The 56126-nt window shown below is 68.4% G+C and carries 51 protein-coding genes and 1 pseudogene (2 of these 52 cut by a window edge); 32 read left to right on the top strand and 20 right to left on the bottom strand.

What is annotated here, in order from left to right; all coding sequences use genetic code 11:
* The 10 genes and pseudogenes from ilvC to MNR01_RS08315 form a co-directional block, all read left to right on the top strand.
* Nucleotides 1-39 (top strand): annotated as a pseudogene (gene ilvC, locus MNR01_RS08270) (ketol-acid reductoisomerase); its annotated part reaches 981 nt to the left of the window's first position; the annotation flags it as partial.
* Nucleotides 39-1790 (top strand): acetolactate synthase 2 catalytic subunit, encoded by a 1752-nt coding sequence (gene ilvG / locus MNR01_RS08275; protein WP_241920427.1) that lies wholly within the window; start codon nt 39-41, stop codon nt 1788-1790. The pseudogene ilvC and the gene ilvG, both read left to right, overlap by 1 nt.
* A complete protein-coding gene (locus MNR01_RS08280) occupies nt 1774-2010 on the top strand; it encodes an ACT domain-containing protein (RefSeq protein ID WP_200608666.1) in 237 nt (78 codons plus the stop codon). Before ilvG ends, MNR01_RS08280 begins: the two co-directional genes overlap by 17 nt.
* Nucleotides 2001-2966, top strand: coding sequence for an aminotransferase class IV (locus MNR01_RS08285; RefSeq protein WP_241920428.1), 966 nt, complete (start codon nt 2001-2003; stop codon nt 2964-2966). The genes MNR01_RS08280 and MNR01_RS08285 overlap by 10 nt, the downstream gene beginning before the upstream one ends.
* Before the next feature lie 4 nt (nt 2967-2970).
* Nucleotides 2971-4071, top strand: a complete 1101-nt coding sequence (locus tag MNR01_RS08290) for a threonine dehydratase (protein ID WP_241920429.1) — start codon at nt 2971-2973, stop codon at nt 4069-4071.
* Nucleotides 4068-5684, top strand: a complete 1617-nt coding sequence (locus tag MNR01_RS08295) for a 2-isopropylmalate synthase (protein WP_241920430.1) — start codon at nt 4068-4070, stop codon at nt 5682-5684. Before MNR01_RS08290 ends, MNR01_RS08295 begins: the two co-directional genes overlap by 4 nt.
* A gap of 74 nt (nt 5685-5758) precedes the next feature.
* Nucleotides 5759-7207 carry a 3-isopropylmalate dehydratase large subunit gene (gene leuC / locus MNR01_RS08300; protein WP_241920431.1) on the top strand — a complete coding sequence of 483 codons (1449 nt, stop codon included), beginning with the start codon at nt 5759-5761 and terminating at the stop codon, nt 7205-7207.
* Nucleotides 7207-7818, top strand: coding sequence for a 3-isopropylmalate dehydratase small subunit (gene leuD, locus MNR01_RS08305; protein WP_241920432.1), 612 nt, complete (start codon nt 7207-7209; stop codon nt 7816-7818). Before leuC ends, leuD begins: the two co-directional genes overlap by 1 nt.
* Nucleotides 7808-8896, top strand: a complete 1089-nt coding sequence (gene leuB, locus MNR01_RS08310) for a 3-isopropylmalate dehydrogenase (RefSeq protein ID WP_241920433.1) — start codon at nt 7808-7810, stop codon at nt 8894-8896. Before leuD ends, leuB begins: the two co-directional genes overlap by 11 nt.
* Nucleotides 8897-8969: 73 nt before the next feature.
* Nucleotides 8970-9602, top strand: a complete 633-nt coding sequence (locus MNR01_RS08315) for a hypothetical protein (RefSeq protein WP_241920434.1) — start codon at nt 8970-8972, stop codon at nt 9600-9602.
* Nucleotides 9603-9609: 7 nt separating this feature from the next.
* Here the strand turns inward: MNR01_RS08315 and MNR01_RS08320 are convergent, their stop codons facing one another.
* Nucleotides 9610-12765: an efflux RND transporter permease subunit gene (locus MNR01_RS08320; RefSeq protein WP_241920435.1), complete on the bottom strand. Its 3156-nt coding sequence runs from the start codon at nt 12763-12765 to the stop codon at nt 9610-9612.
* A gap of 3 nt (nt 12766-12768) precedes the next feature.
* Nucleotides 12769-13836, bottom strand: coding sequence for an efflux RND transporter periplasmic adaptor subunit (locus tag MNR01_RS08325; RefSeq protein ID WP_241920568.1), 1068 nt, complete (start codon nt 13834-13836; stop codon nt 12769-12771).
* A gap of 122 nt (nt 13837-13958) precedes the next feature.
* Between MNR01_RS08325 and MNR01_RS08330 the strand changes: the two genes are divergently transcribed.
* From MNR01_RS08330 to MNR01_RS08340, 3 genes are all read left to right on the top strand, one after another.
* The gene (locus MNR01_RS08330; RefSeq protein ID WP_241920436.1) at nt 13959-14642 is read left to right on the top strand and encodes a TetR/AcrR family transcriptional regulator; all 684 of its coding nucleotides are present in this window, start codon (nt 13959-13961) and stop codon (nt 14640-14642) included.
* Nucleotides 14643-14844: 202 nt separating this feature from the next.
* Nucleotides 14845-15492 (top strand): protein-L-isoaspartate O-methyltransferase, encoded by a 648-nt coding sequence (locus MNR01_RS08335; RefSeq protein ID WP_241920437.1) that lies wholly within the window; start codon nt 14845-14847, stop codon nt 15490-15492.
* Between the two features lie 65 nt (nt 15493-15557).
* Complete coding sequence (locus MNR01_RS08340) at nt 15558-16982, top strand: TolC family outer membrane protein (protein ID WP_241920438.1); 1425 nt, start codon at nt 15558-15560, stop codon at nt 16980-16982.
* A gap of 165 nt (nt 16983-17147) precedes the next feature.
* Here the strand turns inward: MNR01_RS08340 and waaA are convergent, their stop codons facing one another.
* Nucleotides 17148-18440: a lipid IV(A) 3-deoxy-D-manno-octulosonic acid transferase gene (waaA, locus tag MNR01_RS08345; RefSeq protein WP_241920439.1), complete on the bottom strand. Its 1293-nt coding sequence runs from the start codon at nt 18438-18440 to the stop codon at nt 17148-17150.
* Between the two features lie 79 nt (nt 18441-18519).
* Between waaA and lpxL the strand changes: the two genes are divergently transcribed.
* Nucleotides 18520-19455, top strand: coding sequence for an LpxL/LpxP family Kdo(2)-lipid IV(A) lauroyl/palmitoleoyl acyltransferase (gene lpxL, locus MNR01_RS08350; protein WP_241920440.1), 936 nt, complete (start codon nt 18520-18522; stop codon nt 19453-19455).
* Between the two features lie 41 nt (nt 19456-19496).
* On the opposite strand, the gene MNR01_RS08355 is transcribed toward lpxL, so the two are convergent.
* The 6 genes from MNR01_RS08355 to MNR01_RS08380 all read right to left on the bottom strand — a co-directional run bounded on the left by MNR01_RS08355 (nt 19497) and on the right by MNR01_RS08380 (nt 24351).
* Nucleotides 19497-20786: an O-antigen ligase gene (locus MNR01_RS08355; protein WP_241920569.1), complete on the bottom strand. Its 1290-nt coding sequence runs from the start codon at nt 20784-20786 to the stop codon at nt 19497-19499.
* Nucleotides 20787-20817: 31 nt separating this feature from the next.
* Nucleotides 20818-21945 (bottom strand): glycosyltransferase, encoded by a 1128-nt coding sequence (locus MNR01_RS08360; protein WP_241920441.1) that lies wholly within the window; start codon nt 21943-21945, stop codon nt 20818-20820.
* 120 nt (nt 21946-22065) lie between these two features.
* Nucleotides 22066-22263 (bottom strand): zinc-finger domain-containing protein, encoded by a 198-nt coding sequence (locus MNR01_RS08365; protein ID WP_241920442.1) that lies wholly within the window; start codon nt 22261-22263, stop codon nt 22066-22068.
* A gap of 93 nt (nt 22264-22356) precedes the next feature.
* Nucleotides 22357-23064: a pirin family protein gene (locus MNR01_RS08370; RefSeq protein ID WP_241920443.1), complete on the bottom strand. Its 708-nt coding sequence runs from the start codon at nt 23062-23064 to the stop codon at nt 22357-22359.
* A gap of 10 nt (nt 23065-23074) precedes the next feature.
* Complete coding sequence (locus tag MNR01_RS08375) at nt 23075-23665, bottom strand: YceI family protein (RefSeq protein ID WP_241920444.1); 591 nt, start codon at nt 23663-23665, stop codon at nt 23075-23077.
* An 83-nt stretch (nt 23666-23748) separates the two neighbouring features.
* Nucleotides 23749-24351, bottom strand: coding sequence for a malonic semialdehyde reductase (locus tag MNR01_RS08380; RefSeq protein ID WP_241920445.1), 603 nt, complete (start codon nt 24349-24351; stop codon nt 23749-23751).
* 132 nt (nt 24352-24483) lie between these two features.
* Between MNR01_RS08380 and MNR01_RS08385 the strand changes: the two genes are divergently transcribed.
* Entirely contained in the window at nt 24484-25449 is a 966-nt protein-coding gene (locus MNR01_RS08385; RefSeq protein WP_241920446.1) for a mitochondrial fission ELM1 family protein, read from the top strand.
* Nucleotides 25450-25464: 15 nt separating this feature from the next.
* On the opposite strand, the gene glnE is transcribed toward MNR01_RS08385, so the two are convergent.
* The 5 genes from glnE to groES all read right to left on the bottom strand — a co-directional run bounded on the left by glnE (nt 25465) and on the right by groES (nt 34397).
* Complete coding sequence (gene glnE, locus MNR01_RS08390) at nt 25465-28290, bottom strand: bifunctional [glutamate--ammonia ligase]-adenylyl-L-tyrosine phosphorylase/[glutamate--ammonia-ligase] adenylyltransferase (RefSeq protein WP_241920447.1); 2826 nt, start codon at nt 28288-28290, stop codon at nt 25465-25467.
* Between the two features lie 366 nt (nt 28291-28656).
* Nucleotides 28657-31185 carry a S8 family serine peptidase gene (locus MNR01_RS17500; RefSeq protein WP_305852248.1) on the bottom strand — a complete coding sequence of 843 codons (2529 nt, stop codon included), beginning with the start codon at nt 31183-31185 and terminating at the stop codon, nt 28657-28659.
* A gap of 410 nt (nt 31186-31595) precedes the next feature.
* Nucleotides 31596-32204: a DUF6445 family protein gene (locus MNR01_RS08405; RefSeq protein WP_241920448.1), complete on the bottom strand. Its 609-nt coding sequence runs from the start codon at nt 32202-32204 to the stop codon at nt 31596-31598.
* Nucleotides 32205-32367: 163 nt separating this feature from the next.
* Nucleotides 32368-34005: a chaperonin GroEL gene (gene groL / locus MNR01_RS08410; RefSeq protein ID WP_200608712.1), complete on the bottom strand. Its 1638-nt coding sequence runs from the start codon at nt 34003-34005 to the stop codon at nt 32368-32370.
* 104 nt (nt 34006-34109) lie between these two features.
* Nucleotides 34110-34397 (bottom strand): co-chaperone GroES, encoded by a 288-nt coding sequence (gene groES, locus MNR01_RS08415; protein ID WP_200608714.1) that lies wholly within the window; start codon nt 34395-34397, stop codon nt 34110-34112.
* A 524-nt stretch (nt 34398-34921) separates the two neighbouring features.
* Here groES and MNR01_RS08420 point away from each other — a divergent pair.
* Nucleotides 34922-35323 carry a helix-turn-helix transcriptional regulator gene (locus tag MNR01_RS08420; RefSeq protein ID WP_241920449.1) on the top strand — a complete coding sequence of 134 codons (402 nt, stop codon included), beginning with the start codon at nt 34922-34924 and terminating at the stop codon, nt 35321-35323.
* 4 nt (nt 35324-35327) lie between these two features.
* Here the strand turns inward: MNR01_RS08420 and MNR01_RS08425 are convergent, their stop codons facing one another.
* Nucleotides 35328-35813, bottom strand: a complete 486-nt coding sequence (locus MNR01_RS08425) for a hypothetical protein (protein WP_241920450.1) — start codon at nt 35811-35813, stop codon at nt 35328-35330.
* Between the two features lie 133 nt (nt 35814-35946).
* Between MNR01_RS08425 and cutA the strand changes: the two genes are divergently transcribed.
* From cutA to accC, 6 genes are all read left to right on the top strand, one after another.
* The gene (cutA, locus tag MNR01_RS08430; RefSeq protein WP_241920451.1) at nt 35947-36288 is read left to right on the top strand and encodes a divalent-cation tolerance protein CutA; all 342 of its coding nucleotides are present in this window, start codon (nt 35947-35949) and stop codon (nt 36286-36288) included.
* 13 nt (nt 36289-36301) lie between these two features.
* On the top strand, nt 36302-38566 hold the full coding sequence (dsbD, locus tag MNR01_RS08435) for a protein-disulfide reductase DsbD (RefSeq protein ID WP_241920452.1): 2265 nt from the start codon (nt 36302-36304) through the stop codon (nt 38564-38566).
* On the top strand, nt 38566-39168 hold the full coding sequence (locus MNR01_RS08440; protein WP_241920453.1) for a TlpA disulfide reductase family protein: 603 nt from the start codon (nt 38566-38568) through the stop codon (nt 39166-39168). The genes dsbD and MNR01_RS08440 overlap by 1 nt, the downstream gene beginning before the upstream one ends.
* 132 nt (nt 39169-39300) lie before the next feature.
* Nucleotides 39301-39738 (top strand): type II 3-dehydroquinate dehydratase, encoded by a 438-nt coding sequence (gene aroQ, locus MNR01_RS08445; protein ID WP_241920454.1) that lies wholly within the window; start codon nt 39301-39303, stop codon nt 39736-39738.
* Nucleotides 39739-39803: 65 nt separating this feature from the next.
* Entirely contained in the window at nt 39804-40274 is a 471-nt protein-coding gene (gene accB / locus MNR01_RS08450) for an acetyl-CoA carboxylase biotin carboxyl carrier protein (protein WP_241920455.1), read from the top strand.
* Nucleotides 40275-40283: 9 nt separating this feature from the next.
* Entirely contained in the window at nt 40284-41651 is a 1368-nt protein-coding gene (gene accC / locus MNR01_RS08455; RefSeq protein ID WP_241920456.1) for an acetyl-CoA carboxylase biotin carboxylase subunit, read from the top strand.
* A gap of 99 nt (nt 41652-41750) precedes the next feature.
* Here the strand turns inward: accC and MNR01_RS08460 are convergent, their stop codons facing one another.
* Both MNR01_RS08460 and MNR01_RS08465 read right to left on the bottom strand, forming a co-directional pair.
* Nucleotides 41751-42164, bottom strand: a complete 414-nt coding sequence (locus MNR01_RS08460) for a hypothetical protein (RefSeq protein WP_241920457.1) — start codon at nt 42162-42164, stop codon at nt 41751-41753.
* Nucleotides 42161-43159, bottom strand: coding sequence for a hypothetical protein (locus tag MNR01_RS08465; RefSeq protein ID WP_241920458.1), 999 nt, complete (start codon nt 43157-43159; stop codon nt 42161-42163). The genes MNR01_RS08460 and MNR01_RS08465 overlap by 4 nt, the downstream gene beginning before the upstream one ends.
* A gap of 197 nt (nt 43160-43356) precedes the next feature.
* On the opposite strand from MNR01_RS08465, the gene prmA reads away from it, so the two are divergent.
* The 7 genes from prmA (at nt 43357) to MNR01_RS08500 (ending at nt 50266) form a co-directional block, all read left to right on the top strand.
* A complete protein-coding gene (gene prmA / locus MNR01_RS08470) occupies nt 43357-44277 on the top strand; it encodes a 50S ribosomal protein L11 methyltransferase (RefSeq protein ID WP_241920459.1) in 921 nt (306 codons plus the stop codon).
* A 428-nt stretch (nt 44278-44705) separates the two neighbouring features.
* A complete protein-coding gene (locus MNR01_RS08475) occupies nt 44706-45365 on the top strand; it encodes a DUF3426 domain-containing protein (RefSeq protein WP_241920460.1) in 660 nt (219 codons plus the stop codon).
* A 184-nt stretch (nt 45366-45549) separates the two neighbouring features.
* Nucleotides 45550-45822, top strand: a complete 273-nt coding sequence (fis, locus tag MNR01_RS08480; RefSeq protein ID WP_158732267.1) for a DNA-binding transcriptional regulator Fis — start codon at nt 45550-45552, stop codon at nt 45820-45822.
* A gap of 189 nt (nt 45823-46011) precedes the next feature.
* Nucleotides 46012-47217 carry a serine protease gene (locus tag MNR01_RS08485; RefSeq protein ID WP_241920461.1) on the top strand — a complete coding sequence of 402 codons (1206 nt, stop codon included), beginning with the start codon at nt 46012-46014 and terminating at the stop codon, nt 47215-47217.
* 23 nt (nt 47218-47240) lie between these two features.
* Nucleotides 47241-47921: a hypothetical protein gene (locus tag MNR01_RS08490; protein WP_241920462.1), complete on the top strand. Its 681-nt coding sequence runs from the start codon at nt 47241-47243 to the stop codon at nt 47919-47921.
* A gap of 113 nt (nt 47922-48034) precedes the next feature.
* Nucleotides 48035-49618 carry a bifunctional phosphoribosylaminoimidazolecarboxamide formyltransferase/IMP cyclohydrolase gene (gene purH / locus MNR01_RS08495; protein WP_241920463.1) on the top strand — a complete coding sequence of 528 codons (1584 nt, stop codon included), beginning with the start codon at nt 48035-48037 and terminating at the stop codon, nt 49616-49618.
* 150 nt (nt 49619-49768) lie between these two features.
* Complete coding sequence (locus tag MNR01_RS08500; protein ID WP_241920464.1) at nt 49769-50266, top strand: N-acetyltransferase; 498 nt, start codon at nt 49769-49771, stop codon at nt 50264-50266.
* A gap of 21 nt (nt 50267-50287) precedes the next feature.
* Here the strand turns inward: MNR01_RS08500 and MNR01_RS08505 are convergent, their stop codons facing one another.
* Nucleotides 50288-51736, bottom strand: a complete 1449-nt coding sequence (locus MNR01_RS08505; protein WP_241920465.1) for a sodium:alanine symporter family protein — start codon at nt 51734-51736, stop codon at nt 50288-50290.
* A 137-nt stretch (nt 51737-51873) separates the two neighbouring features.
* Here MNR01_RS08505 and purD point away from each other — a divergent pair, with 137 nt between their 5' ends.
* Complete coding sequence (gene purD / locus MNR01_RS08510; RefSeq protein ID WP_241920466.1) at nt 51874-53175, top strand: phosphoribosylamine--glycine ligase; 1302 nt, start codon at nt 51874-51876, stop codon at nt 53173-53175.
* A 37-nt stretch (nt 53176-53212) separates the two neighbouring features.
* On the opposite strand, the gene MNR01_RS08515 is transcribed toward purD, so the two are convergent.
* The gene (locus MNR01_RS08515) at nt 53213-53485 is read right to left on the bottom strand and encodes a hypothetical protein (RefSeq protein ID WP_200608741.1); all 273 of its coding nucleotides are present in this window, start codon (nt 53483-53485) and stop codon (nt 53213-53215) included.
* Nucleotides 53486-53699: 214 nt separating this feature from the next.
* On the opposite strand from MNR01_RS08515, the gene MNR01_RS08520 reads away from it, so the two are divergent.
* Nucleotides 53700-55586 carry an MFS transporter gene (locus MNR01_RS08520; protein WP_241920467.1) on the top strand — a complete coding sequence of 629 codons (1887 nt, stop codon included), beginning with the start codon at nt 53700-53702 and terminating at the stop codon, nt 55584-55586.
* Between the two features lie 81 nt (nt 55587-55667).
* The gene (locus tag MNR01_RS08525; RefSeq protein WP_241920468.1) at nt 55668-56012 is read left to right on the top strand and encodes a CD225/dispanin family protein; all 345 of its coding nucleotides are present in this window, start codon (nt 55668-55670) and stop codon (nt 56010-56012) included.
* Between the two features lie 21 nt (nt 56013-56033).
* Here MNR01_RS08525 and MNR01_RS08530 read toward each other — a convergent pair whose 3' ends face one another.
* Nucleotides 56034-56126, bottom strand: the 3' portion of a protein-coding gene (locus tag MNR01_RS08530; RefSeq protein WP_241920469.1) for a cobalamin biosynthesis protein. The gene runs 855 nt beyond the window's last position; the window shows 93 of its 948 coding nt (coding positions 856-948); the start codon falls outside the window, past its right edge; it ends in the stop codon at nt 56034-56036.

Genomic DNA, 56126 nt, shown 5'->3' on the forward strand with positions numbered 1-56126 from the left:
GCCACCGCGGCGCGTCCGGCGCAGACCGAGGCCGCGTGATGAACGGTGCCCGCTGGCTGGTGCAGGCTCTGGTGGCCGAAGGCGTCGACACGCTCTTCGGCTATCCGGGCGGCGCGATCATGCCCTTCTACGATGCCCTGCACGGTTCGGACCTGCGCCATGTGCTGGTCCGCCACGAACAGGGCGCGGCATTCGCGGCCAATGGCTACGCACGAGCAAGCGGGCGCGTCGGCGTATGCGTCGCCACCTCCGGCCCGGGCGCCTCGAACCTGGTGACGGGCATCGCCGATGCGATGCTCGACTCGGTGCCGATGGTGGTCATCACCGGCCAGGTGCCGACGGCGCTGATGGGGACCGATGCCTTCCAGGAGCTGGACGTGTTCGGCATGACCATGCCGATCGTCAAGCACAGCTTCCTGCCGCGGCGGATCGAGGACCTGCCGCGCATGGTCGCCGAAGCCTTCCGCATCGCCCGCTCCGGCCGTCCCGGCCCGGTCCTGATCGACCTGCCCAAGGATGTGCAGTTCGGCGATGCCTCACAGTTGCCGGCGCATGTGCCGGCACAGATCGATGACGTGCCCGCCCCGATCGATGCCTCGCTGCATGCGGCGCTGGCATTGATCTCGCAGGCGCAGCGACCGCTGGTCTATGGCGGTGGCGGCATCGCGCTCGGCGATTGCGTGGCGGCGTTCCGCACCTTCGTCGATGCCACCCAGATCCCGACCGTGCTGACGCTGAAGGGCCTGGGTGCGCTGCCGTCGGCGCACGCCCTCAACCTGGGCATGCTCGGCATGCACGGCAGCCGCGCCGCCAACCTGGCCGTGCAGGAAGCCGACCTGCTGATCGTCGTCGGCGCGCGCTTCGACGACCGCGCCACCGGCAAGCTGGCCGAGTTCGCGCCGAACGCACGCGTCGTCCACATGGACCTGGACGCCTGCGAAATCGGCAAGCTGCGTCACGCCGATGTCGGCGTTCGCGGCGACATCCGCACCACCCTGACCGCATTGACGCTGCCGTGCGCGGCGCACCTGCACGGCCGCAACGGCATCGCCCGCCGTGCCTGGCGCGCGACCTGCCAGCAGCGCGCACGCGAATTCGCCGCGCGTTACGACGCCCCCGGCGAAACCGTGTACGCACCGTCGCTGCTCAAGCGCCTGTCTGAGCTGGCGCCCAATGCCGTCGTCGCCTGCGATGTCGGCCAGCACCAGATGTGGGTTGCCCAGCACTGGCGCATGAAGGACCCGCGCCAGCACCTGACCAGCGGTGCACTGGGCGCGATGGGCTTCGGCCTGCCGGCGGCGATCGGCGCGCAGATGCAGGATCCCTCGGTGCAGGTCGTGTGCGTGAGCGGCGACGGCTCGTTCCTGATGAACGTGCAGGAGCTGGCGACGCTGCGGCGCTACGGCCTGCCGGTGAAGATCGTGCTGCTCGACAACCAGGCCCTGGGCATGGTCCGGCAGTGGCAGGAACTGTTCTTCGAGCGCCGCTATTCCGAGATCGACCTGTCCGACAACCCCGACTTCGTCGCCGTTGCCGCCGCCTTCGGCGTGCAGGCGCTGCACGTCGATCGCGCCGACGGCGTCGAGGCCGCGCTGCAACAGCTACTGGCCGCTCCCGGCCCGGCGCTGCTCCACGTGGCCATCGACCAGGCCGCCAACGTGTGGCCGCTGGTCCCACCCAACCACAACAACGCGCAGATGCTCGACCCGGAACACGACCCGGACGCAGACGCGCGCGCCGCCATTGCCACCCCCACCGCCGAGGATCCCCGCCATGCGATACCAGCTTGATCTCACCCTGCGCCAGGCCGAAGGCGCGCTGGCGCGTGTACTGGGCGCCGCCGAACGCCGTGGCTTCCGCCCGCTCGCCGTCGACGGCGAAGCGCAGCCCGACGGCGACCGCTGGTACCTGCGCCTGACCGTCGAAGGCGACCGCGCCGACACCAGCCTGCAGACCCAGCTGGCCAAGCTTTACGACTGCCTCTCGGTGGAGGTGTCGCCATGTCAATGACCGCTACCGGAGCACAACCCACGGCGCGCCAGCGCGACACGGCGATGCCGCTGTCGATGCTCGACGATGCGCGCCGCCGCCAGACGCCGACTGATACGACGCCGATGCTCTGGTTCGACGGCGAGCTGGCCAGTGCCGACTCGCTGCAGGCACCGCTGACCACGCACGCGATGCACTACGGCACCGGCGTGTTCGAGGGCATCCGCAGCTACGCCACCCGCCATGGCGCCGCGGTGTTCCGCCTGCCCGAGCATCTGCAGCGCATGCGCAAGGGTGCCGAGATGATCGGACTGGACTTCGACGTCGAGCGCGCCTTCGAGGCGACGCTGGAGACGCTGCGCGCCAACGACCATCGCGATGCTTACATCCGCCCGCTGGCGTGGTTCGGCACCGGCACGATTGGATTGGACGTCTCGCAGCTGACGCAGCACTTCATGGTCGCGACGATGGCCCAGCGCGTGCACCTGGCCGGCGACCGCACCCGCCTGACCGTGTCGCCGTGGCGTCGCAATCCGGCCAGCGCGTTGCCGCCGCTGAAGCTGTGCGGCGGCTATGTCAACTCGATCCTGGCCAAGCGCGAGGCCAAGTCGCGTGGCTTCGACGAGGCGCTGTTCGTCGATGAGGACGGCAACGTCGTCGAATGCACCGGCGCCAATGTGTTCATGGTGCGCAACGGCCAGGTCACCGCGGTCGAGCACCGCGATGCGCTGCCCGGCATCACCCGCGACACGCTGATCAGGCTGAGCGGCGCGGAGTCGCGCATGGTCACCCATCACGAGCTGCTCGATGCCGACGAGGTCTTCGTCTGCGGCACGGCCGCCGAGACGGCCCCGATCAGCGTGCTCGACCGCCGCGAGTTCGGCGACAACCCGGTCACGCGCGAGCTGTCGGCGCTGTACGCGCGCGTCGTCCGCGGCGAAGAGCCGGCGCATGCCGGCTGGCTGACGACGGTCTGATGCCATGGATGGTGACGTAAGTTCCCACGTACAGCTCGTCGACGTCGGTGACGTACTGGCGGCGCAGGCTCGCCTGCGCCGCTACCTGCCGCCGACCCCGCTCCACTACGCCGAGCGCTTCGGCTGCTGGCTGAAGCTGGAAAACCTGCAGCGCACCGGTTCCTACAAGGTGCGCGGGGCCCTCAATGCGCTGCTGGCTGCGCGCGAACGCGGCGACCACCGTACGGTCATCGCCGCCTCTGCCGGCAACCACGCCCAGGGATTGGCGTGGGCGGCTTACCGTCTCGGCGTCAACGCGATCACGGTGATGCCGCGGTGCGCGCCACAGACCAAGATTGCCGGCGTCGCCCATTGGGGCGCGACCGTTCGCCTGCATGGCGACAGCTACGACGAGGCCAAGGCCTTCGCCGCGGAACTGGCCGAGCAGAACGACTACCGCGTGCTGTCCGCCTTCGACGATCCCGATGTGATCGCCGGCCAGGGCACGGTCGGACTGGAGCTGGCGGCGCTGGCACCGGACGTGGTGCTGGTGCCGATCGGCGGCGGCGGTCTCGCTTCCGGTGTCGCGCTGGCAATGAAGTCTCAGGGTGTGCGCGTGATCGGCGCCCAGGTCGAAGGCGTCGATTCGATGCTGCGTGCGCTGCGCGGCGACTGCGAGGCTCGCGAGCCGGCGGCGACGCTGGCCGACGGCGTGCGCGTCAAGGTGCCCGGCTTCCTGACCCGCCAGCTGCTGTCGCAGCTGCTCGACGACGTGGTCGTGGTCCGCGAAGCCGAACTGCGCGAGACCCTCGTGCGCCTGGCGCTGGAAGAACACGTGATCGCCGAGGGCGCTGGCGCGCTGGCGCTGGCCGCCGGTCGCCGCGTCGCCGGCAAGCGCAAGTGCGCGGTGGTCTCCGGCGGCAACCTCGATGCCGGCGTGCTCGCACAGTTGCTTTCCGAAGTACGTCCGCGCGCGCCGCGACGTCCGCGCCGCCGCCATCGCGAGCTGCCGGCGCAGGCATCACTGGAGCCGGCCATCACCACGCTTCGACCTGCCAGCAAGTCTTCCATCCCAACCATTCGCGCCGCTGCCGTGCGCACCCGCTACGAGGAGCTCACCGCATGAACGACCCCGCTTCCCGAGACTCTGCCTCCCGAGACACCGCCTCCCGGGACACCGCCTCCCGGGTACGTATCTTCGACACCAGCCTGCGCGACGGCGAGCAGTCGCCCGGCTGCAGCATGACGCCGGCGCAGAAGCTGCGCTTCGCCCATGCGCTGTCGGAACTCGGTGTCGACGTGATCGAGGCCGGATTCCCGGCCAGCTCGGAAACCGACATGGGCGCCGTGCGCGCCATCGCCCGCGAGGTGCGCGGCGCCACCGTCGCGACGCTGGCCCGCTGCCACCAGGGCGACATTGAAGCCTGCGCCCGGGCGCTCGACGGTGCGGTCGCGCCCCGCATCCACGTCTTCATCTCGACCAGCCCGCTGCACCGCGAGCACAAGCTGGGCCTGAGCCGCGAGCAGGTGCTCGAACGCGCGGTGATGGGCGTGGAGCTGGCACGCCGGTACGCCGACGATGTCGAGTTTTCCGCAGAGGATGCGCTGCGCACCGAGCCGGAGTTCCTGGTGCAGATCTGCAGTGCCGCCATCGCGGCCGGTGCGCGCACCCTCAACATCCCCGACACCGTCGGCTACACCACGCCGAGCGAGATCCGCTCGCTGTTCGAATACCTGCGGGCGAACGTGACCGGTGCCGACCAGGCGGTGTTCTCCGCGCACTGTCACAACGACCTCGGCCTGGCGGTGGCCAATTCGCTGGCCGCGATCGAAGGCGGCGCACGCCAGGTCGAATGCACCATCAACGGCATCGGCGAGCGCGCCGGCAACTGCGCGCTCGAGGAGCTGGTGATGGCCCTGCGCGTGCGCGGCGAGTACTACGGCGCGCACACCCGCATCGACAGCCGGCGCCTGGTGCCGACCTCGCGCCTGCTCTCGCGCATCACCGGCATGGCCGTACAGCGCAACAAGGCGGTGGTCGGACAGAACGCCTTTGCGCACGAGTCGGGCATCCACCAGCACGGCATGCTCAAGCACCGCGGCACTTACGAGATCATGCGCCCGGAGGATGTCGGCTGGGCGCAGTCGCAGATGGTGATGGGCCGCCACAGCGGCCGCGCGGCGCTGAGCGATCGCCTGCAGACGCTGGGCTTCGCCCTGGACGAGGCGCAGCTGAACTCCGTGTTTGCCGGCTTCAAGTCGCTGGCCGAGAAGAAGCGCGAAGTATTCGATGCCGACCTGGAAGCGCTGGTGCTCGGCGCGGACAAGCGTGCCGTGCGCGGCCATCGCCTCGCCCGCCTGCACGTAAGCACCGGCGTCGCGCAGGACAGCCTGCCCACCGCGAGCGTGCAGCTGGTCGATGCCGACGGTGCCACCGTCAGCGAAGCCGCGGTCGGCGATGGCCCGGTGCATGCGTTGTTCGCCGCCCTGGCCCGCGCCACCGGACTGGCACTGGAGATCGACAGCTACCAGGTCTCCAGCGTCACCACCGGCGACGACGCACAGGGCCAGGCCAGCCTGATCGCACGCGTCGATGGCGTCGAACTGACCGGTTCCGGCACCAGCACCGACATCCTCGAAGCCAGTGCCCTGGCTTGGCTGGACATCGCCAACCGGGTCCTGCGCACACGCGCGGTGGGGACCGCCGAGTCCGGACGCAGGACGGCGGCAGTCGCCTAGCAGGAGCGCCCTCATCCCAACCCTTCTCCCGCACGCGGGAGAAGGGCTTCCAAAGCACAACCACAAGCCAGCCAATGACCAGCCAAGCACCGCAAACCCTGTTCGACAAACTTTGGGATGCCCACGTCGTCACGCCCGAAAGCGCGACGGCGCCGGCAACGCTCTACATCGACCTGCACCTGATCCATGAGGTCACTTCGCCGCAGGCCTTCGCCGAACTCGACGCGCGCGGCCTGCCGGTGCGTCGCCCGGAACGGACCAAGGGCACCCTGGACCACTCCACGCCGACCCTGCCTGCCGGCGCCGACGGCCAGCTCCCCTACGTCAATGACGAGGCGCGCGCCCAGGTCGACCGGCTGCGTGAGAACTGCGCGCGCTTCGGCGTCGAACTGTTCGACTACGACAGTCCGCAGCGCGGCATCGTCCACGTGATGGGCCCGGAGCTGGGCCTGACGCAGCCCGGCCAGACCATCGTCTGCGGCGACAGCCACACCGCCACCCATGGCGCATTCGGCGCACTGGCGTTCGGCATCGGCACCAGCGAGGTCGGCCACGTGCTGGCAACGCAGTGCCTGCTGCAGCGCAAGCCCAGGACGCTGTCGATCACCATCGATGGCGCGCTGGCACCGGGCGTCAGCGCCAAGGACCTGATCCTGCACGTGATCGGCGTGATCGGCGTCAATGGTGGCACCGGCCATGTCATCGAGTACCGCGGTTCCACCGTCCGCGCGTTGTCGATGGAGCAGCGCATGACGGTTTGCAACATGTCGATCGAAGCCGGCGCACGCGCCGGCCTGGTCGCTCCGGACGAGGTCACGTTCGACTACCTGCGTGGACGGCCGCGCGCACCGCAGGGCAGCGACTTCGACACCGCAGTCGCGCAGTGGCAACAACTGAACAGCGATGAGGGCGCGCGCTTCGACCGCGAAGTCCGCATCGATGCCGCCGACATCCAGCCGACCGTGACCTGGGGCACCCATCCGGGACAGGTGGCCGCAATCGCCGCCCACGTGCCTGCCGACAGTGGCGGCGACGAAGCCAAGGCGCGCGACTACATGGGCTGGCGGCCCGGTGCTGCGCTGGCGGGCCGTCCGGTCGATGTCGTCTTCGTCGGCAGCTGCACCAATTCGCGCCTGTCCGACCTGCGCGAGACCGCCAGCGTACTGCGCGGTCGCCGCGTGCATCCGCGCGTGCGCATGCTGGTGGTACCGGGCTCGGAGCAGGTCAAACGCGAGGCCGAGGCCGAAGGCATCGACCAGATCGTGCGCGCGGCCGGTGCCGAATGGCGCGAGCCGGGCTGTTCGATGTGCATCGCCATGAACGGTGACCTGGTCGGCCCGGGCCAGCTCGCGGTATCCACCAGTAACCGCAACTTCGAGGGACGCCAGGGCAAGGGCGCACGCACGGTGCTGGCTTCGCCACTGACCGCGGCGGCATGCGCGGTCGCCGGCGAGATCACCGATCCGCGGCCGTACCTGACGACTGCGCCGGCCAAGTCCACCGACATCATGGAGGTAGCCTGATGCGCCCCTTCACCGAACTCACCTCGCGCACCGTCGTCCTGCGCGAGCGCAACATCGACACCGACCAGATCATCCCGGCGCGCTTCCTGACCACGACCGAGAGGAAGGGGCTGGGCCAGTTCGCCTTCAACGACTGGCGCCGCCTGCCCGACGGTTCGCTCAACCCGGACTTCGCCTTCAACCGTGCCGGGAATGCCGGCGCCGCCATCCTCGTCGCCGGACGCAACTTCGGTTGCGGTTCCTCGCGCGAGCATGCGCCCTGGGCACTGGCCGACCTGGGCCTGCGCGCGGTCATCAGCGCCGAGATCGCCGACATCTTCCGCAGCAACGCGCTGAAGAACGGCCTGCTGCCGATCGTGCTCGACGAAGCCGTCGTTGATGAACTGCTCGATCGGCCGGGCATCGAACTGCACATCGACGTCGCGCAGCGTTGCGTGGTGCTGCCAGGCGGCAGTCGCGTCGAGTTCCCGCTCGATGCGTTCGCCCAGACCTGCCTGCTCGAGGGCGTCGACCAGCTCGGCTACCTGCTCCGCCAGGACGCGGCCATCACCCGCTTCGAAACACAACGCCATCTCTCGCCATCGCAACAGGAGTTCGTCCATGCAAGCTGACATCGTCGTTCTTCCCGGCGACGGCATTGGCCCCGAAGTCACGGCCGCGGCAGTGGAGGTGTTGCGCGCGGTCGCGCAACGCTATGGCCACAGTTTCCGTTTCGAGCAGCATCTGATCGGCGGCGCCGCGATCGACGCCACCGGCTCACCGCTGCCGTCGGAAACGCTCGTGGCCGCGCAGCGCGCCGACGCGGTGCTGCTGGGCGCCGTCGGCGGGCCCAAGTGGTCCGACCCGAAAGCCGCGGTCCGCCCCGAACAGGGCCTGCTGGCCATCCGCAAGGCCATGGGCCTGTATGCCAACCTGCGTCCGGTGAAACCGCACCCGGCCGCGCTCGGCGCTTCGCCGATCAAACCGCACCTGCTCACCGGAGTCGACCTGGTGGTCGTGCGCGAACTCACCGGCGGCATCTACTTCGGTGCAAAGCAACGCAGCGAAGGATCGGCGAGCGACCTGTGCGAGTACACCGTGGCCGAGATCGAGCGTGTAGTCCGACGTGCCTGCTCTCTGGCACGCGAGCGCCGCGGCCACGTCACATCGGTCGACAAGGCCAACGTGCTGGAAACCTCCCGCCTGTGGCGCGAAGTAGCGACACGGGTGGTGCGTGACGAGTTCCCCGACATCACCCTGGAGCACCAGCTGGTCGATTCGATGGCGATGCACCTGCTGGCCAAGCCGCGCGAGTACGACGTGATCGTCACCGAGAACATGTTCGGCGACATCCTCACCGACGAGGCCTCGATGCTGGCCGGTTCGCTTGGGCTGTTGCCCTCTGCGTCGCTGGGCGAGGGTCGCATCGGCCTGTACGAACCCATCCACGGCTCGGCCCCGGACATCGCCGGTCGCGGCATCGCCAATCCGTACGCGACGATCCTCAGCGCGGCGTTGCTGCTGCGCCACTCGCTGGGCCTGGAAAGCGAGGCCCGCTGCATCGAGAAGGCGGTCGGCGCCGCGCTCGACGCCGGCGTCTTCACCGCCGACCTGGCCGCGGCCGGGCGTGGCATTGGTACCCAGGCGGCGACGGCAGCGGTACTGGCGCAGCTGCAGATCGAATGTGAGCCAGTGGTGATGCGCGACTGAAGGTTCCGTTGGCGGGAACTGTGTGGCTGGCGCATTGATGGCGCGGTCACGGCCGCACGGCTAGGGTGCGCGCATGACGCGCACCCTCCGGCTTGCCACGACGACCATCGCCGCCCTGCTGCTTCTGTCGGCATGCAGCTCGTGGCCGTTCGGGTCCGACACGCCGCCGGTGTCCGGCGGCCATCCCCGGCAGCCTGCGGATGAATTCTTCTCCAACCTGCAGGCGCTGTGCGGCAAGGCGTTCGCCGGCCGGATCGTGATCGACGAGCCGCCGACACCGGGAGCGCCGTTTACCGGAAAGGCGCTGATCATGCATGTCCGCCAGTGCGAACGCGACCGCATCGCCATCCCCTTCCACGTCGGCGACGACCACTCGCGCACGTTGCTGCTGACGCGCACGAAGTCCGGCCTCACCCTCGACCACGACCGTCGTCACCGCGATGGCAGCCAGGACGTGCTGTCGATGTACGGCGGCGCCACGGTCGACCGTGGCAGTGCCACGCGCCAGGTGTTTCCGGTCGACGCCCACTCCATGGCGTTGTTCGAGCGCAACGAGCGCAGCGACTCGGTGACCAACGTCTGGACCCTGGAGATCGAGCCGGGCCGCATCGCCGCCTACGAACGCTCGCGACCGGGTCGCCGCTTCCGCATCGAGTTCGACCTGACCCGGCCGGTGCCGGCACCGCCGGCACCCTGGGGCTGGTAAGCGCCGCTTACGGCGCCTTCACCCTGAACCACGCCGCGTACAACGCCGGCAGGAACAGCAGCGTCAGGAACGTCGCCACCGTCAGTCCCCCCATGATCGCCACCGCCATCGGCCCGAAGAAGGCGCTGCGCGACAGCGGGATCATCGCCAGGATGGCCGCCAGCGCGGTCAGCACGATCGGCCGGAAGCGGCGCACGGTGGCCTCGACAATCGCCTGCCAGTGCTCCGCACCGGCGCCGATGTCGTGCTCGATCTGGTCGACCAGGATCACCGAGTTGCGCATGATCATGCCCGCCAGCGCAATCGTGCCGAGCATGGCGACGAAGCCGAACGGAACACGGAACACCAGCAGGAACAAGGTGACGCCGATCAGGCCCAGCGGTGCGGTCAGCAGCACCATGAAGCTGCGCGAGAAGCTGCGCAGCTGCAGCATCAGCAGGGTGAACACGACGAACAGGAACAGCGGCATGCCGGCGACGATCGAGTTCTGCCCGCGGGCGGAGTCCTCGACGCTGCCGCCGACGTCGATCGAGTAGCCGTAGGGCAGCTTGGCACGCAGCTCGTCCAGCGTCGGCGAGATCTGCGCGGTGACCGTGGCCGGCTGGGTGCCATCGTAGATGTCGGCGCGCACGGTCATGGTCGGGCTGCGGTCGCGATGCCAGATGATGCCTTCCTCGAAGCCGTACTCGAGCGTGGCGATCTGCGTCAGCGGCACGCTCTGGCCGCTCTGCGTCGGCACCATCAGGCTGCTGAGCATCTCCAGGCGCAGGCGCTCCTCGGCCGGACCGCGCAGCAGCATCTCGACCAGCTCGTTGCCTTCGCGATAGGTGCTCACGTGCGAACCCGACAGTGAACTCGACAGGAACTGCGCCAGCCGTGCCGAGCTCACGCCCAGCGCGCGCGCACGCTCCTGGTCGACGACCAGCCGCACCACTTTGTTGGGCTCGTCCCAGTCGAAATTGACGTTGACCACGTGCGGGTTGGCGCGGATCTTCTGCTGAACCTGGTAAGCGATCCTGCGGACCTGGTCGATGTGCTCGCCCGACACGCGGAACTGCACCGGATAGCCCACCGGCGGCCCGTTCTCCAGGCGCGTCACGCGCATCTGCAGTTCCGGGAAGCGCTTGAACACGTCCTCGATCAGCCAGCGGCGGATGTCCTCGCGCGCTTCGAGGTTCTTCGGCGTCAGCACGAACTGGGCGAAGTTGGCCGCCGGCAGCTGCTGGTCCAGTGGCAGGTAATAGCGCGGCGAGCCGGTGCCGACATAGGACACGTAGCTGGCCAGGTCCTTGCGGCCGGCGAGGATCTTCTCCAGCCGCTCGGACTGCTCGGCGGTCGCCCGCAGCGAACTGCCTTCGGCCAGCTCGATGTCGACCATCAGTTCCGGCCGCGTCGAGTCCGGGAAGAACTGCTGCGGCACGAAACGGAACGCGAACACGGAGGCGAGGAAGGCGGCAACGGTGACGCCGATGACCAGCCAGCGGCGGCGCACGCAGAAGGTCACCCAGCCGCGGAAGCGCGTGTAGAACTTGCTGGCGTAAGGGTCGTGGACCTGGCCGTCGATCGGCGGCTTGGGCGCGATGTAGTCGTGCAGGGACGGGAAGCGACCGGCCAGGCGTTCGCGGAACGAGTGCCAGCGCGCCGGCAGCGAGCCCGGCTTCGGCGGCTGCGCGGCGTGGCCGTAGTCCGGCAGGAGCTTGTCGCCCAGGTACGGAATGAAGGCAACCGCGGCGATCCACGACACCACCAGCGCAATGGTCACCACTTCGAACAGCGAGCGTGTGTATTCGCCGGTGCTCGAGCGGGCGGTGGCGATCGGCAGGAAGCCCGCGGCGGTGATCAGCGTGCCGGTGAGCATCGGGAATGCCGTGCTTTCCCAGGCGAACGCGGCCGCCTTCAGGCGGCTGAAGCCCTGCTCCATCTTGATGGCCATCATCTCCACCGCGATGATCGCATCGTCGACCAGCAGGCCCAGCGCCAGCACCAGCGCGCCCAGCGAGATCTTGTGCAGGCCGACGCCGAAGAACGACATCACCGCAAAGGTCATCGCCAGCACCAGCGGGATCGACAGCGCCACCACCAGGCCGGTGCGCAGGCCCAGCGAGAAGAAGCTCACCAGCAGCACGATGGCCACGGCCTCGGTCAGCACCTTGATGAACTCGCCAACGGATTCTTCGACGGCGGCTGGCTGGTCGGCGACCTTGCGCAGTTGCATGCCTGCCGGCAGCGTCTTCTGCAGCTGCGCGAACTCGCCTTCCAGGGTCTTGCCGAGCTTGAGGATGTCGCCACCCTCCTTCATCGCCACGCCAATGCCGATGGCGTCCTCGCCCATGAAACGCATGCGCGGCGCCGGCGGATCGGAGAAGCCGCGACGAACGTCGGCGACATCGCCGAGGCGGAAGGTGCGGTCACCGACGCGGATCGGGAACTCGCGGATCTGCTCGACCGACTTGAACTTGCCGCCGACGCGCAGCGGCACGCGCGTGCTGCCGGTCTCGAAGAAACCAGCCGGCACCATCGCGTTCTGCTCGTCGAGCGCCTGCTGCACGGCCGAGGCCGGGATGCCGAGCGTGGCCAGCTTGACGTTCGACAGCTCGATCCAGACCTTTTCGTCCTGCACGCCGAACAGCTCGATCTTGCCCACGTCCGGCTGCGACTGCAGCGCCAGCTGCACGCGCTCGGCGTAGTCCTTGAGCACGGCGTAGTCGAAGCCCTTGCCGGTCAGTGCGTAGATGTTGCCGAAGGTGTCGCCGAACTCGTCATTGAAGAACGGCCCGACCACGTCGCTGGGCAAGGTCGGGCGGATGTCGCCGATCTTCTTGCGCACCTGGTACCACAGCGGGCCGATGTCCTTGGAGCGCAGCGAATCCTTGGCGATGAACATCACCTGCGATTCGCCGGCGCGCGAGTACGAGCGGATGAACTCGTACTGGCCGGTCTCCATCAGCTTCTTCTCGACGCGCTCGGTGACCTGGCGCGAGACTTCCTCGGCGGTGGCGCCCGGCCACAGCGTGCGGATCACCATCACCTTGAAGGTGAACGACGGATCCTCGCTGCGGCCCAGCTTCAGGTACGAGAAGGTGCCGGCGATGGCCATCACCAGCATCGCGTAGACGATCAGGCTGCGATGGCGCAGGGCCCACTCGGAAAGGTTGAAGCGCATGGGTCAGTTCGCCGTCACGGGACGGTTGTCGCGATCAACCGGCTGCACCTTCTGGCCGACCCGCAGCAGGTGACCGCCGGCTGCGACCACCCAGTCGTCGGCGTCGATGCCACTGGTCACCGGCACGCGATCCTCGCCGAACGGCCCGGTCTGCACCGGCTGCAACTTCAAGGTCGAGGTCTTCGGGTCGACGACGAATACGGCATTGCCCTTGGCACCGCGCTGCACGGCCGCCAGCGGCACGCTCAGTCCGCCGTGACCGTCGCCCGGCAGGTACACGCGCGCGCTCTGGCCCAGTTCGAGCGCGCCGGCCGGCGCGTCGACGCTGATCCGCGCCGCGTACGTGCGCGACGCCGGATCGGCCGCCGGCGAGATCTCGCGGATGCGGCCCGGCCAGCGCTTGCCCGGCTGCGACCACGACTCCACCAGCACCGGCTGCCCCGGCTTGATCTGCGACACGATGCCTTCGGGCAGGGCGAAGGCGACTTCGCGGACGCCGTCGGCGGCCAGCGAGAACACCGCCTGGCCGGCGGCGACCACCTGCCCGGCCTCGGCACTGCGCGTGGCGATCACGCCGTCGGCCGGCGCCCGCAGTTGCGAGTAGGCGGCCTGGTTGCGGGCGACTTCGAGATTGGCGCGGGCCGAGTTGACCTGCTCCTGCGCCGCCTGGGTCGCGGCGTTCTGCGCATCCAGGGTCGAGCGACTGACCAGCTGGTCGTTGGCCAGGCGGGCGAAGCGCACCTGGTCGGCCTTGGCGCGATTGAGTTCGGCCTGCGCAGCGGTCAGCTGCGCCTGCGCCGCGCGCGCCTGCGCCTGCAGGTCGCCCGGATCGAGCACGGCCAGCAGGTCGCCCTTGCGCACGTGGGCACCGACATCGACCTTGCGCTCGATCAGCTTGCCGCCGACCCGGAACGACAACGGGCTTTCTTCGCGCGCACGCACTTCGCCGGCGAAGGCGGTGGCGGTCTGGGTCGATTCGCCGGGGCGTGTCACCAGCACCGGGCGGGCTTCTTCTTCGGGCTTGGCGTCGCTGCTGCACGCCGCCAGGATCAAGGTCGACAAGCCGAGCATCGCAGCAATGGCGAGGCGAGCAGCGGTGGGGGGACTGCTGCGCATTGCGGGTGACCTCGAGGTTAATTAATGTACCTGGCGGTACTGTATAAATATCAAACTCAATAGTCTAGTATTCCCGCATGACTGTCCCGCGCCAGACCAGCCCCCCGAAGTCCACCGGACCGGGTCGTCCCAAGGATCTGGGAAAGCGTGCCGCCATCCTGGAGGCGGCCAAAAGAATGTTTACTCAGCTCGGCTACGACGGTTCCAGCATGGACCAGATCGCCGCCGAAGCCGGGGTCTCCAAGCTCACCGTCTACAGCCATTTCGGCGACAAGGACGCGCTGTTCGCCGCCGCCATCGAGGCGCATTGCGAGCAGTCGCTGCCGTCGTCGCTGTTCGAACCCTCGCCGGCGACGCCGCTGCGGGATCGGCTGCTGACCATTGCCCGTGCCTTCTACGCCATGATCAGCGCGCCCGAAGCGGTCGCTGGCCACCGCATGCTGTGCACACCGCAGGTGGCCAACTCGGCCCTGCCAAAGCTGTTCTGGGAGGCCGGGCCGATGCGCGTGCAGGGCGACTTCGCCACGCTGCTCGAGCGCCGGATCGGCGCCGGCGAGCTCGAGATCGCCGACGTGCCGCGCGCGGCCGGGCAGTTCTTCGCCCTGATCAAGGGCGAGCCGCACGCCTGCCTGGTGTTCGGCGGACCTGGCCCGACCGCCGACGAACTCGAAGCTCACCTGGCCGCATCGGTCGACCTGTTCCTGCGCGCCTACGACGTCCGCGAAGGCGCCCCGGGCCGGCCGGCGCGGGTTGCGCGATGATTGCCGATGCCGGCAAGTTGCGCGCGAAATCTGGCCGGATCTGGCGGTTCGCCGCAGGAGGGTGACTGGTGTTGATTACTTCCGGCACTCAGTCCGAACACCGGCGCTCGGCCATCCTGTGCGCCGCGCCAGCACCGGCCCGGTGGGTCATTACCGGTACAATTCGCGGTCTTCCGCGCGAGATTTCCCCCCGATGAACCCCATGGATTACATCAAGGCACGCGAACTGATGGTCGAGCAGCAGGTACGTCCCTGGGACGTGCTCGATCCGCGCGTGCTCGACGTGCTGGCGACGCTGCCGCGCGAGGCCTTCGTGCCGGCCGAGCACAGCAGGCTGGCCTATGCCGACCTGGCGCTGCCGCTGGCCCATGGCGAGTCGATGATGAAGCCCGTGCTCGAAGGCCGCACCCTGCAGGGACTGGCGCTGGACCCGGGTGACGACGTGCTCGAGATCGGCACCGGCAGCGGCTTCCTGACCGCCTGCATGGGCCGCCTGGCGCGCGAAGTGGTCAGCATCGAGCGCCACGCCGACCTCGCCGACGGCGCCCGCGCCGTGCTGGCGCAGCACAACGTCGACAACGCCCAGGTCATCACCGCCGATGCCTTCGCCTGGACGCCGGACCGCCGCTTCAGCGCGATCTGCGTCACCGGCGCGGTCGATGTCATCCCGCAGCGCTTCATCGACTGGCTGCAGCCGGACGGCCGACTGTTCGTCGTGCGCGGCCGCTCGCCGGTGATGGAAGCGGTGCTGCTGCGCAACGATGTCAACGCTTCGCGCATCCAATCGTTGTTCGAAACCGATCTGCCCTACCTCGCCGGTGCGGCCCCCGCCCCGGCATTCAAGTTCTGACGACCCCTCAAACGTCCGCGCAGGCGGACGGTTCAACAAGAACGCCACACGGACAAGGACATCGCATGATCCGCCGCCCGCTCGTAATTGCCCTCGCCACTGCAATGGGCCTGTCGGCCCTGATGCCGGCCACGGCCTCCGCCGAAGACCTGTTGCAGACCTACGAGCTGGCGCGCGATAGCGACCCGCAACTGTCCGCCTCCGAAGCAAGCCGCCTGGCGGTCAAGGAAGGCGCGGTGCAGACCCGCGCCGCGATGCTGCCGCAAATCGACGGCTCCGCCTCGATCGGCCGCGCCGAGAACCACAACCGCGGCGACCTGAGCTTCAACCCCGACGGCACCCTCACCGGCGGCGACAGCCAGACCGACACGACCACGCGCAGCACCGAGGTCCGTCTGAGCCAGATGATCTACGACCGCGCCAACTTCACCCGCCACAAGAGCCAGAAGGCGCTGAGCGAAGCCAGCGACTTCCAGCTGCAGGCGGCCGGCAACGACCTGATCACGCGCACGTCGGCGGCCTACTTCAATGTCCTGATCGCACTGGAGTCGCTGGTCGCGGCCGAAGCCGCCGAGACCGCGCTGAAGAAGCAGTTCGACTATGCCTCCAAGCGCCTGGAGGTCGGCCTGGCGCCGATCACCGACGTGCATGAAGCACGCGCCCAGTACGACAGCGCGCGCGCCAACACGATCCTCGCCCGCAACATCCTCGAAGATGCCTACCAGGGCCTGACCGAGCTGACCGGCAAGGACGTGCGCGGGGTGAAGGGCCTGCCGAAGGACTTCCAGCCGGTGTTGCCGGAGTCGCGCGATGCCGAAGGCTGGGTGCAGACGGCGATCGAGAACAACCCGGCGCTGCGTGCCAAGGACCTGCAGGTGCAGTCGACCGAGGCCGACGTCGAGACCGCACGCGCCGGCCACTGGCCGCGCCTGTACCTCAACGGCAGCTACGGTGATTCGACCGCGTGGGGCGACAGCACGCTGCACGACCTGGGCATCACCCGCGACAACGACAGCCGCCAGTACGGTCCGGCCGTCGGCGTGACGCTGTCGGTGCCGATCTTCGCCGGTGGTGCCACCCAGTCCGGCGTGCGCCAGGCGCTGGCCCGCCACGATGTCGCCACCGACGAGCTCGAGTCGCAGAAGCGCTCGCTGATCCGCAACACGCGCAACGCTTACCAGACGCTGGTTGCCAGCGTCAGCGAAGTCGAGGCCCGCCGCCTGGCGCTGGTTTCGGCCAAGAGCGCTTACGACGCGTCGCAGGTCGGCCTGGAAGTCGGCACGCGCACCGTGCTGGACGTGCTGCAGAACCAGAACAACCTCTTCCGCGCCCAGCTCGAATACGCACGCGCCCGTTACAACCACCTGCAGAACCGCCTGCTGCTCGAGCAGGCCGCCGGCACGCTCGACATCGCCGACGTGCAGGACATCAACCGCCTGCTCACGCTCGACACCGAGTCGTACGTGGCTCCGGGTGACGTCCAGGGCTGAGTCACTGCTTGTTCCGCAGCAAAAGAAAACCGCCGGGTTCCGGCGGTTTTTTTTTGCGCGTGGTCCAACAGCGCATCGGCCTCGTAGCCCGGGTAAGCGCAGCGCACCCGGGGAATGAATCGACCAGCGCGAACGCCAGCATCCAGGACGGCGCACGAGAACCGCTCATGGCGCCGGCAACAACGGCTGCAGCAGCGCCATCGTCCGTGCCAGTGCACCGCGGCCGGTCTCGACCAGCGCCCTTCCGGCCGCGGCCATGCGCTCGCGGGCCTGCGGATCGCCCAGCAGTTCTTCCAGTGCCTCGCGCACCGCCTCGGCATCGTCGACCACGCGTACTGCCCCGGCATCCTGCAGCCGCTGCGCGATCTCGACGAAGTTGTGCAGGTGCGGACCGGTGACGATGGCGGTACCGGTCGCCGCCGGCTCGAGCAGGTTGTGGCCACCGATCGCCTGCAGGCTGCCGCCGACGAAGGCGACATCGGCGCAAGCGTAGAAACTCATCAGCTCGCCCAGCGTGTCGATCACGAACACCGCATCGTCCGGTTGCGGCCATTGCGCGCGCGACCGCGTCGACACCTGCCAGCCGGCCGTGCGCGCCGTGTCGGCGACCATGCGGAACCGCTCCGGATGGCGCGGCGCCCACAGCAGCAACAGGTCCGGGAATATCGCCCGCAGGCGGCGATGGATGGCGATGACCGCCATCTCCTCGTCCTCGTGCGTGCTCGCCGCGATCCAGACTGGACGCGCACCCGCGTTGGCCCGGCACTGCGCCGCGAACTCGGCCAGGTTCTCCGGCACGGTCACGTCGAACTTGAGGTTGCCGACCTCGACTACCTGGTCGGCGTGCGCACCCAGGCGGATGAAGCGCTCGCCGTCGGCATGGGATTGCGCCGCCACCGTACGCACCGTGCGCAGCGCGCGTGCCACCAGCGGCGCCAGCACGCGGTAGCCGCGCAGCGATCGCTCCGACAGGCGCGCGTTGAGGATCAGGGCCGGGATGCCATGGTCGCGGCAGCCGAACAACAGGTTCGGCCACAGCTCGGTCTCCATGATCAGCGCCGCGTGGGGCCGGTAGTTCGCCAGGAATCGCGAGACCGCACCCGGCAGGTCATAGGGCAGATAGACGTGGGAGACGTCCTTGCCCCACAGCGCCTGCACGCGCTCGGAGCCGGTCGGGGTGATCGTCGTGACCAGCAGGCGCAGGTCGGGTCGGGTGCGGCGCAGGGCGTTGACCAGCGGCACGGCCGCATTGACCTCGCCGACCGAGACCGCATGCAGCCACAGCGTCGGCGGCTCCGGCCGCTCGGCATAGAAGGCATACCGCTCCTGCCAGCGCAGGAAATACGACGGCTGGCGCAGGCCGCGCCAGATCAGGTGGTAGACGGTGATCGGCGCCAAAAGGTATAGCGCGACCGAATACAGGCCACGCATCACGCGCTCGATAGGGTCTGTCGACATCGCGACTAGGATAACCAAGGCGCATGAGGGAAAGGAGAGTTGCGAAGACCAATCGCGCCTGGTTGCTAGAATCCACCCAATGGCCAAGGCAATCGAATCCCCCACTTCGCCGCCCTCCCCGCCGTTCGGTCCGCGTCATTGGCCCATGTGGCTGGCACTGGGCGTGATGTGCCTGGGCGCCTGGTTGCCGTGGGCGCTGCAACGCTGGATCGGCCGTGGCATCGGCGCGCTGGCCCGACTGGTCGCCGCCGACCGGCGCCGTGCCGCGCGGATCAACCTGGCGCTGTGCTTCCCGGAAAGGACCCCGGCCGAGCGCGAGGCCATGCTTCGCGACAGCTTCCGCGACCTTGGCATCGGCCTGTTCGAGTTCGCGCGCGCGTGGTGGGGCCCGGTCGGCCCTATGCGGCGCACCGTGCGGATCGAGGGCCTTGAACTGCTCGACGGCATCCGCGCCGAGGGCCGTGGCGTGCTGATGGTGTCGGGCCACTTCATGACGCTGGAGATCTGCGGCCGGCTGATGTGCGACCACTTGCCACTGACGGGCATGTATCGCCGCCATCGCAGCCCGGTGATGGAGTGGGCGGTCAAGCGCGGCCGCCTGCGCTATGCCAAGGCGATGTTCACCAACGAGGAAGTGCGCCCGGCGATCCGCCACCTCAAGCAGGGCGGCTTCCTGTGGTACGCGCCCGACCAGGACATGCGCGGCAAGGACACGGTGTTCGCGCCGTTCTTCGGCGTGCCCGCCGCCACGATCACGGCCACCCACCAGTTCGCCCGCCTCAGCGGCAGCGCGGTGGTGCCGTTCTTCCACCGTCGCGAAGGTGGCGACTACATCCTGCGCATCGGCGCACCGCTGGCCGACTTCCCGTCCGCCGACGCGACCGCGGACAGCACCCGAGTCAACGCCGCCATCGAGGCGATGGTGCGCGAAGCGCCTAGCCAATACCTGTGGATCCATCGTCGCTTCAAGCGGCGGCCACCGGGGATGAAGTCGCCCTACGCGCGCCGCGACTGAGTGGTCACCGCCGTCCCGGCGACGCCGGGGTCCGGCTGAGGCTACTCGCGCGCCAGCAGGCTGCCCGCGTACAAGGCCGCCAGCAGCAGCGTCAGCCCGCCCCAGAACGTCGAATAGAACGCCAGGTGGGTGTTGATCGGGAAAATAGTCGCCGCCAGTGCCCACATCGCCGGGCGTGCACGCTCGCGTGCCTGCTCGTCGGCAAAGCGCCACGCGCGCCAGGCCAGCGCGACACCCGCCAGCCACATCAGCAGGCCGAAGCTGCCTGTCTCGCTGAGAACTTCGAGCACGATCTGGTGCGCATGCAACGCCGGACCGCCGCCCCAGGCAGCAATCTCGCCCGGCGCCGGGTCGCAATGCGGGAACGCTTCGCGGAAGCCGCGCGCGCCGACGCCGTTGAACGGATGCTCGCGAACCATGCAGGCAGCCGCGTTCCAGATCCGCGCACGTCCCGACAGCGCACTGTCGACGCCTTCGACGTCGGCCGCCAGCACATGGGCGGTGCGGGCGATGCGCTCGCGCACCTGCGGCACCGATGTGCTCAGCACCCCGACCGAGATCGCGCCGAACACGAATACTGCCGCCAGCTTCTTCCAGCCCAGCAGGCGCCAGCCCGACAGCGCGAGCGCGACGGAGAAGGTGATCCACGAGGCGCGCGAACCGGCCAGCACCAGCACCACGCCGACGCCTGCGGCCGCCAGCAGCCAGCCGGCGGTGCCCAGCCGGCGCCCACCGGCGAACAGCACGAACGGTGACAGGCTGGCCAGTACCGGTCCCAGCTTGAGGTTGCACGGACCGAGCACGCCGCTGAGGCGGTCGAGGCTGGCCAGCTCCTGCGGCGTGCACATGCCGTGGCCGCTGATGGCGTGCTTGATGGCATCGATGCCGGAGAACAGCGGACTGCTGCCGGTAGCCGCCTGCAGCAGTGCATCGACCGTCCAGATCGCGATGATCACCGCCAGTCCGCCGAAGGTGATGCGGCGCCCGCGCTGGTCGGCCACTGCCGCCGCCACCAGCCACAGGAACGGCAGGTAGCGCAGGTCGACCGCGGCCTCGCGCAGCGCTCGTGCGGGGTCGATCGCGTCGATCGCCGACACCAGCTCCGGCGTCCAGTAGGCGAAGAACAGCACGCTGGTCAGCGCCCAGGCGGGATTGCTCAGCAGCTTGGTACCACCGCGGAATCGCGACATCGCCAGGTGGATGATCGCGGCCAGTGCGCCCAGCACCAGCACGCCCTCGGCATAGCCCGGCGCCGGCCACAGCGCGACGTAGGTCAGGATCCACGCCGGCGCCCAGCGCCAGCCGTGCGTGCGCGGCGCCGCGCCGCCCATGCCCATACCCCTGACAGCGTGGTCAGCGTGGTCAGCGGCAGCGGGGTTCATCGACGAACTCGGCGTAGACGGCAAGCGTGGCCTCCTGCATCGCGCGCAACGAATCGGGAATCGTAGCCGCTGGCGGCGCCGGATGCGTAAGGAGTTCGTAGGCTCTGTGATGCAGCGCACCCGGGTCGAACGGCGCCACCGCGCCTTCGGGCTGCCAGCGCGCCAGCAATTCGCCGACGCCGCCATGGTTCCAGCCCAGCAGCGGACGGCCCACCGCCAACGCTTCAAGCACGGTTCGCCCGAACGCCTCGGGCTTGTGCGACAGCTGCAGGACCAGGTCGCTGGCGGCATAGGCGCGCGCGATCGCGTCGGTTGCCGCGGTGAACGCGACCGCGTCGTCGATGCCGCGTTCGGCCGCGACACCTTCGAGCTCGGCGATGTAAGCCTCGCGACCGGCTTCGCGCGAACCGGGCAGCCACAGCCGCGCGTCCAGGCCGTCGCCGCGCAGTCGCGCCAGCAGGTCCAGTGCGTCGGCATGCCCCTTCAGTCGCGTGCCGCGTCCGGGCAGCAGCAGCAACGGACCTCTGCCGCCCAGCGCCGGATGCAACGACGCGGCCCATGCACGTGCCGAGACATCGGGAAGCGGTGCGTGCGGGAATGCCATTGGGTCGATGCCGCGCTCGATGACGCGCAGCTTGCCGGGGTCGGTGTCGGAATATTGCCGGAGCACGTAATCGCGCACCGTCTGCGACACGCAGATCACCCGTTCGCCACGCGTCATCACCGCGCTGTAGCGCGAGGGCGAGTTGAGGCCGTGGACGGTGGTGACCAGATGCGGGCGCTGCGGCGCCGGAATGCCGCGCAGCGCCAGCACGCCGATCCAGGCCGGCAGGCGCGAGCGCGCATGCACGATGTCGGCGCCTTCGCGCAGCAGCAGCGCGCGCAACGTCCGCACGTGACGCAGCGTCAGCAGCGACTTGCGGCCGATGTCGAGTGCGATGTGCTCGGCGCCGAGCGCCTCGAGCCGGGGCACCAGGCGTCCCCCCGCGGAGACGACCACGGCGCGATGCCCTGAAGCGACCAGCGCCTGCGCGACCTCGAGCGTGGAGCGCTCGACACCGCCCGATTCCAGCGCCGGCAGCAGCTGGACGACGGTCAGTCGACGCATGGCGATTCCCGCCGCAAAGGGCGGTCAGTCCGGGGAATGGGACACCAGGGACAGGGCTGCTCGTCGCGCGTGGCTGGCAAGAGCAGGTCCCTCACTGTGTCGTCCGGGACGACGGAAGCGTCAGTCTTCCAGGACGAAGTGCGAGCCGCAGTACGGGCACTGCACCTCGCCCTCGGCTTCGACCGGCAGGTAGACGCGCGGGTGCGAGTTCCACAGCGCCATCGACGGCAACGGGCAGCTCAGCGGCAGGTCGCCACGGTGCACGACGTAGCGCTGCTCGGCGTTGGCCTGGGTCGGATGGGCGGTGGCTGCGGTCATGGGACGGGACTGATGGCGACGCGGGACGGCTAGTTTAGCAGCCCGCTGCCTGGGCCCCCCAAAACACCCCTCAAAACACCGCGCGGGGCAGGCTCAGTGCGTCAGGTCGAACAGCAGGACGTCGGCGCGGCCTTCGCCGGTGCCCTCCAGCCGCAGCGGGCCGGACTCGTCCTGGAATCCCAGGGCATCGCCGGCCTGCAACGCCCGGCCATTTGCGCTGATGGTGCCGTGCACCACCTGCAGCCAATAGAGGCGTGAGGGCTCGAGCAGGTGCTCGGCGGTCTCGCCGCGATCCAGCCGCACGTCGCGCACGATCGCGTCCTGGCGCACCGCCAGGCTGCCGTCGCGGCCGTCTGGCGAGGCCAGCAGCGTCCACCCGCGGGCGTCGGCGCTGATCGGCGGACGCTGGGCGTAAGCCGGTTCGTGGTTGAGCCGCGAGGGCTGGATCCAGATCTGCAGGAAATGCACCGGCGCGGTCGCCGAGCCGTTGTATTCGCTGTGCTCGACGCCGTGGCCGGCGCTCATCCACTGCAGCTCGCCGGCACCGATCACGCCACCGCCACCGCTGCTGTCCTTGTGCGCAAGCTCACCGGAGATCACGTAGCTGAGGATCTCCATGTTGGCGTGCCGATGCGGCGGGAAGCCCGCGCCGGCATCGACGCGGTCCTCGTTGATCACCCGCAGCGGTCCGAAGCCCATCCAGGCCGGGTCGTAATAGCCGCCGAACGAAAACGTGTGGCGGCTGTCGAGCCATGCCGTCTGGACATGGCCGCGGGCACTGGATGGGCGTTCGATGATCATTCCCGCAAGCTTACTTCTTCGCTTCGGGCTTGGGCACGCTGGCTTCGGTGGTGATGCGGATGGTCACCGCGTCGCTGACGTTGGGCGCGTACTTGTCGACGCCGAAGTCGCTGCGCTTGATCGTGGTGGTGGCATCGAAGCCGGCCGCGGCGCGCTTGGAGATCGGGTGCTCGGCGATCTTGTTGATGGTCGTGTCGAGCACGACCGGCTTGGTCACGCCGTGCAGGGTCAGGTCGCCGAACACGCGCAGCTTCTTGTCGCCGGCGGCTTCGACCTTGGTGCTCTTGAAGGTGATGGTCGGGTACTTCGCGGCGTCGAAGAAGTCGGCGCTGCGCAGGTGCTCGTTGAAATCCTCCACGTTGGCTTCCAGGCCCGACAGCGGGATCGTCACTTCGACCCTGGAGGCGCCGACGTGGTCGGCGTCATAGACGATGACGCCATCGACGTCGCCGAAATGGGCGATCGGATTGGAGTAGCCGAAGTGGCTCCAGCTGGCGACCACGTCAGTGTGGTTCGGGTCGATCTTGTAGGTCACCGGCGCGGCGAGGGCGGCGGTGCTGGCGGCGGCGAGGGCAACGACCAGGGCAATGCGCTTGAACATGAGGTGGAGCTCCTTGTGGATCGGGGGCTTGTGGATCGCAGGCTTGTGGATCGCATGCTTGCGGATCGGGGAGTCGAGCCGCCTCAGAGGATCTGGGCGGCTTCGTCGAACGGCAGCCGCGGCGAACGCGCGAACAGCTTGGCGGGGTCGCCGTGGCCGAGGTTGATGAGGAAGTTGGACCTGACCTGGGTGCCGGCGAAGAACGCCTCGTCGACGAGCGCATTCTTGAAGCCCGACATCGGGCCGCAATCCAGGCCCAGCGCGCGCGCCGCCATCAGCACGTAGGCACCCTGCAGGCTGCCGTTGCGCAAGGCGATCACTTCCAGGTCGTGCTCCGGGCGGCCTTCGAACCAGGAGCGCGCGTCGGTGTGCGGGAACAGGTAGGGCAGCTTGTCGTAGAACGCCATGTCGTAGCCGACGATCGCCGTGACCGGGGCGGCCAGGGTCTTGGCGTAGTTGCCCTCGTCCAGGGCCGGCGCCAGCCGCGCCTTGGCCTCGGCCGACTTCACGAACACCATGCGCAGCGGCGACATGTTGGCGCTGGTCGGGCCCCACTTGGCCAGCTCGTACAGCTGATGCAGCGTCTCGTCGCTGACCTCGCCCGTGAGCTCGTTGTGCGTGCGGGCGGTGCGGAACAGCTGGTCGAGCGCGGCGTCCGGAAGGACGGCATGGGACGGGTGGGACATCAGGTACTCCAGTTGAAGCCGCCAGGACTGCCCGCGGCCGAGGGTTGAAAGTGTAGAGTCTGGCGCGATCGCAACACTCGACGCTTCCAGAACGGATTGAGCGCAATCGTGCAACAACCCAGGGCCAACAACGTGAACGCTGCAACAGCCACCGCGGGTGCCAGCGTCTGGTCGCTCAGCGATGGCAAGGCCGGCAACCGCCGCCAGGCCGATGCGCTGGCGCACGCGCTCGGGCAGCCGTTCCGGGAATGGCCGCTGCAGCCGAGGCCCCCGTGGCAGTGGCTGGCACCGCGGCGATGGCCCGCGGCCGACCACGCCTTCGGCGCCGGATTCGCCCAGGCCCTGTCCGCGCCGCCGCGGCTGGCGATCGGCTGCGGCAGGCAGGCGGCGCTGGCCACGCGGCTGCTGCGCGAGCGCGGCGCGCGTGCGGTGCAGATCCTCGACCCGCGCATCGCCACCCATCATTGGGACCTGGTGATCGCTCCGGAGCACGATCACCTGTACGGCGCCAACGTGATCACCCTGCTCGGCAGCCTGCACCCGGTCGACGACCTCTGGCTGGCGTCGGCACGGCGCGACTTCGAAGCCTTTGCTGCCCTGCCAGGCGTGCGCACCGCGCTGCTGCTGGGCGGCGCCAGCGCGCACGCGCGCTTCGACGACGCGATGTACGAGCAGGTCCTGGCGCAGGTGGAATCCATCGTCCGCAACGAAGGCGGCAGCGTGCTGGCGACCGCGTCCCGACGCACGCCTGCGCCGGTGCGGCAGCGCCTGCGCGCGCGCCTGTCGGCATTGCCCGGCGTGGTCTGGGGCGGCGAGGAAGACGGCGCCAATCCCTACGCGGGCGTGCTCGGCTGGGCCGACCGCATCGTCTGCACGGCCGACTCGGTCAACATGCTGTCGGAAGCCGCGGCGACCTGGGCACCGGTGTTCGTCGCCGGACTGGACCGCGTCGACGGCCGACCGCGCCGATTCCTGGCCAGCCTGCTGGATCGGGGCCGGATCCGGCCGCTGGCGCAGGCACTCGACCCCTACCCGGTGACGCCGCTGCGCGAAACCGCGCGCGTAGCGGCGCAGGTGCAGGCGCGCCTGCGCGTCTAGCGTCGGGCTGCCTGGCTACGACGCGGGCGCAGGCTCGCCGTCGAATTCAATGCCGCGACGCCGTGCCGCGTCGCTGATCGAACGCCGTGCCGTTTCGATCGGCTCCGTGACCGGCAGCCGTCGCGGTCGCCGGTCGAGCGTGCACGCCAGGCCGGCTTCCAGCAGCACTGCATGCGCCTGCAGCAATGCGTCGGTTTCATCCGTGGCGAACCAGCCGCTGGCGCCCATCGCCCGGATCAGCTCCGGCGTGCTGCGCGGCTGCAGCCAGTCGCGATGCCCGACCGCTTCGGCCAGCACCGCGTACTGCAACAGGAACTCCAGGTCGACCAGGCCACCCTCGCCCTGCTTGAGGTCGAAGGCGGCGGCATCGCTGCGGTCGAGCTCGGCGCGCATGCGCCGACGCATCGCCACCACGTCATTGGACAGCGCAGCCGCGTCGCGCGGCCGCGCCAGGGTCTGCGCCCGCACCTCTTCGAAGGCCGATCCAAGCGTGTCGTCACCGGCGACGAAACGCGCGCGTACCAGTGCCTGGTGCTCCCAGGTCCAGGCGCGCTCGCGCTGGTAATCGCGGTAGCTGGCCAGGCTCGACACGAGCAGGCCCTTGGCACCGTCCGGGCGCAGGCGCACGTCGACATCGAACAGGCGCCCGGCCCCGGTCACCGCACCCAGCAGGGCGACGACCTTCTGTGCCAGGCGCGCGAACCAGCGCGAGGCCTCCAGCGGCCGCGCGCCATCGGAATGCGCGCCTTCACCACCGGGCGCCTCGTACAGGAACACCAGATCGAGGTCCGAACCGAACCCCAGCTCCTCCCCACCCAGGCTGCCGTAGCCGAGCACGGCGAAACGCGCGCCGTCGATGCGGCCGTGCGCGCTGGCGACCTCGTGATCGGCCAGGTGCAGCACGCGCATCACCACGCCATCGGCCAGCCATGCCAGCTGACGTGCGCTTTCCGCCGCCGACTGGCGACCGTCGCGCAGCGCCATCGCAATGCGGAAGCTCAATGCCTGGCGCACCTCGTTGAGTGACTGCAGCACCGCCTCGGCGTCGTCGTCATCGCCCTGGGCGACGGCGAAGCAGGCGGCATGCAGGGCATCGCGCCCCGGCAATGGACCGGCCACGCGCGCATCGAGCAACTCGTCGAGCAATAGCGGATAGGCCGCCAGCCGCTCCGCCAACAGCGCGCTGTGGCTGACGACCTCGACCAGGCGTGCCAGTGCCGCCGGCTGCTCGTCGAGCAGGGCGAGATAGGCGCTGCGGCGCAACACGTTGTGCAGCAGCGCCAGCAATCTGCGCAGCGCCAGCATCGGCTCGGTTGACGCAGCGGCGGCCTGCAGCAACGCCGGCAGCACGCGGTCGAGCCTGGCGCGGGCACTGTCGGACAAGCCGCGCACGCCGGGACTGCGGGCGAAGTCGCGCAGCACCGCGTCGGCATTGCCGGCCTCGATGAAGCCGGCGTCGCCGAGCACCGCACTGTCGCCGCCCTCGGGCAGCGCGCGCCAGTACGTCGTCAGTGCATCGGGCGCGCTGCGGCGGCGCCGTGGCGCCAGCAACGCCTCGAATTCGGCGGTGACGCGGCCGCGCTGCACATCCAGCGAGTCACGCAGCGTGTCCCAGTCGGCGTAGGCCAGCGACGCCGCGGTGCGGGCGCGGTCGTCGGCGGACTCGGGCAATGCATGGGTCTGCGCGTCGCGCAACATCTGCAGGCGGTTCTCCAGCTGGCGCAGGAAGCGGTAGGCCTGGGCCAGCAACGCCGCCGCCTCTTCGCCGACCTGGCGAGCCTCGACCAGCGCCTGCAGCGCCGGCAGCAACCTCCGGCCGCGCAGCGCCGGTTCGCGACCGCCGTAGATCAGCTGCAGCGCCTGCACCAGGAACTCGATTTCGCGGATGCCACCGGGACCGCGCTTGATGTCGTCGGCCAGTTCCTTGCGTGCGACCTCGGCGCTGATCGCCGCCTTCATCGCGCGCAGGCCGTCGAGCGCGCCGAAGTCGAGATAGCGACGGTAGACGAACGGCCGCAGGCTATCGAGGAAGCGCTCGCCGGCCTCGATGTCTCCGGCTACCGGCCGTGCCTTCTGCCAGGCATAGCGTTCCCAGTCGCGTCCCTCGTGCTGGAAGTACTGCTCCATTGCCGTGAACGACCAGGCCACGCGCCCGGCGTTGCCGTAGGGGCGCAGGCGCAGGTCGACGCGGTGGCAGAAGCCGTCGACGGTGGGTTCGTCGAGCAGCTTGGCCAGCTGCTGGCCAAGGCGGGCGAAGTAGTGCTCGGCATCGAGCGGGCGCGGGCCATCACTGCTGCCAGACAACGCGCCGCCGTCGTGCTCGTAGGCGTAGACCAGGTCGACGTCGGAGCTGAAGTTGAGCTCTTCGCCGCCGAGCTTGCCCAGTCCGAACACCACCAGTCGCTGCGGTCGTCCTTCGCGATCGCGGACCACGCCATGGCGTTGCGCGAACTGCGCTTCCAGCGCGGCCAGCCCCAGCTGCAGGCATTGCTCGGCCAAGCGCGTGCTGCCGGCCAGGGTCTGGTCGACATCGTCCAGCCCCAGCACGTCCCGCCAGATCAGTCGCGTCGATTCCGCCGTGCGGTAGCGGCGCAGCAACGCCGGCCACTGTTCGCTGTGGCCCGCCAGCAGTTCCGGCGGCGGCGCAGCCGGCGCATCGGCGTCGGCGGCCAGGCGCAGCAGCAGCTCGGGCTGGCGCAGCATCGTCTCGACCGCGAAGTCGCTGGCGCGGGCCAGCGCGACCAGGCGCGCATCGAGCTCGGGATCGGCATTCCAGGCGTCCGCGGCCACGGCGCGCAGGCGCGCGAGTGCGCGTGAGATGAAGGGTTCGACATCGTCCATCGCGAAATGATGGCACGCGCGCGCCACCCCCTCCGTAGCCCGGGTAAGCGCAGCGCACCCGGAGTCGACGCAGCGAAGGCACGTCGCACACCCGGCGAAACCAGGCGCCAGGCAACAAAAAAGCCCGCCCCGGTCGAACCGGTTGCGGGCCTGCTCCCTCCCCCACGTCGGGATGCGGGGCCGATCGTGAAGGAACCGTTAGGGGCTTGCACGCTGCACTGCAAAAGAGAACTCGCGGGTTCAGAAAGCTGTGGAAAAGCCATTTGCTGAATAGGGATTTGATGATACTTGCGTGCGCACAGCGCACAAAAACACAGACCCCGCCTCTCGGCGGGGTCTGCTTTGACTCATTGCATCAAGCGCCAATCACGGACGCGCGATGGTCACCACCGGCGACTGCCACTGCTCCCAATGGGCCGGGTTGTTCTCGTCACCCAGCGCCTTGAGCACGTACAGCCTCAGGATGTAGCTGCCATTGGGCACGACCAGCTGCTTGTTCTTGTTCTTCGTGGTGATGCCGTCCCACGAGTAGGCGAAGAAGCTCGTCGCAGAGGAGTTGCGGCCCAGGAACTCTTCCTTGTAGGCGGTGTACCAGAGCTTGCCCGAACCGGCCTCGTACACGTCCAGCCGCAGTTCGCGCGCCTGGTGGTCCTGGTGGATGAGGAAGTACGGGATGTCATCGCCGACCATCGTGTACGTCGCACCCGCCGGCTGGTTGGTGTAGGACGCACCGTTGAACTTCGCCAGCCACGGGAAGCCATTGGCCGTCGGCTTGAGCACCTGGCGCAGCTGGTAGTCACCGATGTAGCCGGCGAACGGCACGCGCAGCGTCGGGCTGCCGTCGTTCGGGGTGAACACCAGGTAGCCACCGTACTGACCGCCCACCGGCGCGGCCTGCGGCGTGATCGTCACCGGGATCGTGACGCTCTGGTTCTTCGTCAGCGTCACCGTGGACGAGTAGAAGGTCACGCCGGCTTCGCCCAGCCAGAAATCAGGCACGAAGGTGGGTTCGCCGGTGGTCACCGCGTTGACCGAGGACAGCGTGTAGGTCACGGGCGTCTTGCCGGTGTTCTTGAGCGTGATCGCATGCGTGGTCGCGCCGCTGGTGCCTTCACCCAGCGACAGCTTGCCCGGGTTGATGCGGACGGCCGCCGTCACTGCGTTGTCGATGCGCAGCATGCCGGCGCCCTGGCGGTGCACATGGTCGAGCAGGCCCGAGGCCGGGCTGAGCGACCAGTTCTTCGGCACTGCCGAGTTCTGCAGGATGCCCGCGACGTTCCTGGCATTCGTGTTCGGGGCCGACTGCAGCAGCAGCGCTGCGGCACCGGCCACGTGCGGCGAAGCCATCGAGGTACCGCTGATCGTCGCGTAGCCGCCGCCTTCGAGCGGATAGGTCGAGTAGATCGAGCCGCCCGGAGCGCCGATATCGGGCTTGAGCGTCAGATCCGGCGACAGGCCGTAGGCACTGAACGAGGAGATGTAGCCGCCAACCGCGTTCGGGAACGAATCAACCCCGCTGGTCCAGGTCAGCTGGACCGGGCCACCGGCCAATCGACCATCGAGCAGATCGCCGAAGGCCTTGGTGGTGCCGACGACCGGGATGTTCACCGACGGCGTGCCGGCAACGGTCGGATTGAGCGGTGCGGCGACGACGTTGTCGTACAGCACCGCGCCCACCGCGCCGGCGTTCTGGGCGTTGATGGCCTTGATGTAGAACGAGCAGGTGCCGCGACGGATCAGTGCGACCTGGCCGGTGAGGCTGCCTGCAGGCAACGCGGCGCAGGCGGCGTCGGTGGTGGTGGCGGTGCCGACACGGCCCAGGGGCGCGCTGCCCGACGACGGCGCCAGCGGCGAGCCGGTGGCCTGGTTGAAACCGACCTTCAGATTGTCAGGCGATACCGTGAAGTAGCGCTGGCGCGCGGCAATGTTGTCGAACGAGGCGACGGAGATGACCTTTTCGCCGGTGCTCGGGGCGCCAGTCGAGTACAGGCCGGTGGCACCGCTGTTGCCGGCAGAGGCCACCACGACTATTCCCTTGTTGACCAGGCGCGAGGCGGCCTTGGCGGTCGGGTATTCCGGCCACTGATAGGTCGAGCCGATGCTCATGTTGAGCACGTCCATGCCGTCGTGATGCGCGCGTTCCATGGCCGCGATCATGATGTCGGCCGTGGTCGAGCCTTCGCAGCCGAAGACGCGATAGGCGCCGAACTTCACCTTCGGCGCAACGCCCTTGACCACGCCGTTGGCGCCGATGATGCCTGCCACGTGCGTGCCGTGGCCGTTGCAGTCGTCGGGATTGCTGTCGGGGGTCGCGACCGGGTTGTAGCTCGGCGACGACGGGTCGGCATTGAACGCATCGCCGACGAAGTCCCAGCCCTTGATCACGCGCGAGGTCGGGAACGGCGTGCCGTGGTTGGTGCCGGTGCCGCCGAGATCCGGGTGGTCAATGTCCAGGCCGGTATCCATCACCGCGACCCGAACGCCACGACCATCCAGGCCGAGCTCGTTCTGGGCGATGTCGGCGCCGGTCATGGTCAGCGCAGTGACGAGGTCCGGTTGCGGATTGGCGACCGGGTCCGGCATCTGCATCACTTCAACCGGCCAGATCGCCTTGACGCCGGGCAGGCGCGCAACCGTGCTCAACTGGCTGCGCGTGACCGTGATCGACAGACCGTTGAACAGATCGTTGTAGGCGAAGTTCTCGCGGTAGTTGATGCGCGCGGCGCGGGCGCCATCGCGGAATGCCTTCTTCTCTGCCTGCAGCGACGTGGCCGAACCGCCGTCGGATTCTGGCGCGGCACTGAGTTCGACGAACCAGCGTTGCGGGGTCTCGTCCTTGGCCGGTCCGGCCTCGGGCTCGGGAAGGGGTTCATCGGGGAAAATCTGTTTCAGCACGGATGATCCCGGTGCGGCCAGGGCAACCATGCAGGCGCTTGCAAGCGCCGTAACGACAAGTACGGATGGCTTCTTCACTGCGAATCCCCTTCTTCAAATTAGGTGATGACGCAAAAATGGAACAGCCCCCTGTGGCGCCATTGTTGACAGAAAAAGGCAGTCTCCGCGCGCGGCAATGCAACAAGAGTTCGCGCCTGCCCCGGCACAGGAAGATGACTGCGCCGGTTTTCACAATGGCTTCACGCCGTGCCCGGGGCTCGAGCGATAGCGCAAGGAGTCAAACGCGCAAGGCGATGCGCTTCGGCCAGTGAATGGGCCGATCGGGTGGCATGGAAATTGCCGCCGTGGCGACTGGAAAAGTCGCCGTTGGCCTGAAGGCGGGAATGACGCGTTGCGGCCTGTTGGCGCGACTACGCCGCTGCGAAGAACATCAGGTAGACCAGGCGCCCGTTCTCCAGCCGGTCACCGAAAGCCGGGCCTGCGGTGTGCCACAACCACGGTCGCAGCAGCACCAGCCGGTTGAAGCGCATCGGCGCGTGCATGGTGAGCTCCCACTTCGACTCGTCGGTGCTGTCACGCTCGATGATCTCGCGATGCATCTGCTCCATCGACGAAAAGCCCATGGCGCGCATCTCGTTGTCGTCGATCGGTGCGCGGTCGGTATTGGTTGCGCGATGACGGAAGAACTCGGTGCCGCCGACGCAATCTTCCGGGCGACTGAGGTAGAGGATGCCGGACCAGTACGCCTGGTCGATGTGGACCTTTGCGCGTCCGATATCGCTGGCGAGCGTCATGCGGAACTTGGCATGCGACTGCAGTGGCGAGACCGGCCGCACGCGTTCGCCGACGAGGCTGGACACGCCATGCTCCAGGCCGTCGATCTCGATGCGCTCGAGCGAATTGCGTCCGGGGAAGGCGCCCTGCTGTTCGGGATAGGTGAGCTTCAGTCCGACCTCGCGCAGTTGCAGCGCGTCGCGCGGGCTGAGGAAGTCGTCAACGATGATCAGGGAGGTCGGCATGCGCGCGAGCTTAGCCGGCGCGGGCGGTGGCCGCACGGGTATGACGGCCCGTGGCGTCCGCCAGCGAAGACCAATTGCCGAAGCGTCGCCCGCCCGTGCCGGGCAAAAAAAGAACCCCGCATCGCTGCGGGGTTCCCTTGTGTGGCAAGCAACTGGAGGGGACTTAGAAGTCCATGCCGCCCATGCCGCCCATGCCGCCGCCCGGCATCGCCGGCTCGTCCTTCTTCGGCAGCTCGGCAACCATCGCCTCGGTCGTGATCATCAGACCGGCGATCGAAGCCGCGTTCTGCAGCGCGGTGCGGGTGACCTTGGTCGGGTCCAGGATGCCCAGCTCGATCATGTCGCCGAACTCACCGTTGGCAGCGTTGTAACCGAAGCTGCCCTTGCCCTCGGCAACCTTGTTGACGATGACCGACGGCTCTTCGCCGGCGTTGGTCACGATCTCGCGCAGCGGCGCTTCCATCGCGCGCAGGGCGATCTGGATGCCGTGGTTCTGGTCTTCGTTGGCACCCTTGAGGTTGGCGATCGCAGCCTTGGCGCGCAGCAGTGCAACGCCGCCGCCCGGGACGATGCCCTCTTCAACGGCCGCACGCGTAGCGTGCAGGGCGTCTTCGACGCGTGCCTTCTTTTCCTTCATCTCGATCTCGGTCGACGCACCGACCTTGATCACTGCAACGCCGCCGGCCAGCTTGGCCACGCGCTCCTGCAGCTTCTCGCGGTCGTAGTCGGAGGAGGTCTCCTCGATCTGCGCCTTGATCTGCTTGATGCGGCCTTCGATGCCCGACACTTCGCCGGCGCCGTCGATGATGGTGGTGTTCTCCTTGGAGATCTGCACCTTCTTGGCGCGACCCAGGTCCTTGATGGTGGCCTTGTCGAGCTGCAGGCCCACTTCCTCGGAGATCACGGTGCCGCCGGTCAGCACGGCCATGTCTTCCAGCATCGCCTTGCGACGGTCGCCGAAGCCCGGTGCCTTGACGGCGCAGACCTTGACGATGCCGCGGATGGTGTTGACCACCAGGGTCGCCAGCGCTTCGCCTTCGACTTCCTCGGCGATGATCAGCAGCGGCTTGCCGGCCTTGGCCACGCCCTCGAGGACGGGCAGCAGGTCACGCACGTTGGAGATCTTCTTGTCGTGCAGCAGGATGAACGGGTCGTCCAGCTCGGCCTGCATCGACTGCTGGTTGTTGATGAAGTACGGCGACAGGTAGCCGCGGTCGAACTGCATGCCCTCGACGACGTCGAGCTCGTTCTCCAGGCCCGAACCGTCTTCAACGGTGATCACGCCTTCCTTGCCGACCTTGTCCATCGCCTGGGCGATCAGGTCGCCGATGTTGGCGTCGGAGTTGGCCGAGATCGTACCGACCTGGGCGATTTCCTTGCTGGTCGAGGACGGCTTGGAGATCTTCTTCAGCTCGTCGACGGCAGCGACGACGGCCTTGTCGATACCGCGCTTGAGGTCCATCGGGTTCATGCCGGCGGCGACGGCCTTCATGCCTTCGCGGATCAGGGCCTGGGCCAGCACGGTGGCGGTGGTGGTGCCGTCACCGGCGTTGTCGGAGGTCTTGGAAGCGACTTCCTTCACCATCTGCGCGCCCATGTTCTCGAACTTGTCGGCAAGCTCGATTTCCTTTGCGACGGAGACGCCGTCCTTGGTGATGGTCGGGGCGCCGAAGCTCTTCTCGAGCACGACGTTGCGGCCCTTCGGGCCGAGGGTGGCCTTGACGGCATTGGCGAGCACATTGACGCCGCGCAGCATCTTGACGCGCGCGTCCTCACCGAAACGAATTTCCTTGGCAGCCATTTTCTATTACCTCAAAAGCGGAATTGGGGAATTTGGAACTGGTACGAAGTCGAGGGGCGGTGGAAGCGCGCGCTGCGCGACGTTCCTGCCCGCTCGGGGCGCTCTTAGGCGAGCACCGCGAAGATGTCGTCTTCCTTCACCACCAGGTATTCGGTGCCGTCGAGCTTGACTTCGGTACCGCTGTACTTGCCGAACAGGACCTTGTCGCCAACCTTGACCGAGACCGGGCGGACGTTGCCGTTGTCGAGGACCTTGCCGGTGCCGACGGCGACGACTTCACCCTTGATCGGCTTCTCGGTGGCCGAGTCCGGAATCACGATGCCGCCAGCGGACATCTTTTCTTCTTCCATGCGCTTGATGACCACGCGGTCGTAGAGCGGCTTGATATTCATCGCGACAAATCTCCGAGGGATTGACGTAAGTTATTGAACGGACAGCAAAACGGATTGAATTTTAGCAGTCGGCCCTGGCGAGTGCCAATGTCAGGGACGAAGAAACCCGGCGAACCGGGACAGCGGGGGAGATTGGGTCCGCTTGTTGGGCTTTCAAGGGGCGCGTGCGTTTGAGGCGCCGGGCGGGCGCTGGCCCTCAGGCCACAAAAAGAAAGAGCGCGCCCCCGAGGGAACGCGCTCTTTCTGGTACGGAGGTGGCTGTCCTGTGCTCGTCGCGTCCTGCGCACGGCCCCGAACCGACGCCTTGTCACTACCAACGCCCTTGTCGGCAGGAGCCAATATTGGTCTTTGCCGGCCCTCGGGGCCAGCCTGGGCGTGCTGACTGCTGGTATCACGCCTTCCGTGAAAAGCTTGAAACCATTGACCTCGGCTGCTCAAATCGACGCGTGCCGCTACCCATTGGACACAGCATTGGGTGAGTTTTGGTCACTGCGTGAATATCGGTATCCAGCCGAGGAGATTCCATGACACCCCAGCAGCGTATTCGCCTGGCGCGGCGCCACCGAGGCCTGTCCCAGGCTGCCCTCGGCGCGGCGGTCGGGGTGCAGCGCAGCGCCGTTGGCCACTGGGAGGCCGCACGCGGCAAGTACCCGAGCGTGGCGCACCTGCGCGAGATCGCGCTGGTGACCGGGGTGCAGTTCGAGTGGCTGGCCACCGGCCGCGGCACCATGGGCCTGTCGGCCGACACCGCGCTGGATTCGGTGGCGGCCGCCGATGCCCTGCTGGTCGATGATCCGCTGGAGCTGCGGCTGCTGGCCGCGTTCCGCGAGGCGCCGACGCGCTCGAAGGCGCCGCTGGTCGAAGTCGTCGAGGAACTGGCGCAACTGCGAACCGGCCGTGGCCGGGGTCGCACACCCGCGCTGTAGGCGATCAGCCGCCGGAAAGTCGCTTCACTGCAGCCGGTGGCAACGCCGCGCAGTCGGCCGCGGGTTCGAAGGGTGCGGTCGCCGCCACGCCATCCACGGCCAGCTGCAGGCGCCTGGGCGCCGGGGGCTGCTCGAGGGTGGCCGCCCAGATCGCACGGATCGTTCCCTGCATCGGCGGTTCGGCCAGCACGCTGCCGCCGCCATCCACGTACAGCAGCTCGCCCGGTGCGGCAGCCACGCCCTCGTCGCTGGCAGCGTCGAGCAGGCTCATGGCTTCCGGCTCGCTCCAGCAGTTCATGGCGCTTTCGCAGCTCAGGTCGGCCAGGACCCGCGTCGTCGCGGCGTTGGTCAGCAGGCAGGCCGCGCGCACGCGGATGCCGTAGGCAGGTGCCGGCTGGGCCGCGAATGTCGCCGGCACGGCCGTCGCCAGCGCCAGTGCCATCACGACCCTGGCGGCGAGGGTGCTGCGTGGGCGGTTGCGGTGGGGCATCGAACCTCCTGCGACGCGCCGGGACCATGCCGGCGCCGGCAGCCTACGTCATCCACCCTAACCTTGCGCAAGGCCGCGTCCGGCCGGAAGGGATTAGCCCGCCCCCGGGGTGGCGGCTACACTTGCGCCCCTCATGACCCCGTCCCCCGCCTCGTCCGTACGGCTGGTCCTCAGCACCTGCGCCGACCCGCAAAGCGCCGACGCCATCGCCAGGGCACTGGTCGGCGAGCGCCTGGCCGCCTGCGTCAACGTGCTGCCCGGCGTGTCGTCGACGTACCGCTGGAACGACGCGGTCGAGCAGGCGCATGAAGTCCTGCTGCTGATCAAGACCACCGCCGACCGCCAGGACGCCCTGATCGCCCGGCTGCAGGCGCTGCATTCCTATGAACTGCCCGAGGCGGTTGCGGTCGAAGCCGTTGGCGGCCTTGCCCCCTACCTGCAGTGGGTGGCCGAACAGACCCGTGAAGATGATTGAGCCCACTCCCTTGATGCTGTCACGACTGCGCGGCGCGCTGCTGAACCTGGTCCTGGTCACGGCGCCGCTGCTGGCTGCCACGCCGGCGCTGGCGGCGATCAATCCCGACGACCTGCTGCCGGTCGATGAAGCATTCGCGCTGCGCGCCGAAGCGCCGGGCGACGACCGCATCGAGATCCGCTGGCACATCGCCGACGGCTACTACCTCTACCGGCACCGCATTTCGGTGCAGGCCGATCCCGCTTTCGCCGCACAGACGTTGCAGTTGCCGCAGGGCAAGTCGCACGAGGACGAGTTCTTCGGCCGGGTCGAGACGTACCGGCAGGCACTCACCGCGGTCCTGCCGGGCAAGCCGGCGGCCGGCGCACCGCGCCAGGTCACGTTGAAGGTGCGCTACCAGGGCTGCGCCGACGCCGGCATCTGCTATCCGCCGCAGACACGCAGCCTCAGCGTCACCCTGCCCGACGCGGGCGCGACGGCGGCGCAACCGGTGGTCGCGTTCGGTCCGGCGCGCGGTGCCGCGCCGCTGGGCGGCGGACTGCTGGCTGGCAAGGCGGGCGCCGCCGAGGCATTGCCGCTGCCGCCGGAGCAGGCGTTCGGTTTCGAGGCGATCGCCGGCGACGGCAACACGCTGCTGCTGCGCTTTACTCCGGCCAAGGGCTATTACCTGTATCGCGACAAGACCTCGCTGCGCCTCGATGACGCTGCGACAAAGGCCGGCATCGCGCTCGGTCAGCCGCGCTGGCCGCAGGGTGTGGCCCATCGCGATGAGCATTTCGGCAACGTGGTCGTCTATTTCGATCAGGTCGAATTGCCGGTCGCGCTGACGCGCAGCAAGCCCGGCGCGGCAACGGTCCGGCTGACGGCCGGTTTCCAGGGCTGCCAGACCGATGGCATCTGCTATCCGCCGATGACGCGGACGGTTTCGGTTGCGTTGCCGGCGGGGGTGGTTGGCGGGGCTGCGTCGAAGCCTGACGGCGACCTCGCCGAAGACAGCCGCCTGGCCGCATCGTTGGCCGGCCCCAATCGCTGGTGGGCGCTGGCCAGCTTCTTCGGCTTCGGCCTGCTGCTGTCGTTCACGCCCTGCGTGCTGCCGATGATCCCGATCCTGTCCGGCCTGATCGCCGGCCATGGCCCGGGCCTGGGCGCGCGCCGCGCGTTTGCGCTGTCGTTCGTCTACGTGCTGGCAAGCGCGCTGGTGTTCACCGTTGCCGGCGTCATCGCCGGACTGGTCGGCGCCAACCTGCAGATCGCCTTCCAGAACCCGTGGGTGATCGGCTCGTTCGCGCTGCTGTTCGTGGCGCTGGCGCTGTCGAGCTTCGGCCTTTACGAACTGCAGCTGCCGGCAGGCCTGCGCAACAAGCTCGGTTCGATGAGCGATCACCAGCGCGGCGGCTCCTGGGCCGGCGTGGCGGTGATGGGCGCACTGTCGGCACTGATCGTCGGTCCGTGCGTGGCGCCGCCGCTGGCGGCGGGCGTGCTCTACATCGGCCAGACCCAGGACCCGGTGTTCGGCGGCGCCGCGCTGTTCCTGCTGGCCATGGGCATGGGCGTGCCGCTGCTGGCCTTCGGCGTGGCCGCCGGCAAGGGCCTGCCGACCAGCGGCCCGTGGATGGTCGCGGTGCAGCGCGCGTTCGGTTTCATCTTCCTCGGCCTTGCGGTGTGGATGCTCTCGCGCGTCCTGCCAGGCGCGGCAACGATGGCGTTGTGGGGTGTGCTGCTGCTGGCAGCGGCGGCCACCATTGCAGTGGCGATCAAGGCCGCGCAGCGCTACGGCGTGCGCGTGCTGGGCTGGACGGCGGCGATGCTGCTGGGCGTGGTCGGCGCGGCGCAGCTGGTCGGCGCGATGGCCGGCAGCAGCGATCCGCTGCAACCGCTGGCCGGCCTGCGCGGCGGCAATGGCGGGCATGCGGCCGAGCTTCCGTTCCGCAGGATCAAGTCACTGGCCGACCTGGAGCGCGAGGTCGGCGCCGCCAAGGCCGCCGGCAAGCCGGTCATGCTCGATTTCTATGCCGACTGGTGCGTGGCCTGCAAGGAGATGGAGAAGTACACCTTCCCCGAGGCCTCGGTGCATGCGGCGCTGTCCGGCTTCGTCCTGCTCAAGGCCGACGTCACCGCCAACGATGAGGTCGACCAGGCGCTGATGAAGCAACTGGGCATCATCGGGCCGCCGGCCACCTTGTATTACGTCGATGGCAGCGAGCGCCGCAACCTGCGCCTGTTCGGCTTCGAACAGGCCGGCCCGTTCGTCGAACGCATCGGCAAGGCCAGCCGCTGATGGCGTTGAGTGCCACCAGCAAGATCCTGCTGGTCGCCGTGGCCGCCGGCACGCTCGGCGTCCTCGCCGGCCTCTGGTCGAACGGCCCCGGTCCGCTGTTGCGCAGTGAGGTCGGCCAGCGCGCGCTGCAGACGGTGATGGATGCCGGCGCGCCGGCGCCGCCGGCCGGGCTGGCAGTCGCCCGTCGCGGCAAGGCCATCCCGGCCCTGCAGCTGCCGGGGCTCGACAGCGCGCCGGTGCGGATTCCGGCCGACTATTCCGGCCGCCCCATCTTGATCAACCTGTGGGCGAGCTGGTGCGGGCCGTGCATCGAGGAAATGCCCGAGCTCGACCGCTTTGCGGCCAGCCAGGGTGCCAACGGCACGCAAGTGGTCGGCATCGCGCTGGATGATGCCGCCGCGGTGCGGGCGTTCCTGCAGCGCATTCCGGTCCGCTACCCCATCCTGCTCGACCAGGCCGGCCCGGGCGACGCCGGCGTTCAACTGGGCAACGCCAAGGGCGTTCTGCCCTATACCGTGCTGGTTTCGGCCGATGGGCGGCTTCTCAAGCAAAAGATCGGCCCGTTCGAGCACGGCGAAATCGACGACTGGGTCGCAAATTAGAGCGACCACTCAAACAATTGCTTAAGTCCTTGGAACTTCGTCGATACGGTAGCGAACGTCTGGACACCCCGGCCGGCATCGCGCACACTGCCCCTCTTTCGAGCAGTCGGTAAGGAGCGTCACGGGTCTGCCATGGCGAAGTTGTTGGTTTTGCACGGCCCCAACCTCAACCTGCTCGGCACCCGGGAGCCGGAGGTGTACGGCCACGCCACTCTGGCCGACATCGATTCCGACCTGCGCCAGCGCACCCAGGCGGCCGGCCACACCTATGACAGCCTGCAGTCCAACGCCGAGCATGTACTGGTCGACCGCATCCAGGCCGCCCGCGAGGACGGCACGACGCTGGTCCTGATCAACCCGGCCGCCTTCACCCACACCAGCGTGGCCATCCGCGACGCACTGGCGGCGGTGGCGATCCCCTTCTTCGAAGTCCATCTGTCCAACCCGCACCGGCGCGAACCGTTCCGCCACACCAGCTACTTCAGCGACCTTGCCGTCGGCGTGGTCTGCGGCTTCGGCGCCGACAGCTACCGCTACGCCCTCGACGCCGCGCTCAAGCGGCTGACCTGACCACCCCTCAATACCGTCGCCCCGTTAGCCCGGGACGACCATCATCAACGACCCTGAGGCCCACCATGGACCTGCGCAAAATCAAGAAGCTCATCGACCTGCTCGAGGAGTCCAATCTCGCCGAGATCGAGATCAAGGAAGGCGAAGAGTCCGTCCGCCTCGCCCGCACGCCGCGTGGCGTCGCCGTGGCCGCACCGGTCATGCAGGCCGCCCCGGTCGCGCACGCGCCGGTGATGCCGATGCAGGGCCCGACCGAGGCCGCCACCGGCGGCCACGCCAAGCCGCACGCCGACCTGCCGGAAGGCCACGTTGTGCGCGCGCCGATGGTCGGCACGTTCTACGGCTCGCCGTCGCCGGACAAGCCCGCGTTCGTCAGCGTCGGCCAGGCGGTCAAGGCCGGCGACACCCTGGGCATCATTGAAGCGATGAAGATGTTCAACCCGATCGAGGCCGACGTCGCCGGCACCGTGCTCAAGGTGATGGTCGAGAACGGCCAGCCGATCGAGTTCGACCAGCCGCTGTTCGTCATCGGGTGAGATCAGCCCATGCTCGATAAAGTCGTAATCGCCAACCGCGGTGAGATCGCGCTGCGCATCCTGCGCGCGTGCCACGCGCTGGGCATCCGTACGGTCGCGGTGCACTCCACCGTCGACCGCAACCTCAAGCATGTCGCCATGGCCGACGAGTCGGTCTGCATCGGCCCGGCGCCGTCGACCGACAGCTATCTCAACATGGCGCAGATTATCGCTGCCGCCGAGGTCACCGACGCCCAGGCGATCCACCCGGGCTACGGCTTCCTGTCGGAGAACGCCGACTTCGCCGAGCGCGTGGAGCAGTCGGGCTTCATCTTCATCGGGCCCAAGGCCGACACGATCCGCCTGATGGGCGACAAGGTCGAAGCCATCCGCGCGATGAAGGCCGCCGGCGTGCCGTGCGTGCCCGGCAGCGGTGGCCCGCTCGGCGACGACCCGGCGACCAACGTCAAGATCGCGCGCGAGATCGGCTACCCGGTCATCGTCAAGGCCGCCGGTGGCGGTGGCGGTCGCGGCATGCGCGTGGTCCACACCGAAGCGCACCTCACGGTTGCCATCCAGACGACCAAGTCCGAAGCCAAGGCCGCCTTCGGCAACGACATGGTCTACATGGAGAAGTTCCTGGAGAACCCGCGCCACGTGGAGATCCAGGTGCTGGCCGACGGCCAGGGCCAGGCCATCCACCTGGGCGAGCGCGACTGCTCGATGCAGCGCCGCCACCAGAAGGTGGTCGAGGAAGCGCCGGCACCGGGCATCACGCCGGAGCAGCGCGCGGAGATCGGCAAGGTCTGCGTCGAGGCCTGCCTGCGCATCGGCTACCGCGGCGCCGGCACGTTCGAGTTCCTGTACGAGAACGGCCGCTTCTACTTCATCGAGATGAACACCCGCATCCAGGTGGAGCATCCGGTCACCGAGATGGTCACCGGCATCGACCTGGTGCGCGAGCAGCTCAACATCGCCGCCGGCCACAAGCTCACGATCAAGCAGAGCGACGTGGTGCTGGAAGGCCATGCGATCGAGTGCCGCATCAACGCCGAGGATCCGGACACGTTCATGCCGTTCCCGGGCCTGATCCAGCACTTCCACGCCCCGGGCGGCCCGGGCGTGCGCGTGGACAGCCACATCTACGAAGGCTACCGCGTGCCGCCCAACTACGACTCGATGATCGGCAAGCTGATCGTGCACGGCCCGGATCGCGAGACCGCGATCGCGCGCATGCGGGTGGCGCTGAGCGAGATGGTCGTGGACGGCATCAAGACCAACGTGCCGCTGCAGCAGCGGATCATGTCGGACGCCGGCTTCCAGCAGGGTGGAATGAACATCCACTACCTGGAAAAGCGCCTGAAGGAACAGAAGGAAAAGGCACTGTCGATCGTCTGATCGGTGGTTGCCTTGCGCAATTGAAAACGGCGCCGAAGGGCGCCGTTTTTCATTTCAGCCGGTGCGGCCCGGCCGGGGCAACGTCAACGCGTCAGCGCGTCAGCGCGAGCCGACGATCGGCGACGCATCCGCCGAGGCATCGTTCTCCGCCAGCGGCGAAGGTGCTTCCCGCTTGCTGCCCGGGATCGGATTGACGCCGGCGCTGGACGACGGGCTGACGATCATCACGTACTCGCTGGAACCGTCGGGCCAGACCACCTTGAAAGTGCTGCCCGGCGGCAACGTCGAGAACGGCGCACCGCTGCTGGCGCGATAGACCGCTGCCACCTGGGCCGCGCCCGACATGCGCACGCCCTCTTCCGAATCCACCGTCGTCACCGCCACCTGGGAAAGATGCCGGTACTCGTCGCCGAGCACGTCGATCATCACGCCAGCGGCCGACACCGAATAGGTGGCGAACAACAGCACCCAGAAATAGCGGCGCGCCTTGTCGCCGAATCCAAACTTCTTCATTTTCCAGCCCTCTTCTCGCGCATTAGCGAGTCGACCATTGCATTGACCACATCGACGCCCTGCCGTGGAATCGCGGCGTCGTATACGAAACTTGGGAAATCCTGTGACGGATCGGTCGAGCAGATTCCGCCGTTGGCGCAGTAGGAGGTCATCAGCGAACTCTGCGGCCCGCAATCGAGACCGAGCCTGCATGCCGCCAGTTGCCAGGCCAGTTCGGAGAACTGGGTGCCGGCGACCTGGTCGGACAGAGCGACGCGACCGCTGGACGCGATGCCCATCTCGGGCGAAAGCGCCGAGTAGGCGTCGGGATCCTTCGATTCCTTCACGCGTTCGACGAGGTCGCGCACATAGGCCTCGCCTTCCTTGACCGGCTTGCCCGACGCCATCAGCGATGCTTCCGCGGCAAGGCTGCCCGCCTCGGCCGCTTCGACACGCTTGGCCACGATCATGCGCGGCGACAGATCGTCCTGCGGCACGAAGCGGGCACAGCGCCGGCCGATACGCTCGCGCGCCGCCACCATCGCCGGCGAGCCGCGCATGGCCATGTCGCGGATGACCTGCGTGTCGCGGGCAAACGCGGACGGTGCCATGGCGTAACCGGAGCAGTAGTCGTAGACGCGGCTCACCATCCACATCGCGTCGGCGTCGCCATCGCGCACCGCCGGCTCGAGCGACTGCATGTAGGCAAACAGATCGTCGCTGCGTTCGAACTCGACGCGGATCTGCGGTACGTGTCCGGTCACCGGCGCCACCGTGATCGCCTGCGAAGGCGCAACATCGCCGCCGCTGGACGACTGGGCGACCACCGCGCCAACGGCGCCCATCTGCAACGTGCTGTCCACGCCGACACTGGAACGTCCGTTGCGGACCCAGGCCACGCCGACCACGAACAGGATCGACAGCGCGACCACCACGACCGAGACGCGCGCACGCGTGCCCGATCCCGGGAGGGGACGCGTCCTGAATCCTGTTTCGAGCGTGTAGGACTTCCGCATACAGCCGGTTCGGCGAACAAGGCGGCCATTCTAGGGCATGACGCCACCGTCACACGGTGCGGTCTGACTGAACAGGCCGCCCGTCCTGGACGGGCGGGCGGCCTGGCCGCTCGGCCGGACCGGCTTTACGGCGCCCGCCCCACCCCCCAACATGGCCGCCCCCCTTGCACATGCGCAGCCGATCGCGCCCGCCGCCAATGCCGTACCTCGAGCTCACCCTGCCCTGTTCCGAAATCCAGCAGCCGCGGTACGAGCGCGCCCTGGAGGACGTCGGCGCACTGGCGGTCACCCTGGCCGATGCCCACGCCGATGCACCCGACGAACAGGCGATTTTCGAGCCCGGCGTCGGCGAAACGCCGCTGTGGCACGAGCTGACGCTGACGGCCCTGTTCGAGGGCGGCACGCCGCGGGAGTTGCTGCTGTACGCCCTGGCTGCCGCCGACGAAGGCCTGGACTGGTCGCACGCCACCTTCCGCGACGTCGACGACCAGGACTGGGAACGGGTCTGGATGGACCAGTACGAACCGCTGCAGTTCGGCGCGCGCACCTGGATCGTGCCCTGGAACCACGAGCTCCCGCCCGGCGCGGACGCCGCCGATGCCGCCGTGGTGCGGCTCGACCCCGGCCTGGCCTTCGGCTCGGGCACGCACCCGACCACGGCCCTGTGCCTGCAATGGCTGGACCAGCTTGCCGGCGAAGGCGCGCTGGCCGGCGCCCGCGTCCTCGACTTCGGTTGCGGCTCGGGCATCCTCGCCCTGGCCGCGCTCAAGCTGGGCGCGGCCGAGGCGATCGGCGTCGACAACGACCCCCAGGCCCTGCTGGCGACGGCTGACAACGCCGAACGCAACGGCGTTGGCGACCACCTGCATGCCTTCATGCCCGACCAGGAGCCGGTGGCCACCTATCCGGTCGTCGTGGCCAACATCCTCGCCTCGGCCCTGGTTGCGCTGGCCGACACCCTGGCCGCCCGGGTCGCGCCCGGCGGCAGGATCGCCATGTCGGGCATCCTCGCCGGCCAGGAGGACGAGGTGATGGCGCGCTACGCGGCCGACTTCGAGTCGTTGCAGGCGCAACGGCTCGAAGACTGGATGCGCGTCACAGGCGTGCGTCGCCGCTGACCGCGTCGACGTGCTTGAATACCCCCGGGGATTCACCGAAAACGCGAAAGCGGGGATCGGCGGGGCACGGGGATGGGGATGGCATTGCCACGCACCCGGCTTGCGGCATGACGTGCGGCGATGGACAGCAATGCACGTGACCGGCCATCGGCCGGCATGCCTGCTCCGCTCCGCGCTGCCGCACCACCGTCATCACCTCCGGTTTCAACTCGACTCACGCCATGTTTGTCCCGTGCCCTCATTGCGGATTCCTGGTTGCGCTGATCGCCGCAAGCGATCGCGCCGCGCAGCGGTGTCCGCGTTGCGATGGCCCGGTGCAGGCAGCAGACATCGCCGATACCGCCATCGTCGAGACCGTCGACACGACTGACGCCGGCACTGCGCAATCGACCGCGGAAGCGGAACCACCACAGGCAGCGGATCTGCCCATGGGTTCCGCAGACGCCACGCCACCGGCAGGCGCCGCGACGGACGGCGAACCCGACACGGCACCGACCTTCGAACAGGCCATCGAGGCCGCGGCGATCCGTCCGGCAGCACCGCGCCGGCAACGCCGTGGAACGCGCCCGCGTCGCCAGGGAGAACCCAGTTTCGCCAGCCGGCACGCAGCCGCGGCAAACACGCCTGTGCACTGGCGCTGGTATGTGGCGGTGGCCGGTCTGATCGCGCTGCTTGGCCTGCAGTTGATGCTGGCACAGCGCCGCGAGCTTGCCGCCGATGCACGCTGGCGCCCGTATGTTGCGGCGTTGTGCACCGTCGCCCGCTGCGAACTGCCGCCGTGGCACGAGCCGGCGGCGTTGACGATGATCCAGCGAAACGTACGGGCCAAGCCCGGCAGTGCTGGCGTGCTTGCCGTCGAAGCGAGCTTCCGCAACGACGCACACTGGCCGCAGCCATGGCCGACCCTCTTGCTTGGCTTGTCCGATGTCGACGGCCGGTTGGCCGGACAGCGCGCGTTCACTCCTGGCGAGTACCGTCCCGATCAACAGGCCACTGACGTGTTGCTGCCCGGACAGAGCGCGACCGTGACGCTGGAGGTCATCGAACCGGCGCCGCGTATCGTCGCGTTTACCTTCGACTTCCGATGAACCGCACGCCATCACATTGTCGCCTGCGACGGGCCCGCGCTAGACTCCGCTTCCCGTCGCCGCCCCAGTGCGGACCGGCGGCGACACCGCAACACCAGGCCAGCACCGGAATACCGGAAGCACCGGTCGCATCGGAAATACCGGAAACACCGCCGGCAACACCGGAAATATCTTGGGGATCACGTTGAACGCAGCCGCCGACCGCACCGACTCCGCACGCAGCGCCCCGCGCGTACCGTTGCGCGATCATGTCGCGACGTCGATCCGCCGCTTCCTCGGCGACCTGGACGGCAGCGAGACCGAGAACCTCTACGAGATCGCCCTGCGCGAACTCGAGATCCCGCTCTTCATTGAAGTGCTGCAGCACTGCGACGGCAACCAGAGCCGCGCGGCATCCATGCTCGGCATCCATCGCGCCACGCTGCGCAAGAAACTGCGCGAGTACGGCCTCGACTGAGCCACCGGCGCCGGCCCCGGCCCCGGCCTGTCCGGCGCCGATAGTGATGGGCTAGACTCGCGCCACTGGCCATGTCCCTCATGGGGCAGGCCAGACAAGCACTACGTCCGAGGCAACAAGTCCGAGCGATCACGTCGCGCAACGGCGCAGTACGCCGCTGGCGCGCAACAGTCTGGGGAGGCTGTCCAAATGCGAGCTGTCGTGTCCACACCTGCGCGGGTGATGCCCGTGCTGGTGCTCGTTGCATCCGTCGTTGCGATGTCATCGGCCGTTTCGGCCACCCGTCCAGCCCCGGTCGTAGCCAACGCTACGGAAATCGCCGTCTATGTGCCCCCCGGAGTGCTGAGCGCCAGGAGCTACGTGCCGACCGCGAACATGTGGGTCGAGCCTGGCAAGGCATTCTCCGATGCGCTGACGGAAGTCGGCCAGCGCTACTTCCCCAGCCTGCACGTCGTGCCGTCGACCACTGACGCACGCTACGCGCTGCTCGTCGACCTGGATCCGCAATGGAAGCGCGAGGCGGCGAAGATCCGCCTGACGGTGAAGTACGACGTCTACGGCGTCGATGGCACCAAGCTGATCAGCGGCAGCAGCGACCAGCTCGTGGCGATTCGCGGCAACCTCAATGCCACCGCCAGCGATGCATCGAAGGTGGCGATCGGCCAGGTCATGAGCGACATCCAGAACCGCGTCAAGCCCGACCCCGCGCGCATGCCGGCCACCCGCTCGGTGGCGGCGATCGACCTGGCGCCGCTGGTCAATCGCGAAAAGCCGATCCGCACCGGCACCGCCTTCTTCGTCAACGGCGTCGGCCAGTTACTGACCGCCGCCCACGTCTCGCGCGACTGCGTGCTGATCGAAGCGCACCAGGACGGCGAGACCTTCCCGGTCAAGGCCAAGGGATACAGCGACCTGCTCGATGTCGCCGTGCTCGACTCGGGCAAGCCGCATGCCGGCGCCATCGCCCTGCGCGAAGGCAACGAGATCGTGCTTGGCGAATCGGTCACCAGCGTCGGTTACCCGCTGCAGGGCCTGCTTGGCGATTCGCCCAATGTCACCCGCGGCAACATCAGCGCGAGCAAGGGCCTGCGCGGTTCGATGGGCATGTTCCAGTTCTCGGCACCGATCCAGCCCGGCAACAGCGGCGGGCCGATCGTGTCCGACAACGGCGAACTGCTCGGCATGGCAGTGAGCACGCTCAATGCCGCCACGCTGGCCGAGAGGGGACAGATTCCGCAGAACGTCAACTTCGCCCTCGACGCGCGTTACGTGGCGATGTTCCTGCGTCGCGAGAAGGTGGCGTTCGCATCGATGCGACCGGTCGGCGCGGGTAGCATGCAGGTGGCCAACAAGGCCGCGCTGGGCAACACCGTCCAATTGAACTGCTACCAGTGAGGCGCGCCATGATTCGAGAGTCGATGCTCGCCGTTGCCCTGTTGCTGCCGCTGCAGGCGATGTCCGCCGAACCGGCAACGGCGCCAGTGATCCCCGCGCCCATGCCCTCCGCACCCGTGCCCTCCGCACCCGTGACCTCCGCACCCGTGCCCTCCGCACCCATGATCCCCGCGCCAGTGGCCGTGGCGCCTCAGAAAGCGGCCTCGCTGCCGCCGATGAAGTTCCTCAGCTCGCTCGCCGGCGACGACGTGTTCACCGTGCTCAAGGCCGAACCGGCGCTGTCGGCGCTCGACAAGGAACTGGCCGGCAGCCCGCTGTCGCTGATCGTGACACACACCGTGCGCCCGACGGCCGGCGGCACCGCGGCGGGCCTGCTCAGCGCGGTGCTGTCGGGCAGCACGCTGGGCATCATCCCGGTCGTCACCAACGACCGCCTCGTCATCCGCTACGAGGTCCTGCTCAACGGCAAGACGGTGACCAGCTTTACCTTCGAGCGCACCGCCACGCGCGCGCAGAACCTGTGGACCATGGGCACGGCAGGCGACGACGGGCTCGGCAAGGCCGGCCTGGAGTGGCTGAAGACGACGGCGGTGGATGTGGCCGCCAAATTGCCGCGCGACCCGGCCATGCTGGCCGTGCGCGACGAGATCGATTTCTACTTCCCGCCCGCTCCGGCCAAGGCCGTCGCCGGCGCCACGCCGTAGCTCGCAGACGAGCCGCGCAGCCCGGCTGGCTGCGCGGCTCCCGCAACGATCGACCCGGCGCCAGCGGGGGCCAGCGTATAATTCCGGGGTTTTCCGCCTCCCAAGCCCCCCCCATGAGCATCGCTGCCGCTGCCTCGCCGGTGAAACTCCGCCGCGCGCTGATTTCCGTATCCGACAAGACCGGCCTGATTGAACTTGCCAGGGCACTGGCCGCCCATGGCGTTGAGCTGCTGTCCACCGGCGGTACCGCCAAGGCCATCCGCGAGGCCGGACTGGCGGTCAAGGACGTCTCCGACGTCACCGGCTTCCCCGAGATGATGGACGGCCGGGTCAAGACCCTGCACCCGCTGGTGCACGGCGGCCTGCTCGGTCGCGCCGGCACGGACGATGCGGTGATGGCCGAACACGGCATCGGCGCGATCGACCTGCTGGTGCTGAACCTGTATCCGTTCGAGAAGGTCTCGGCCGACCCGGCCAGCACGATGGAGGACATCGTCGAGAACATCGACATCGGCGGCCCGGCGATGCTGCGCTCGGCGGCGAAGAACTTCGCCCGCGTCGCCGTCGCCACCGATCCGGCACAGTACGCCGGGATCATCAGCGAAATGCAGGACAACGACGGCGCACTCGCCGCGTCCACGCGCTTCGCCCTGTCGGTGGCCGCGTTCAACCGCGTCGCGCAGTACGACGCCTTCATCGGCAACTATCTCTCGGCGCTGCAGGCCGATGGCAGCCGCGCGCTGTTCCCGGCGCAGCAGAACAGCAACTTCGTCAAGGTCATGGACCTGCGCTACGGCGAGAACCCGCACCAGCACGGCGCGTTCTACCGCGACCTGTATCCGGTCCCGGGCACGCTGGCGACGTTCACCCAGCTGCAGGGCAAGGAACTGAGCTTCAACAACCTCGCCGATGCCGACGCCGCGTGGGAATGCGTGCGCCAGTTCGAGCAGCCGGCCTGCGTGATCGTCAAGCACGCCAATCCCTGCGGCGTCGCCGAGGGCGTCGCCTGCGGCGATGCCTACGAGCTCGCCTACGCGACCGACCCGACCTCGGCGTTCGGCGGCATCATCGCCTTCAACCGCACGCTCGACGCGGCCACCGCCAAGGCCATCCTCGATCGCCAGTTCGTCGAAGTGCTGATCGCACCCGACTACGAAGAAGGCGCACTCGACTACGCCCGCAAGAAGGCCAATGTCCGCGTGCTGCGCATCCCGCACGGCGAGGGCCGCAACAACTTCGACATCAAGCGCGTCGGCTCCGGCCTGCTGATGCAGACCAGCGACATCCGTGAGGTGACCCCCGACGAGCTGAAAGTGGTCAGCAAGCTTGCGCCGACTGCCGGGCAGATGGCCGACCTGTTGTTCGCCTGGCGCGTGGCGAAGTTCGTCAAATCCAACGCGATCGTGTATGCGAAGGATCACCGCACCATCGGCGTCGGCGCCGGCCAGATGAGCCGCGTGTATTCGGCCCGCATCGCCGGCATCAAGGCAACCGACGCGGGCCTGGTGGTGCCAGGATCGGTGATGGCGAGCGACGCGTTCTTCCCGTTCCGCGATGGCATCGACGCGGCGGCCGAAGCCGGCATCAAGGCAGTCATCCAGCCGGGTGGCTCGATGCGCGACGGCGAAGTCATCGCCGCCGCCGACGAGCACGGCATCGCCATGGTCTTCACCGGCGTGCGCCACTTCCGCCACTGATCGCGGGTACGCCCAGGCTGCACCCCATGATCCCGGCGCAAGCCGGGATCATGCTTTGCGCCGCCAGGTCCTTGTACCGCCAAGTCGTCCTGACCGCGCCATAACCGCCCCTGCGGCAGACTGTGCGGACCCTGCCAGGCGCATCCAGCCATGTGGATACGAACCGAAACCCAGGCCGACCACACGGCCATCAGCAACCTCATCGCCACGGCGTTCGCCGACCAGCAAGGAGCCGGTCGCACCGAACAGCGGATCGTCGACGCCCTGCGTGCGGACGGCGCCTTGAGTCTGTCGCTGGTGGCCGACATCGACGGCCGCATCGCCGGCCACGTCGCCTTTTCGCCGGTGCGCGTCGGCGACGGCACCGAGCGCTGGTATGGCCTGGGCCCGGTGTCGGTGGCGCCGCGCGACCAGCGCAACGGCGTCGGCAGCGCGCTCATCCGCGCAGGCCTGAGCGAACTTGCCGAGCGCGGCGCGCTGGGCTGCGTCGTGCTGGGCGAGCCGGGGTACTACCAGCGCTTCGGCTTCCGCCAGGTACCGGGACTGCGTTTTGGCGACGTGCCCGCCGAGTACTTCCAGGCGTTGGCATTCGGCGACCGCAGCGCCACGGGCGAAGTCACGTACCACGCGAGCTTCACCGCGCAGTAGTGACGTCGGTGCAGCGGGAAGTTACTTCCCCTGCTCCTTCCAGATCTCATGATCCACGCCATCGCCCAGTTCCGGGTACTGCGCGATATGGAACGTCGGCGACTTTCCGGCGCGCAGCTGGCTGTCGTAGTCGCGGGTCAGTTTGATGACCACGCCCGACAGCATCATGATCGCCACCAGGTTGATCGAGGCCATCAGCGCCATCGCCGCATCGGCGGCGTCCCACACCAGCTGCACCTTCGAGAAAACGCCCCACACGATCACCGCCAGCGTCACCAGGCGCAGCAGCAACAGGCTCCCGCGACCACCGCCCAGGTAGATCAGGTTCATCTCGGCATACGAGTAATTGCCGATGATCGTGGTGAAGGCGAAGAAGAACAGCGCGATCGCGACGAAGTAGGTGCCCCAGCCGCCGAAGAACACCGTCATCGCCGCCTGGGTGATCTGCACGCCGTCGCCGGCCTGGCCGAGCACGCCCGACAGCAGGATGACGAAGCCGGTCGCGCTGCAGATCAGCAGCGTGTCGATGAACACGCCCAGCGACTGCACGAAGCCCTGGCTCGAGGGATGGTGCGGAATCGGTGTTGCCGCCGCGGCGACGTTGGGCGCGCTGCCCATGCCGGCCTCATTGGAATACAGGCCGCGCTTGACGCCCTGCAGCATCGCCACCGCGATCGCGCCGAAGATGCCGCCGGCCGCCGCATCCAGGCCGAAGGCGCTGCGCAGCACCAGCGACAGCACCGCCGGGACCTCCGGCAGGTGGGTCACGACCACCCAGCCGGCGAGGGCGAGATAGCCCACCGACATGAACGGCACCACCCACTCGGAGAACCGGGCGACCGTGCGCAGGCCGCCGAAGATGATCACCGCCGTCAGCAGCACCAGGCCGGTGGCAATCTGCGCACGGCTGAAGCCGAACGCGTCGCTGAGCGACTGCGCCATGGCGTTGGCGTGCACGCTGCTGAACACGGCGCCGTAGGTCAGCAGCAGGCACAGTGCGAAGGCCACGCCCATCCACGGACGCTTGAGGCCCTTCGACATGTAATACGAAGGCCCGCCGCGGTACTGGCCATTCTCGTCGCGAACCTTGTAGAGCTGCGCCAGCGAACTCTCGGCGTAGGCCGTGGCCATGCCCAGTGCCGCCGTGCACCACATCCAGAACAGCGCCCCGGGGCCACCCACGCTCAGCGCGATCGCCACGCCGGCGAGGTTGCCGGTGCCCACGCGCGAGGCCAGCGAGGTGCACAGGGCCTGGAACGGCGAGATGCCCGAGCTGTCGCCGTCGGTGCCGCGACCGATCACGTGCAGCATGTGCGGGAAGCGCCGGACCTGGACGAAACGCAGGCGCACGGTGAAGTACATGCCGACCGCGAGCAGGCCATAGACCAGTACGTAATCCCACAAGACCTTGTTGATCAGGCCGATTACCGGCGACAACAGCGTTTCAATCCATTGCAGGACCAGATCCATCGAGGGGCATTCCGCAGGCAGGCAGGGCGCCGATCCTACCAGCATGCGTTATCGGGCCCCGCCGGCAGGACGGTCGCGGCTGCGCGGCGCGTCCCGTAAAATTCGCAGTCCCACGCCGCGGCACACCAGGAGCACGCATGAAAGTCCTCGTAATCGGTTCCGGTGGTCGCGAGCACGCGCTGGCGTGGAAACTGGCGCAGTCGCCCCGCATCGAAGAAGTGCTGGTCGCGCCCGGCAATGCCGGCACCGCGACCGAGCTCAAGTGCCGCAACGTCGAGGTCGGCGCCGCCGATATCGACGGCCTGCTCGCCCTGGTCGACCGCGAAGGCGTGGCGGTGACCGTGGTCGGCCCGGAAGGCCCGCTGGTGGCGGGCGTGGTCGACCGCTTCCGCGCCGCCGGCAAGCGCATCTTCGGGCCCAGCGCGCAGGCCGCACAGCTGGAAGGGAGCAAGGCGTATGCCAAGCACTTCCTCGCCCGTCACGGCATCCCGACCGCGCACTACGCGGTGTTCACCGAGGCCGATGCGGCGCTCGACTACATACAAGAGAAGGGAGCGCCGATCGTCATCAAGGCCGACGGCCTGGCCGCGGGCAAGGGCGTGATCGTGGCGATGACCCTGGCCGAGGCCGAGGCGGCGATCACCGACATGCTTTCCGACTACGCCTTCGGCGCTGCAGGTGCGCGCGTGGTGATCGAGGAGTTCCTCGACGGCGAGGAAGCCAGCTTCATTTCGATGGTCGATGGCACCACGGCCTTGCCGATGGCGACCAGCCAGGACCACAAGCGCGTCGGCGATCGCGACACCGGCCCCAACACCGGCGGCATGGGTGCGTACTCACCGGCCCCGGTGGTAACGCCCGAGGTGCACGCGCGGATCATGCGCGAAGTGGTCGAGCCGACCGTGCGCGGCATGGCCAGCGACGGCGTGCCGTTCACCGGCTTCCTCTATGCCGGCCTGATGATCGACAAGTCGGGCGCGCCGAAGGTGATCGAGTTCAACGTGCGCTTCGGCGACCCGGAAACGCAACCGATCATGCTGCGCCTGGAGTCGGATCTGCTCGACCTGGTCGAGGCCGCCATCGACGAACGCCTGCATGAAGTGTCGGCCAAGTGGGATCCGCGCCCGTCGCTGGGCGTGGTGATGGCGGCGGAGGGCTACCCGGGCACGCCGCGCCTGGGCGACGTGATCGGCGCCTGGGACACGCCCGACCTGGACGACACCAAGGTGTTCCATGCCGGCACGAAGATCGAAGGCGAGCACGTCGTCACCTCCGGTGGCCGCGTGCTGTGCGTGTGCGCGCTCGGCGACACGGTGCTCGACGCACAGCGCCGCGCCTACGCCGAGATCGCCGGCATCTCCTGGCACGGCGAATTCCACCGCCATGACATCGGCTGGCGCGCGATCGAGCGCGAAACGGCCGATTGCGAACCGGCCTGAGGCAAAGTCTCAACAATCCCGGCTCAACGGTTCCGACTCACCCCGCCGCCTCTTCCGGAGGCGGCTGCAAGCTCACCGCGACCTCTTCCAGGTCGGTGATCGCCGCTTCCAGCGCATCGTGGAACTCGGCCTGGCGCGACATCAGGTCTTCGATGGCCTGCGCCTTCTTGAGCTTGGACAGCTCGCCGTCGAACAGCAGCCATTGCGTGGTCAGCAGCTCGACGTTGTTCTTGGAGTAATGACGCATCTCCTTGAGCTGCAGCACGGTGTCGTTGACGTGTTCGAGCGGGGTCTTGGTGTCCGCGGTCATGACGCCTCCTTCTGCAAGGGTGTCCGGCGCAGCGTAGGCGGGGGAAGCTGGCTGGGAGCGGAACGGGCGCCTTTGCGTGGCCTTCACGCGGCACCGGCTCCCTTTCGCCGCGCGCCCGCCATCACCGTGCAGGGCCATTGGCCCGCGCTGGCGCAGACGCCTGGCATGCCCGTTTGCTAGTCTCGCCCAAACCGAAACCGGGCCACCCCAGCGCATGGCGCACAACCAGTTCGAGCTGCTGCGGCAGCGCCGTTTCCTCCCGTTCTTCGCCACCCAGGCACTGGGCGCCTTCAACGACAACGTCTACCGGCAGGCCATCATCGGCCTGCTGTTCTACCTGGGCATCAGTCCCGAGCAGCGCACGCTCTACACCAACCTCGCGCCGGCGTTGTTCATCCTGCCCTATTTCCTGTTTTCGGCCACGGCCGGGCAGATCGCCGAGAAGCTGGAGAAGTCGCGGCTGATCCGCATCACGACCACGATGGAAATCGTGATCATGTCGCTGGCGGCGGTCGGCTTCCTGACCCAGAACATGATAGTGCTGCTGGTCGCGCTGTTCTGCACCGGCCTGCAGTCGACGTTGTTCGGGCCGGTGAAGTATTCGATCCTTCCATCGGTGCTCAAGCCCGAGGAGCTCACCGGCGGCAATGGCCTGGTCGAGATGGGCACCTCGATCTCGATCCTGATCGGCATGATCTTCGGCGGCCTGATCTTCACCCTGGCCGGCACGCACGGGCCGATCGTCGCGGCCACCTCGATCATCCTGCTGGCGTTGGCCGGCAACCTGGTCAGTCGCGCGATTCCGCGCGCCGAGGCCGGTGCGCCGGACCTGAAGATCAACTGGAACCCGATTCCCGAGTCGGTCGAGATCCTGCGCCTGGCCCGGAAGCAGCCCGCGGTGCGCAACGCCATCCTCGGCGTGTCCTGGTTCTGGTTCGTCGGCACGGTGCTCACCTCGCAGCTGCCGACCTACGCCGAGGTCAACCTCGGCGGCAGCGGCACGCTCTACATCTTCGCCCTGGCGCTGTTCTCGATCGGCACCGGCGTCGGCTCGGTCCTGTGCGAGAAGCTGTCGGCGCGCACGGTCGAGATCGGCCTGGTGCCCTTGGGCGCGTTCGGCATCAGTGCCTTCATGATCGACCTGTACTTCGCCCGCAGCGGCATCGCGGCGACGCAGGTGGCCACGGTCGGCGCCTTCATGGCGCAGCCCGGCAGCTGGCGCATCGTCATCGACCTGATTGGCATCGGCCTGTTCGCCGGTTTCTTCGTCGTGCCGCTGTTCGCGCTGATCCAGAGCCGCACGCCGCGCAACGAGGTCTCGCGCGTGATCGCCGGCATGAACATCCAGAACGCCGCCTTCATCGTGCTGGCCGCGGGCCTGGGCATCGCCGTGCAGCGCTTCCTGGGCTGGTCGATCCCGCAGGTGTTCCTGGCACTGGCCATCGCCAACGTGGTGGTGGCGATCTACATCTTCACGATCGTGCCAGAGTTCATGATGCGCTTCCTCAGCTGGGTGCTGGTGCGCGGCCTGTACCGGCTGCGCGTGCACGGCGTGGAGAAGCACGTGCCCGACGACGGCGCTGCGCTGATCGTGTGCAACCACGTCAGCTACATGGATGCGCTGATCCTGGCCGCGAGCATTCCGCGACCGGTGCGCTTCGTCATGTACTACAAGATCTTCAACATCCCGGTGATGAGCTGGATCTTCCGCACCGCCAAGGCGATCCCGATCGCGGGCGCCAAAGAGGATCCTGTGCTGATGCAGCGCGCGTTCGAGGAGATCGATGCGGCGCTGGCCGCCGGCGAGCTGGTCGGCATCTTCCCCGAGGGCGGGCTGAGCAAGGACGGCGCGATCGCGCCGTTCAAGTCCGGTGTCGAGCGCATCCTCGAACGGCGCCCGGTGCCGGTGGTGCCGATGGCACTGCGCAACATGTGGACCAGCATGTGGAGCCGCCGCGACGGACGCCTGGGCCGGATGCGGGTGCCGCGACGCCTGCGTGCGACGGTCGAGGTGATCGCGCAGGCGCCGATCGACGGTGGCGCGGCCGACGCGCCGACCCTGGAAGCGAGGGTGCGCGAGCTGCGCGGCGACGCGGCCTGAGGCGCCAGCGCGGGCCGTCACCACGCCATCGCGACAGGCGACTACCTAGCATCGACCCGGACCACCCTGCGAGGGCCGTCGATGAGCACGTTGCCACCGGAAGAGACGACCTCGCCGTCGTCGCTTCCCACCCACCTGCTGTGGGCGGTCCTGGCCACCGTCGCCTCGATGCTCACTTTCTGCATCCTCGGCGCGATCTCGGGCATCGTGGCGATCGTGTATGCGCTGCTGGTCAATCGCAGGCTCAACGCCGGCGACAGTGCCGGCGCCGGCGATGCTTCACACAACGCCAAGGTGTGGTGCTGGATCACCACCTGCCTGATCCTCGCCGGCCTGTGCGTGGTGGTGCTGTTCGTCTACAGCGGCGGCTGGGCGAAGTACCAGCAGATCATGGAAGAACTCGGGCGCATCCAGCTGCACGGCTGACGGCGAGCGGATCGGCGATGGTCAGCTGACCCAGCCGGCGATGACGAACAGCGCCAGCACCGCCAGCCAGACCAGCAGGCTGCGCCACACCAGGCTCATTGCATCGCGCAGTTC

The sequence above is a fragment of the Lysobacter sp. S4-A87 genome (assembly GCF_022637455.1).
GTDB lineage: Bacteria > Pseudomonadota > Gammaproteobacteria > Xanthomonadales > Xanthomonadaceae > Lysobacter_J.

What these genes read in the sequence shown, in the direction of transcription:
- accC (WP_241920456.1), top strand. Translation starts at nt 40,284, where the DNA reads ATGCTCGATAAAGTCGTAATCGCCAACCGCGGTGAGATCGCGCTGCGC.
- aroQ (WP_241920454.1), top strand. Translation starts at nt 39,301, where the DNA reads ATGGCGAAGTTGTTGGTTTTGCACGGCCCCAACCTCAACCTGCTCGGC.
- MNR01_RS08485 (WP_241920461.1), top strand. Translation starts at nt 46,012, where the DNA reads ATGCGAGCTGTCGTGTCCACACCTGCGCGGGTGATGCCCGTGCTGGTG.
- MNR01_RS08315 (WP_241920434.1), top strand. Translation starts at nt 8,970, where the DNA reads ATGACGCGCACCCTCCGGCTTGCCACGACGACCATCGCCGCCCTGCTG.
- leuC (WP_241920431.1), top strand. Translation starts at nt 5,759, where the DNA reads ATGACCAGCCAAGCACCGCAAACCCTGTTCGACAAACTTTGGGATGCC.
- MNR01_RS08425 (WP_241920450.1), bottom strand. Translation starts at nt 35,813, where the DNA reads ATGCCCCACCGCAACCGCCCACGCAGCACCCTCGCCGCCAGGGTCGTG.
- MNR01_RS08360 (WP_241920441.1), bottom strand. Translation starts at nt 21,945, where the DNA reads ATGCGTCGACTGACCGTCGTCCAGCTGCTGCCGGCGCTGGAATCGGGC.
- MNR01_RS08505 (WP_241920465.1), bottom strand. Translation starts at nt 51,736, where the DNA reads ATGGATCTGGTCCTGCAATGGATTGAAACGCTGTTGTCGCCGGTAATC.
- MNR01_RS08295 (WP_241920430.1), top strand. Translation starts at nt 4,068, where the DNA reads ATGAACGACCCCGCTTCCCGAGACTCTGCCTCCCGAGACACCGCCTCC.
- cutA (WP_241920451.1), top strand. Translation starts at nt 35,947, where the DNA reads ATGACCCCGTCCCCCGCCTCGTCCGTACGGCTGGTCCTCAGCACCTGC.
- leuB (WP_241920433.1), top strand. Translation starts at nt 7,808, where the DNA reads ATGCAAGCTGACATCGTCGTTCTTCCCGGCGACGGCATTGGCCCCGAA.
- leuD (WP_241920432.1), top strand. Translation starts at nt 7,207, where the DNA reads ATGCGCCCCTTCACCGAACTCACCTCGCGCACCGTCGTCCTGCGCGAG.
- MNR01_RS08465 (WP_241920458.1), bottom strand. Translation starts at nt 43,159, where the DNA reads ATGCGGAAGTCCTACACGCTCGAAACAGGATTCAGGACGCGTCCCCTC.
- MNR01_RS08500 (WP_241920464.1), top strand. Translation starts at nt 49,769, where the DNA reads ATGTGGATACGAACCGAAACCCAGGCCGACCACACGGCCATCAGCAAC.
- MNR01_RS08280 (WP_200608666.1), top strand. Translation starts at nt 1,774, where the DNA reads ATGCGATACCAGCTTGATCTCACCCTGCGCCAGGCCGAAGGCGCGCTG.
- MNR01_RS08375 (WP_241920444.1), bottom strand. Translation starts at nt 23,665, where the DNA reads ATGTTCAAGCGCATTGCCCTGGTCGTTGCCCTCGCCGCCGCCAGCACC.
- MNR01_RS08355 (WP_241920569.1), bottom strand. Translation starts at nt 20,786, where the DNA reads ATGGGCGGCGCGGCGCCGCGCACGCACGGCTGGCGCTGGGCGCCGGCG.
- MNR01_RS08405 (WP_241920448.1), bottom strand. Translation starts at nt 32,204, where the DNA reads ATGCCGACCTCCCTGATCATCGTTGACGACTTCCTCAGCCCGCGCGAC.
- purD (WP_241920466.1), top strand. Translation starts at nt 51,874, where the DNA reads ATGAAAGTCCTCGTAATCGGTTCCGGTGGTCGCGAGCACGCGCTGGCG.
- MNR01_RS08490 (WP_241920462.1), top strand. Translation starts at nt 47,241, where the DNA reads ATGCTCGCCGTTGCCCTGTTGCTGCCGCTGCAGGCGATGTCCGCCGAA.
- MNR01_RS08370 (WP_241920443.1), bottom strand. Translation starts at nt 23,064, where the DNA reads ATGATCATCGAACGCCCATCCAGTGCCCGCGGCCATGTCCAGACGGCA.
- MNR01_RS08285 (WP_241920428.1), top strand. Translation starts at nt 2,001, where the DNA reads ATGTCAATGACCGCTACCGGAGCACAACCCACGGCGCGCCAGCGCGAC.
- MNR01_RS08320 (WP_241920435.1), bottom strand. Translation starts at nt 12,765, where the DNA reads ATGCGCTTCAACCTTTCCGAGTGGGCCCTGCGCCATCGCAGCCTGATC.
- MNR01_RS08380 (WP_241920445.1), bottom strand. Translation starts at nt 24,351, where the DNA reads ATGTCCCACCCGTCCCATGCCGTCCTTCCGGACGCCGCGCTCGACCAG.
- MNR01_RS08325 (WP_241920568.1), bottom strand. Translation starts at nt 13,836, where the DNA reads ATGCTCGGCTTGTCGACCTTGATCCTGGCGGCGTGCAGCAGCGACGCC.
- glnE (WP_241920447.1), bottom strand. Translation starts at nt 28,290, where the DNA reads ATGGACGATGTCGAACCCTTCATCTCACGCGCACTCGCGCGCCTGCGC.
- MNR01_RS08525 (WP_241920468.1), top strand. Translation starts at nt 55,668, where the DNA reads ATGAGCACGTTGCCACCGGAAGAGACGACCTCGCCGTCGTCGCTTCCC.
- MNR01_RS08440 (WP_241920453.1), top strand. Translation starts at nt 38,566, where the DNA reads ATGGCGTTGAGTGCCACCAGCAAGATCCTGCTGGTCGCCGTGGCCGCC.
- MNR01_RS08290 (WP_241920429.1), top strand. Translation starts at nt 2,971, where the DNA reads ATGGATGGTGACGTAAGTTCCCACGTACAGCTCGTCGACGTCGGTGAC.
- ilvG (WP_241920427.1), top strand. Translation starts at nt 39, where the DNA reads ATGAACGGTGCCCGCTGGCTGGTGCAGGCTCTGGTGGCCGAAGGCGTC.
- purH (WP_241920463.1), top strand. Translation starts at nt 48,035, where the DNA reads ATGAGCATCGCTGCCGCTGCCTCGCCGGTGAAACTCCGCCGCGCGCTG.
- accB (WP_241920455.1), top strand. Translation starts at nt 39,804, where the DNA reads ATGGACCTGCGCAAAATCAAGAAGCTCATCGACCTGCTCGAGGAGTCC.
- groES (WP_200608714.1), bottom strand. Translation starts at nt 34,397, where the DNA reads ATGAATATCAAGCCGCTCTACGACCGCGTGGTCATCAAGCGCATGGAA.
- MNR01_RS08340 (WP_241920438.1), top strand. Translation starts at nt 15,558, where the DNA reads ATGATCCGCCGCCCGCTCGTAATTGCCCTCGCCACTGCAATGGGCCTG.
- MNR01_RS08460 (WP_241920457.1), bottom strand. Translation starts at nt 42,164, where the DNA reads ATGAAGAAGTTTGGATTCGGCGACAAGGCGCGCCGCTATTTCTGGGTG.
- MNR01_RS08365 (WP_241920442.1), bottom strand. Translation starts at nt 22,263, where the DNA reads ATGACCGCAGCCACCGCCCATCCGACCCAGGCCAACGCCGAGCAGCGC.
- MNR01_RS08420 (WP_241920449.1), top strand. Translation starts at nt 34,922, where the DNA reads ATGACACCCCAGCAGCGTATTCGCCTGGCGCGGCGCCACCGAGGCCTG.
- MNR01_RS08515 (WP_200608741.1), bottom strand. Translation starts at nt 53,485, where the DNA reads ATGACCGCGGACACCAAGACCCCGCTCGAACACGTCAACGACACCGTG.
- groL (WP_200608712.1), bottom strand. Translation starts at nt 34,005, where the DNA reads ATGGCTGCCAAGGAAATTCGTTTCGGTGAGGACGCGCGCGTCAAGATG.
- lpxL (WP_241920440.1), top strand. Translation starts at nt 18,520, where the DNA reads ATGGCCAAGGCAATCGAATCCCCCACTTCGCCGCCCTCCCCGCCGTTC.
- waaA (WP_241920439.1), bottom strand. Translation starts at nt 18,440, where the DNA reads ATGTCGACAGACCCTATCGAGCGCGTGATGCGTGGCCTGTATTCGGTC.
- MNR01_RS08330 (WP_241920436.1), top strand. Translation starts at nt 13,959, where the DNA reads ATGACTGTCCCGCGCCAGACCAGCCCCCCGAAGTCCACCGGACCGGGT.
- prmA (WP_241920459.1), top strand. Translation starts at nt 43,357, where the DNA reads ATGCCGTACCTCGAGCTCACCCTGCCCTGTTCCGAAATCCAGCAGCCG.
- MNR01_RS08475 (WP_241920460.1), top strand. Translation starts at nt 44,706, where the DNA reads ATGGGTTCCGCAGACGCCACGCCACCGGCAGGCGCCGCGACGGACGGC.
- MNR01_RS08520 (WP_241920467.1), top strand. Translation starts at nt 53,700, where the DNA reads ATGGCGCACAACCAGTTCGAGCTGCTGCGGCAGCGCCGTTTCCTCCCG.
- MNR01_RS08335 (WP_241920437.1), top strand. Translation starts at nt 14,845, where the DNA reads ATGGATTACATCAAGGCACGCGAACTGATGGTCGAGCAGCAGGTACGT.
- dsbD (WP_241920452.1), top strand. Translation starts at nt 36,302, where the DNA reads ATGCTGTCACGACTGCGCGGCGCGCTGCTGAACCTGGTCCTGGTCACG.